The sequence below is a fragment of the Streptomyces sp. NPDC006385 genome (genome assembly GCF_040612485.1).
GTDB lineage: Bacteria > Actinomycetota > Actinomycetes > Streptomycetales > Streptomycetaceae > Streptomyces.
In genome coordinates, this window is the sequence record NZ_JBEXQG010000006.1 from 1 (window position 1) to 55,203 (window position 55,203).

Genomic DNA, 55,203 nt, shown 5'->3' on the forward strand with positions numbered 1-55,203 from the left:
CGACGCAGGGAGTTGCCGAGGGTGTAACCGAAGCCCGGCTCCAACGGCTCGATCACGAACCGGGAACGGAACTCGTCGACGACCTCTTCGGTCAACGAGGGACGCTGAGCGATCAGCATGTGTGGATCAGATCCTTCTTTCGTGGACGCCCGCTATTTGACGTCCGACGGAAACCGCACCCGTGAGAAGTGCGGGTACTGCAAGGGTACGGGCGATACGGCCCTTTTACGGTGCCGTACCGCCCGAAAGCCCAAGCCCTACCGGCCGTGCGTCAGACGCGACGACGCTTCGGCGGACGGCAGCCGTTGTGCGGGGTCGGGGTGACGTCCTGGATGGAGCCGACCTCGAGACCCGTCGCCTGGAGCGAACGGATCGCGGTCTCACGACCCGAACCCGGACCCTTGACGAACACGTCGACCTTGCGCATGCCGTGCTCCTGGGCGCGGCGGGCAGCCGACTCGGCGGCCATCTGCGCGGCGAACGGCGTGGACTTCCGGGAGCCCTTGAAGCCGACGTGGCCGGCGGAGGCCCAGGAGATCACGTTGCCGGACGGGTCCGTGATGGAGACGATCGTGTTGTTGAACGTGCTCTTGATGTGCGCGTGGCCGTGAGCGACGTTCTTCTTTTCCTTGCGGCGCACCTTCTTGGCAGCGCCCTGACGTCCCTTGGGGGGCATCTACTAACTCCTACGGGAGGTGGTCGGTCCTACAGCGAAGACCGTGGACAGGTGTCCGCTGCGGACTACTTCTTGCCCGGCTTCTTCTTGCCGGCGATGGCGCGACGCGGGCCCTTGCGGGTACGAGCGTTGGTGCTGGTGCGCTGACCGCGGACGGGCAGACCGCGACGGTGACGCAGACCCTGGTAGCAGCCGATCTCGACCTTGCGGCGGATGTCGGCCTGGATCTCGCGACGGAGGTCACCCTCGGTCCTGATGTTGTTGTCGACGTACTCGCGGATCGCGACGAGCTGCTCCTCGGAGAGGTCGCGAACGCGGGTGTTCGGGTCGACGCCGGTGGCGGCCAGCGTCTGCTGCGAAAGGGTCCGGCCGATGCCGAACACATAGGTGAGGGCGACCTCCACGCGCTTGTCGCGCGGGATGTCAACACCGGAAACGCGTGCCATTCAATGGCTCCTGGTGATCTTCGGAGGTCTTCCGCAGAACCGATTCCCAGCCGCCGTACCAGGTACGAACTGGGTCCCCGGCCTCCGAACCGGGGGTGTCAGGCGATCGCTCGCCCGGGTCCTGCGTATGAACATATTCAGCTCGCGTCGCGCGAAAACTCTGCGATAGAGGTGCAGAGGGTTGGTCGTGCGTCAGCCCTGGCGCTGCTTGTGGCGCGGGTTCTCGCAGATGACCATGACCCGGCCGTGACGGCGGATCACCCTGCACTTGTCGCAGATCTTCTTGACGCTCGGCTTGACCTTCATGGGATGTGAGGTTCTCCGGGTCAGTTGCCGGCGGCCCCGCTCGCGCGGGACGTGGGCAAGATCTACTTGTACCGGTAGACGATCCGGCCACGCGTCAGGTCGTACGGAGACAGCTCCACCACGACCCGGTCGTCAGGGAGGATGCGGATGTAGTGCATACGCATCTTGCCGCTGATGTGTGCCAGGACCTGGTGGCCGTTCTGGAGCTCGACCTTGAACATGGCGTTCGGCAGAGACTCGACGACAGTGCCCTCGATCTCGATGGCACCTTGCTTCTTGGCCACGCTTCGCCCTTCGAATCGACTACCTTGATCGACTCACCTGCATTTCCCTTACGGGCGCATGCGGACATGCGGGTGCACGAGAGCCGACGAGTCAGTCTACGTCAGCACACCCGGAAAGACGAATCGGGGAAGTCTGCCCCACGCCGGTGATCATTACGCCAGCGGATCGGGCGCGGCCGTGATCCCGTACTCGGCGAGCTTCGCCTTGCCCCCGTCGGGCGCGGTCAGCACGAGCGGCCCCTGCTCGGTCAGCGCGACCGAGTGCTCCCAGTGGGAGGACCATGTGCCGTCCGTGGTGATGACCGTCCAGTCGTCCGAGAGGACCTCGGTCTTCGGGGTGCCCAGGGACACCATCGGCTCGATCGCCAGGCAGAAGCCCGGGACCAGCTTGGGCCCCTTCCCCCGCCGGCGGTCGACGTAGTTCAGCAGATGCGGGTCCATGTGCATCTCGGTGCCGATGCCGTGGCCGCCGTAGTCCTCGATGATCCCGTAGCGGCCGCCGCCGGACTTGGGCTGACGGCGGATGTACGTCTCGATGGCCCGCGAGATGTCGACGAGGCGGTTGCCCTGCTTCATGGCCGCGATGCCGGCCCACATCGACTCCTCGGTCACCCGGGACAGCTCGACCAGCTCCGGGGCGTGACCGGAACCGACGAAGGCGGTGTAGGCGGCGTCGCCGTGCCACCCGTCGATGATGGCGCCGCAGTCGATGGAGATGATGTCGCCGTCCTTGAGGACGACGTCGTCGGACGGGATGCCGTGGACGACGACGTCGTTCACGGAGGTGCAGATCGTCGCCGGGAAGCCGCCGTAGCCGAGGAAGTTCGACTTGGCGCCATGCTCCGCGAGCACCTTGCGGGCGACCTCGTCCAGATCCTTCGTCGTGGCCCCGGGCACCGCGGCCTCACGGGTGGCCGCGTGAATCGCGGCGACGACCAGCCCCGCCTCTCGCATCTTGGCGATCTGCTCGGGGGTCTTGATCTGCACCATGGGGACAGGGGCCTTTCTTGGACGAATACGGGGACTGCTTCCACCATAAGGGCGAGGTCGGCACACCCCACCCCACACAGCAGCCGCGGCCCCCTTCCCAGGGAACCGCGGCCCAGAGCTGCGTACGAGCTGTCAGCGCTCTACTTGTCGTCCTCGTCGCCTTGAAGCGCCGCCATCGCGCGAGCCGTGACCTCTTCGACCTTGCCGAGCGCGGAGATGGTGACGACCAGCCCCTGCGCCTTGTAGTAGTCGATGATCGGCTCGGTCTGCGTGTGGTAGACCTCCAGCCGCTTGCGGACGGTCTCCTCGGAGTCGTCGTCCCGCTGGTACAGCTCGCCGCCGCAGACGTCACAGACGCCCGCCTGCTTCGGCGCGCTGTAGGTGACGTGGAAGACGTGGCTGGACTCCTTGCGGCAGATCCGCCGCCCGGCGATCCGCTTGACGACCTCTTCCTCGGGGACCTCGAGGTCCAGCACCGCGTCCAGCTTCATGCTCTCGGACTGGAGCATCTCGTCGAGCGCCTCGGCCTGGGACACGTTGCGCGGGAAGCCGTCCAGCAGGAAGCCGCCCTCGGCGTCCGGCTGCTCCATGCGGTCCTTGGCCATCCCGATGGTGACCTCGTCCGGCACCAGGTTGCCCGCGTCCATGTAGGACTTCGCGAGCTTCCCGAGCTCCGTCTGCTGGCTGATGTTGGCCCGGAACAAGTCGCCCGTGGAGATGTGCGGGATCGACAGGTTCTTGGCCAGGAACGCGGCCTGCGTTCCCTTCCCGGCACCCGGCGGCCCGACGAGGACGATTCGCATCAGCGGAGGAACCCTTCGTAATTGCGCTGCTGGAGCTGGCTCTCGATCTGCTTCACCGTCTCAAGACCCACACCCACGATGATCAGGATGCTGGTCCCGCCGAACGGGAAGTTCTGGTCTGCCCCGAAACCAGCCAACGCCATCGTCGGCACGAGAGCGATCAGGCCCAAGTACAGCGAGCCCGGCCAAGTGATCCGGTTGAGCACGTAGGAGAGGTACTCAGCGGTCGGTCGGCCAGCCCGGATGCCCGGGATGAAGCCACCATACTTCTTCATGTTGTCCGCGACTTCCTCGGGGTTGAACGAGATGGCCACGTAGAAGAAGGCGAAGAAAATGATCAAGAAGAAGTACAGGACCATGTGTGTCGGGGCGCTCGGTTCCGCGAGATTCTTCTCGATCCACGTCTTCCAGCCGGCGGTTCCACCGGAGAACTGCGCGATCAGTGCCGGGATGTAGAGCAGCGACGAGGCGAAGATCACAGGGATGATGCCCGCCTGGTTGACCTTCAGCGGAATGTACGTCGACGTGCCGCCGTAGGACCGACGGCCGATCATGCGCTTTGCGTATTGGACCGGAATACGGCGCTGAGCCTGCTCGACGAAGACCACCAGGCCGATCACGACGAGTCCGACGGCGATGACGGTGCCGAACTCGATCCAGCCGTCGGCCAGGGTGCCCTGCTGCTTGATGGCCCACAGCGCGGACGGGAAGGTCGCGGCGATCGAGATGAACATCAGGATCGACATGCCGTTGCCGATGCCGCGGTCGGTGATGAGCTCACCGAGCCACATGACGGTGGCCGTACCGGCGGTCATCGTGATGACCATGACGATGGTCGTGAAGATCGAGCGGTCCGGCACGATCTGGCCGGCCACCTGGCAGTTCGGGAACAGCGAGCCGCTGCGGGCGGTGGCCACCAGGCCGGTGCCCTGCAGGATGGCGAGCGCCACGGTCAGGTAACGGGTGTACTGCGTGATCTTCGCCGTACCGGCCTGGCCCTCCTTCTTGAGGGCTTCCAGACGCGGGATCACCACGGTGAGCAGCTGAAGGATGATGCTCGCCGTGATGTACGGCATGATGCCGAGCGCGAAGATCGTGATCTGCAGCAGCGCGCCGCCGCTGAACATGTTGACCAGACCGAAGAGGCCCTGGTTGGTGCTCGCCTGGTCGATGCAGACCTGAACGGCCCTGTAGTCGACGCCGGGGATCGGGATATGTGTACCGATCCGGTAGATCACGATGATGCCGAGCGTGAAGAGCAGCTTCTTGCGCAGGTCGGGCGTCTTGAACGCCCGGGCGAACGCGGTGAGCACGGTGCCTCCTGCGACCCCCGCGCTACTGCGTCAAGGGTGACGGTCTTGAGGTTCGACTAATAGGGACGACTTAGCTAACGGTCAACTGCCGCTCAGAGTGCCTCACGAGACGCACTCAGTAAAAGTGGGCAGTGCAGGCCACCTTACCGGCGAGACCGCCGCCCTTGGAACGACCAACCGGGGATACCCCATTTGTGGGGTATCCCCGGTCGGGATCGTTCAAGTCATCGAGACGCCTGTTGGGTTCAGACGAGCTCGGTGACGCTGCCGCCGGCGGCGGTGATCTTCTCCTTGGCGGAGCCGGAGACGGCGTCGACCGTCACCTGCAGCGCCACGGAGATCTCGCCCTGGCCGAGGACCTTGACGAGGCTGTTCTTGCGAACGGCACCCTTGGCCACCAGCGACTCGACGGTGACCTCGCCACCCTCGGGGTACAGCGCGGCCAGCTTGTCGAGGTTCACGACCTGGTACTCGGTCTTGAACGGGTTCTTGAAGCCCTTCAGCTTCGGGAGGCGCATGTGCAGCGGCATCTGGCCACCCTCGAAGCGCTCCGGAACCTGGTAGCGGGCCTTGGTGCCCTTGGTACCACGACCGGCCGTCTTACCCTTCGACGCCTCACCACGACCGACACGGGTCTTGGCGGTCTTGGCGCCCGGGGCGGGACGGAGGTTGTGGATCTTGAGCGGGTTCTGCTCCGCCATGATCAGTCGACCTCCTCGACCGTCACGAGGTGGCGGACGGTGTGCACCATGCCGCGGAACTCGGGGCGGTCCTCCTTGACGACCTGCGTGTTGATGCCCTTGAGACCAAGGGAGCGCAGGGTGTCACGGTGGTTCTGCTTGCTGCCGATGTAGGACTTGACCTGCGTGATCTTGAGCTGCGCCATGATTACGCACCCACCCCGGCACGCGCACGCAGCAGGGCCGCGGGGGCGACGTCCTCGAGCGGCAGACCACGGCGAGCCGCGATCTCCTCGGGACGCTGCAGGCCCTTCAGGGCCTCCACGGTCGCGTGCACGATGTTGATCGCGTTGTCGGAGCCGAGCGACTTCGACAGCACGTCGTGGATACCGGCGCACTCGAGCACGGCACGCACCGGACCACCGGCGATCACACCGGTACCGGGCGACGCGGGCTTGAGCAGCACGACGCCGGCAGCCTTCTCACCCTGGATGGGGTGCGGGATGGTGCCCTGGATACGGGGGACCTTGAAGAAGTGCTTCTTGGCCTCCTCAACACCCTTGGCGATGGCGGCCGGCACCTCCTTGGCCTTGCCGTAACCGACACCCACGGTGCCGTCACCGTCGCCCACCACGACCAGCGCGGTGAAGCTGAAGCGACGACCACCCTTCACAACCTTGGCGACGCGGTTGATCGCGACGACGCGCTCAACGTACGCGGTCTTCTCGGCGGCAGCAGCGCCGCCGTCACGGCCCTTCCGGTCCCGCCGCTCGCCGCCACCGGCACCGCTTCCGCGGCGCTGGGGTCCAGCCATTGGATTACCTCTCTCTTTCCGCTAGCTACAAGCGGCTCAGAACTTGAGCCCGGCTTCGCGGGCGGCGTCCGCCAGGGCGGCGATGCGCCCGGCGTACTGGTTGCCACCACGGTCGAACACGACGGCCTCGACACCGGCGGCCTTGGCACGCTCGGCGACCAGGGCGCCGACCTGCTTGGCCTGCGCGGACTTGTCGCCCTCGCCACCACGGATCGAGGTGTCCAGGGTGGACGCCGATGCCAGGGTGTGGCCCTTCAGGTCGTCGATCACCTGCGCCACGATGTGGCGGTTGGAGCGGGTCACGACCAGACGGGGACGCTCCGCCGTACCGGAGACCTTCTTGCGGATCCGGATGTGACGGCGCTTGATCGCGGCGCGCTTGTAGGCGTCGCCCTTGAGGATCTTCTGCCCGTATGCCATGGCTTACTTACCCGCCTTTCCGACCTTGCGGCGGATGACTTCGCCCTCGTACTTGACGCCCTTGGCCTTGTACGGGTCGGGCTTGCGCAGCTTGCGGATGTTGGCCGCAACCTCGCCGACCTTCTGCTTGTCGATGCCCTCGACCTGGAAGCGGGTCGGGGACTCCACCTTGAAGGTGATGCCCTCGGGCGCCTCGACGGTGATCGGGTGGCTGTAGCCGAGCGCGAACTCGAGGTTCGAGCCCTTGGCCGTCACGCGGTAACCGACACCGCTGATCTCGAGCTTCTTCACGTAACCCTGGGTCACGCCGGTGATCATGTTCGCCACCAGCGTGCGGGACAGGCCGTGCAGGGCCTTGTTCTGACGCTCGTCGTTGGGGCGGGTGACGTTGAGAACGCCGTCCTCACCCTTGGCGATGTCGATCGGCGCGGCAACGGTGTGGGTCAGCGAGCCCTTGGGGCCCTTGACCGAAACCGTACGGCCGTCGATGGTGACGTCCACGCCGGCGGGAACCGTGATGGGGAGCTTGCCAATACGCGACATAGCTGTTTCCTCCGTTCCCTTCCGTTACCAGACGTAGGCGAGGACTTCCCCACCCACGCCCTTCTTGCCGGCCTGCTTGTCGGTGAGGAGCCCGTGGGACGTGGAGATGATCGCCACGCCGAGGCCGCCGAGTACCTTCGGCAGGTTGGTGGACTTCGCGTACACCCGGAGACCGGGCTTGGAGATCCGCTTGATGCCCGCGATGGAGCGCTCACGGTTGGGGCCGAACTTCAGCTCCAGGACGAGGTTCTTGCCGACCTCGGCGTCCTCGACCTTCCAGCCCGTGATGAAGCCCTCCTGCTGGAGGATCTCCGCGATGTGCGACTTGATCTTCGAGTGCGGCATCGCCACGGTGTCGTGGTATGCCGAGTTCGCGTTCCGCAGACGCGTAAGCATGTCTGCGATCGGATCAGTCATGGTCATGAATTGGCCTTCGGCCTCTCTCGCCGGGGTTTCCTGGTGCGCCATCCCTCTCCCCGATCCGAGACGGGACGGGTGCGGCGCGGTGGACCTACGGCGTAGTAAGTCGTACGGGCGTGACAGGCGCCCAACCCCACAAGCCTAAGCCATGCGGGGGTGGGCCCCTGTCCACCCAGATGCTTACCGAGAGCTTCAGGAATCCCTAATTACAGGGATTACCAGGAGCTCTTGGTCACGCCCGGCAGCTCGCCACGGTGAGCCATCTCACGAAGGCACACGCGGCACAGGCCGAACTTGCGGTACACGGAGTGCGGACGGCCGCAGCGCTGGCAGCGCGTGTAGCCACGCACACCGAACTTGGGCTTGCGAGCAGCCTTGGCAATCAGAGCCTTCTTCGCCATCTCGCTCACGCCTCCTTGAACGGGAAGCCGAGGTGACGAAGGAGCGCGCGGCCCTCAGCGTCGTTGGTCGCCGTGGTGACCACGGTGATGTCCATACCCCGGGTACGGTCGATCTTGTCCTGGTCGATCTCGTGGAACATGACCTGCTCCGTGAGACCGAAGGTGTAGTTGCCACGGCCGTCGAACTGCTTGGGGGACAGGCCGCGGAAGTCGCGGATGCGCGGCAGCGCGAGCGACAGGGTGCGGTCCAGGAACTCCCACATGCGGTCGCCACGAAGCGTGACGTGGGCACCGATCGGCTGACCCTCGCGCAGCTTGAACTGCGCGATGGACTTGCGGGCCTTGGTGACGGCCGGCTTCTGACCGGTGATGGTGGTCAGGTCGCGGATCGCGCCCTCGATCAGCTTCGAGTCACGGGCGGCGTCGCCGACACCCATGTTGACCACGATCTTGACGAGGCCGGGAACCTGCATGACGTTCTCGTACTTGAACTCGTCACGCAGCTTGCCCGCGATCTCCTCGCGGTACTTCTGCTTCAGACGCGGAGTGGTGGTGGTAGCCATCAGATGTCCTCACCCGTCCGCTTGGCAACGCGGATCTTGTTGCCCTCTTCGTCGAAGCGGTAGCCGACACGCGTGACGACCTTGTTGCCGTCCTTCTCAACGACCAGCTGGACGTTGGAGACGTGGATCGGCGCCTCGGTCGTGACGATGCCGCCGGCCTGCGAGCCCTTGGCGGTCGGACCGGCCTTGGTGTGCTTCTTGACCCGGTTGACACCCTCGACCAGGACACGCTCGTCGCGCGGGTAAGCGGCAATGACCTTGCCCTGCTTGCCCTTGTCCTTGCCGGTGATGACCTGGACCAGGTCGCCCTTCTTGATCTTCATGCTTACAGCACCTCCGGAGCCAGCGAGATGATCTTCATGAACTTCTTCTCGCGCAGCTCACGCCCGACCGGGCCGAAGATGCGGGTGCCGCGAGGGTCGCCGTCGTTCTTCAGAATGACGGCGGCGTTCTCGTCGAAGCGGATGTACGAGCCGTCCGGACGGCGGCGCTCCTTGACGGTGCGAACGATGACCGCCTTGACGACGTCACCCTTCTTCACGTTGCCACCGGGGATCGCGTCCTTGACGGTGGCGACGATGACGTCACCGATGCCCGCGTAGCGGCGACCGGAGCCACCGAGCACACGGATGCAAAGGATCTCCTTCGCACCAGTGTTGTCGGCGACACGCAGTCGCGACTCCTGCTGGATCACGTCTATCTCCTGTTTGTCTGCCGGTTCCCTCCGGGGGTTGAACCGGAGAGCCTGGCGGAACCGTCCTGCGGGGATTGCCCCGCAGGAATTACTTACGCCTCTTCAGGTGAAAACCCGCGCCGGGGGCCGTAGCCCCCGGCGGGGGCAGCGAGGGCAGAGCCCCCGCTTGTTACTTCGCCTTCTCGAGGATCTCGACGACGCGCCAGCGCTTCGTCGCGGACAGCGGCCGGGTCTCCATGAGGAGGACGCGGTCGCCGACGCCCGCGGCGTTCTGCTCGTCGTGCGCCTTGAGCTTGTTGGTACGGCGGATGACCTTGCCGTACAGCGCGTGCTTGACGCGGTCCTCGACGGCGACGACGACGGTCTTGTCCATCTTGTCGCTGACGACGAGACCCTCACGGGTCTTGCGGAAGCCGCGGGCCTCTGCAGTCTGCTCAGTCACGTTGCTCTCACTCATCAGGCGCTCTCCACCGTCTCGATGCCCAGCTCGCGCTCACGCATCAGGGTGTAGATCCGCGCGATGTCCTTACGGACGGCCTTCAGCCGACCGTGGTTCTCGAGCTGACCGGTCGCCGCCTGGAAGCGGAGGTTGAACAGCTCTTCCTTGGCTTCGCGGAGCTTCGCCAGAAGCTCCTCGTCACCCAGTTCGCGCAGCTCGGACGCCTTGGTACCGGCCGACATCACGCTTCACCTGCCTCGCGCTTGACGATCCGGCACTTCATCGGCAGCTTGTGGGCCGCACGAGTCAGCGCCTCACGGGCGATCTTCTCGTTGGGGTACGACAGCTCGAACATCACACGTCCGGGCTTGACGTTGGCGATCCACCACTCCGGAGAACCCTTACCGGAACCCATGCGGGTCTCGGCGGGCTTCTTGGTGAGCGGACGGTCCGGGTAGATGTTGATCCAGACCTTGCCGCCACGCTTGATGTGGCGGGTCATCGCGATACGGGCCGCCTCGATCTGGCGGTTCGTCACGTAGGCCGGGGTCAGCGCCTGGATGCCGTACTCGCCGAACGCAACCTGCGTTCCACCCTTGGACATACCGTTGCGCTTCGGGTGGTGCTGCTTGCGGTGCTTGACCCTACGGGGGATCAGCATGACGGTCAGGCCTCCGTTCCGGTGCTCTCAGCCGGAGCGGCGGCGGGAGCCTCGGCCTTGGGGGCCTCGGCGCCGGCAGCCTGCTGCGGCTTGCGACCGCGCCGCTCGCCACCACGGCCACCACGGGCCGGGCGGTCGGCACCACCACGGGCCGGGCGGTTACCCGCACGGGCCGCAGCGTTCTCGGCGCGGACCTCGGCGATGTTCTTGACGTCGCCCTTGTAGATCCAGACCTTCACACCGATGCGGCCGAAGGTCGTCTTGGCCTCGAAGAAGCCGTAGTCCACGTTCGCGCGGAGCGTGTGCAGGGGCACACGGCCCTCGCGGTAGAACTCCGAGCGGGACATCTCGGCGCCACCGAGGCGGCCACCGCACTGGATCTTGATGCCCTTGGCGCCGGCCTTCATGGCGGACTGCATGCTCTTGCGCATGGCCCGACGGAAGGAGACGCGGGAGGAGAGCTGCTCGGCGACGGCCTGGGCAACCAGCTGAGCGTCGGTCTCGGGGTTCTTGACCTCGAGGATGTTCAGCTGGACCTGCTTGCCCGTGAGCTTCTCGAGGTCACCGCGGATGCGGTCGGCCTCGGCGCCACGGCGGCCGATGACGATGCCCGGACGCGCGGTGTGGATGTCCACGCGGACACGGTCACGGGTGCGCTCGATCTCCACCTTCGAGATGCCGGCGCGCTCCATGCCGGACGTCATCATCCGACGGATGGCGACGTCTTCCTTGACGTAGTCCTTGTACAGCTTGTCGGCGTACCACCGGGACTTGAAGTCCGTGGTGACACCGAGCCGGAACCCATGCGGGTTAACCTTCTGGCCCATTACCGGGTTCCTTCCTTGCTGGCGACGACCACGGTGATGTGGCTGGTCCGCTTGCGGATCCGGTAGGCACGTCCCTGGGCACGCGGACGGAACCGCTTCAGGGTCGGGCCCTCGTCGACGTACGCCTCGCTGATGAACAGCGAGGAGGCGTCCGGGTGGTCGTAGTTGTGCGCGGCGTTGGCGATGGCGCTGTCGAGCACCTTGCCGACGGGCACGGAGGCTGCCTGCGGAGCGAATCGCAGAACAGCCTGAGCCTCCGTGGCATCCATGCCACGGATAAGGTCCACCACGCGGCGGGCCTTCATGGGCGTAACGCGGATGTACCGCGCCTGGGCCCTGGCTTCCATGGTTGTCCCTCTCAGTTACTTACGTGTCTGAATGCGATCCGCTACTAGCGGCGCTTCGACTTCCGGTCGTCCTTGACGTGGCCCCGGAAGGTGCGCGTCGGCGAGAACTCGCCGAGCTTGTGGCCGACCATCGACTCGGTGACGAACACCGGGATGTGGGTCTTGCCGTTGTGCACCGCGAGCGTGTGGCCGAGCATGGCCGGCACGATCATGGAGCGACGGGACCAGGTCTTGATGACGTTCTTGGTGCCGGCTTCGTTCTGGGCTTCCACCTTCTTGATCAGGTGGTCGTCGACGAAGGGCCCCTTCTTGAGACTGCGCGGCATCTAAACCCGCTCCTAGCGCTTCTTGTTCGTCTTGCGGCGGCGGACGATGTACTTGTTGCTCGCCTTCTTGGGAGCACGAGTACGACCTTCCTTCTGACCCCACGGGGAGACCGGGTGGCGACCACCGGAGGTCTTGCCCTCACCACCACCGTGCGGGTGGTCAACCGGGTTCATCGCCACACCGCGAACGGTCGGGCGGACGCCCAGCCAGCGCTTACGGCCGGCCTTGCCCCAGTTGATGTTGCTCTGCTCGGCGTTGCCGACCTCGCCGACGGTGGCGCGGCAGCGCACGTCGACCAGGCGGATCTCACCGGAGGGCATGCGCAGGTGGGCCATCTGGCCCTCCTTCGCGAGCAGTTGCACGGAGGCACCGGCGGAGCGGGCGAACTTGGCACCGCCGCCCGGACGAAGCTCCACGGAGTGGATCGTCGTACCGACCGGGATGTTGCGCAGCGCCAGGTTGTTGCCGGGCTTGATGTCGGCCGCGGGGCCGTTCTCGATCCGGTCGCCCTGGTTGAGGCCCTTGGGGGCCAGGATGTAGCGCTTCTCGCCGTCCGCGTAGTGCAGCAGCGCGATGCGCGCGGTGCGGTTGGGGTCGTACTCGATGTGCGCGACCTTCGCCGGCACGCCGTCCTTGTCGTGACGACGGAAGTCGATCACGCGGTAGGCGCGCTTGTGGCCACCACCCTGGTGGCGGACGGTCACACGACCGGAGTTGTTACGGCCACCCTTGCTGTGCAGGGGGCGGACCAACGACTTCTCCGGCGTGGACCGCGTGACCTCGACGAAGTCGGCGACGCTGGAGCCACGACGGCCCGGCGTAGTCGGCTTGTACTTGCGGATTCCCATTTCTCAGTCCTCGTCCGATATCGGACGATCCGGACCGCCCTCAGGCGGTCGGACCGCCGAAGATGTCGATACGGTCGCCCTCAGCGAGGGTCACGATCGCGCGCTTGGTGGAAGCGCGCTGGCCGAAGCCCGTGCGGGTCCGCTTGCGCTTGCCCTGGCGGTTGATCGTGTTGACCCCGGTGACCTTGACCTCGAAGACCGTCTCGACGGCCTGCTTGATCTGGGTCTTGTTGGAGCCCGGCGCGACGATGAACGTGTACTTGTTCTCGTCGAGGAGCGCGTAGCTCTTCTCCGACACGACCGGCTTGATCAGGACGTCACGGTGGTCCGTGAACGCCTTGCTGACCGGGGTGACGACGGTGTTCTTGCCCTCGGCGGCGTGGCGACGCGCCTTCTTGACGCGCGCTTCCTTGGCCTTCTTCGCGGCCTTCGAGGCAATGGCGGGGTGACGGATAGCCATCAGGCCTCGCTCCCTTCGGTGTCATTGGCCTTCGGGCCGGACACGAAGGACTCGAAGGCGGCCTGGGTGAAGACCACGTCGTCGGAGACGAGAACGTCGTACGTGTTCAGCTGGCCCGGCTCCAGGATGTGGACCTGGGGCAGGTTGCGGGCGGACAGCCACGCGGCCTCGTCGGCGCGCTCGACGACCAGGAGCAGGTTCTTGCGCTCCGAGATCTTGCCGAACAGCGACTTCGCGGCCTTCGTGGACGGGGCGTCGCCCTCGATCACGCCGGAGACGACGTGGATGCGGTTGTTGCGGGCCCGGTCGGTGAGGGCGTGGCGCAGGGCCGCGGCCTTCATCTTCTTCGGGGTCCGCTGCGAGTAGTCACGCGGCACGGGACCGTGCACGACGCCACCACCGGCGAACTGCGGCGCGCGGGTCGAACCCTGACGGGCGCGACCGGTGCCCTTCTGGCGGTACGGCTTCTTGCCGCCACCACGGACCTCGCCGCGCGTCTTGGTCTTGTGCGTGCCCTGACGGGCAGCGGCCAGCTGTGCGACGACGACCTGGTGAAGCAGCGGGACGCTGATCTTCTCTACGCCGAAGATCTCCGCGGGGAGCTCGACGGAACCGGCCTTGTCGCCCGCCGGCGAAAGGATGTCAACAGTGCTCATCGGTTACCTCAGGCCCCCTTGGCCGCGGTGCGGACCAGGACGAGGCCGCCGTTCGGACCGGGAACCGCGCCCTTGATGAGCAGCAGACCCTTCTCCGCGTCAACGGCGTGGACGGTCAGGTTCTGGGTGGTGACCCGCTCGTTGCCCATGCGACCCGCCATGCGGAGGCCCTTGAACACACGGCCCGGGGTGGCGCAGCCACCGATGGAACCGGGAGAGCGGTGCTTGCGCTGGGTGCCGTGACCGGCGCCGAGGCCACCGAAGTTGTGGCGCTTCATGACACCGGCGAAGCCCTTGCCCTTGCTCTTGCCGGTGACGTCGACCTTCACGCCGGCCTCGAACACCTCGGCGGTGACTTCCTGGCCGAGCGTGTACTCGGAGGCGTCCGCGGTGCGGATCTCGACGAGGTGACGACGGGGGGTGACGTCGGCCTTCGCGAAGTGGCCCTTGAGGGGCTTGTTCACCTTGCGCGGGTCGATCTCGCCGAAGGCGAGCTGGACGGACTCGTAGCCGTCGACGTCATTGGTACGAACCTGGGTGACGATGTTCGGGCCGGCCTTGACGACGGTGACCGGAACAACACGGTTGTTCTCGTCCCACACCTGCGTCATGCCGAGCTTCTCGCCCAGGATGCCCTTGATCTGCTTAGCCATCTCTCAGATCACCGCGCCTCAGAGCTTGATCTCGATGTCGACACCGGCCGGGAGGTCGAGTCGCATCAGAGAGTCAACGGTCTTGGGGGTCGGGTCGAGGATGTCGATCAGGCGCTTGTGCGTGCGCATCTCGAAGTGCTCGCGCGAGTCCTTGTACTTGTGCGGCGACTTGATGACGCAGTACACGTTCTTCTCAGTGGGCAGCGGCACCGGGCCCGCGACCGACGCACCAGTGCGGGTCACCGTCTCGACGATCTTCTTCGCCGAGGAGTCGATGACCTCGTGGTCGTAGGCCTTGAGCCGGATGCGGATCTTCTGTCCCGCCATGGCTACTCAGTAGTCCTGTCTCTCTTACGCTCCGGAACCCGGCGTCCCATACCCTCTCCTCCGACCCACGCGGTCGGGCGTGTCGCGCTCCCGCTGACACAGATGCCCCTTGTTCGAACATCCCTGCGTGGGAACACGGCCCTTCCGGAACCGCAAGCCGGGAGCTGAGAGGCCCACCGGGTGCCTGGCCGGTGCCGCGCCCACGCTTCCCGAAAGATTCCCGTACGTCCGCCCCAGCGCTGCCTTACGGCAGTTAGGGCGACGAGTACTGTGGGACTCGCTTCCGGTCCTCCCGGCGGGAGGCGCGCAGCATCAACACTCGACCGAGCAACTCGGACAGTCTGCCATATGGGGCTGGGGCTCCGCCAATCGAGCCGGAGAGAATACCCCGAGGGTGACGTAGGTGAAACCCGGGCGACCCCGCCACCGGCCGTCCGGGTGCTCGGGGCCGGATGCGAGCGGATCCGCCCCACTGCCGCCGGCCGGGGCCCGGATCAGACCGGTGATCCGGGGACAGCCGGCCTTGCCGGGTCCGAGGCAGGACCTGCAGGTACACGTCACGTACGAGGTCGTGCCGCCGGACGGCGGCCGGGGCCGGCACCGCGCCCCGCACGCCGCCGTCGGCGTCACCCACGCCCGGTGGCCTGGATGTGGTGCCTCAGCTCTCTGTCGCTGTCTGGCGTGGTGCCGCGAGCTGTCCCGAGAGCGGTGTGGAAGGGTCCCGCTGGGCGAGGAGGTGGAGCGCGTCCCGCAGCAGGGTGCTTGAGGTGTGCACGGTGTAGGGGAAGTAGACGACCTCCACCCCGACCCTCGCGAACTCGGCCTCGTAGGTCGTCCAGACGTCCGTACCGAGCCAGTCGTCCCCTTTGAAGATGACGTCGAAGCCGACTTCCCTCCAGGTCTCCATCTTGTCCTCCACGGTCGCGACGAAGGTCTCGTCCACGTAGCGCACGCTGCGGACGATCTGCAGTCGCTCGGAGAGTGGTACGACGGGTGGCCTGCCCTTCATGCGCACCACGAGTTCGTCGGAGCAGACGCCGGCGATGAGCCGGTCGCAGTGCCCGCGCGCCCGGCGCAGGATGTTCAGATGGCCCACGTGGAAGAGGTCGAAGACCCCTGGCGCGTAGCCGAGGCGTTCCCCGGTCAACGTTCGTCCTTCGCGCGTTCGGCGGCGCCCGCGGTGACCACGAGCGCGTTCGACCTCGGTGAGGTGTTCCTGCCGTCGGTGACGGCGATCCGGTAGCGATGGCGGGAGCCGGGGGTGACGGAGTCCGTGTACGTCATCGTGGGCCGGTTCCACTCCGCGGACCGCTCGGTCGGCGAGGCCACGAGCTGGCCGTCCCGGTAGATCAGGTACTTCAGCCTCGCGTCGTCCCGGTCCCAGGCGGCACGCCAGGTGAGTGTGATCCGGCCGGCCTGCGTGTCCGTGACCGCGAGCGTGGGCGGATCTTCCGGGGCCCCCCGGTCGGGTCCGGCCGAGAAGCGCGTCAGGCTCTGCTGCGGTCTGCCGTTGACGGTGGTGAACTCGCCGCCCGCCCAGAGCACGCCACGGGCCATCCTCAGTGCCCGGGGGCCGTTGCCCTCGCCGAGGCCGCCGTCCGTGTCGGGGAACCAGTGCAGGATGTGCCGGTTGCGCACCGACTGGGCCAGGAAGTGCTGGCGGTTGTTGTGCTCGGGGAAGCCGCCCGGTGTCTCATGGCAGTTGTGGGCGTGGGACCCGCTGTAGAGAACGCCGTTGTGCACGGCGAGGGCCTGGGTGGCGCCCAGGCAGGTGTCCTTCCAGACCATCTCGCCACTGCCGAGGCGACCGGCGATACGGCCGTCGAAGATGCCCGTCCCCCTGCCCTCGGACGCCACGTAGAAGTTGGTCTTGTCGCGGGTCAGCGCCTTGACGTACGAGCGCGGCGTCAGCCAGTTGGGGAACGAGCCCACCGTCTTTCCGGTGGTGGAGCGCAGGGCGACGAGCTTGAACTCGAACTCGTCGTTGACCTCCAGGAAGTCGCCGCCGACGATGAGTTTGCCGAACCCGGGAGCGGCGACGATGGCCCGTACGGGAGCGTCGATCGCGGCCTTGAAGGGCAGCAGCGAACCGTCAGGGGTCAACGCCGCGATGCGCTGCCTCTTCTGGCCGTTGACGCGTGTGAAGTCGCCCCCCAGGTAGACCGCGCGGGCCGTGACCTCGATGGCCCGGACGAACGACGACACGACCGGACGGAAGTCCTTGCGCAGGGAGCAGTTGGCGGTGTTGAGCGCGACCGCGCTGGCCGCCCCGGCGTTGTCGACCTCGCCGAACGAGCCGCCGATGTAGAGCACCTTGTCGTCCGGTGACGCCTTCAGCGCCCGTACGGTGTTGCCGCCTCCGGAGAAGGAGTGGGTGCACGGCAGCAGCCTGCCGGTGGCGGCGTCGAACGCGGCGAAGTTCTTGCGTGCGACCTCCTTCTCGCCGGGTTTCGCGCCCGGGGGGCGGACCTTGTCGAAGGTTCCGCCGACGTACACGACCCCGTCCGCGTACTCGATCGACCAGACGATGCCGTCGGTCTGCCAGGCCGCCAAGGTGTCGGCGGTCAGGGTCTTTTCGTCGCCCTCGGCTGCCGAGGCCGAAGCGGTGATGAGCGAGGCAGCCGCGAGAAGGGCCACGGCCGAAGCCGTGGTGGCCCCCCTCTTCGTGCTTTTTCTCAGGCGCATGGAACATCCCTGGTTGCAGCAAGTACGGGTGACGGAAAGGGAGATGGGGTGGCGGTCTCGGCGTCGAGACGGCCTCATGTGACGCGTTCGCGGAGCACACCGACGAGTTCAGACACTCCCAGGGGAGTGCGAAATCGCCACAAACTTATACCGAATGCGCAAAATCCCATGGTGATTGCGACGGCAAGTCCGACGGTCGTGTCACCTGCCAGCAGCCGCGCGGGAAGGACCAGCGGCACCGTGAGGCACAGGCCGGTCAAGGTCGCCAGGAGGTAGCCGTGGTCGATGATCGTGAAGCCCTGGTGCCGTCGCACCAACGCGGCCGAGACGAGGTTCTCGACGACGGTCGCCGCCCCCCAGGACAGGGCGGCTCCGAGGACACCCAGCCGGGGAACGGTGAGGAGGCCGACCGTCAGCTGCACCGCGAACGCGACGCCGGTGACCGCCAGATGCCAGGTGCTCTTGCCCGCCATGAGCAGCACTGTCTGGGCGTTGCCCACCCCCACGTTGACCGCCGAGGCGATACAGAGCACCACCAGCGCGTCCGCCCCCTGCCCGAACTCCGGCCCGAACAGCGACAGGACGGTGCCCGGGAAGCTGGTGAGCAGGACGAGCAGCGGCCAGGAGAACAGCACGATCCAGCGCGTCGAGACCCGGTGCAGATGGCATGCCTGGGGGAGGTCGCCCACGGCGAGGAGACGGCTGATCTCCGGGGCGACGGCCAGCCGGATGGCGAGCTGGAGCAGGGTCGCCGCGATGACGACACGGCCGACGGCGGTGTAGATGCCCGCCTCTTCGCTCGTCGCCAGGCTGGACAACAGGATGACGCCCACCCAGACCGCGCTGATGTCGAAGACGGAGGAGATCGCCCGGGGCGCGGCGAACGCCCAGAATCCCCGGCCGGCCGCGGCCGTCTCCGGCCCGGACGCGGGTCCCGGGCTCCTCCGGCGGCACCGGCGCAGTGCGAACCAGGCGATGACGAAACCGGCCAGAGAGGGCACGAGCCAGGCGGCGGCCAGCGTCAGCACGCCCGGAGCCAGCAGCATGACCGGTACGGCGATCAGCACCCGCAGGACCGGTTTGCCGATCTGCTCGACACCGACGAACGGGATCACCGTGCCGTAGCCCTGGGTGGCGCCCAGCAGGACCAGGGTGACCGTGGCCAGGGGGAGGAACACGGCGAACAGCCGGACCAGGGTCACCGCGTCGTCGGGGTCGAGGCTGGGCAGCAGCGCGGTGGCCGTCCAGGGCGACAGGAACAGCAGCGCGGCGGCCGCGGTGCTCGCCGCGGCTCCGGGCAGGACCGCGCTGCGCAGGAGCGCGCCCACCTTGCGGCCACCGGTGGTGGCCAGGTCCCCGGAGACGAAGCGCACGAGGCCGGTGTCGGCGCCGAGCTTGCAGGTGTTGCAGAGGATGGTGAAGGCCGCGACACCGGTGAACACCGCTCCCGCCCCGTACGCCCCGAGCGCCCGGGTGATCAGGGTGACCAGGACATAGCCGAAGACCGCGTTGACCGCCGAGCCCAGGAAGCCCCACCACCCGCCGCGCGCGGTGGCGGCGACCCCGCACCGGGCGGGCGGCCCGCCGGTGGCGGGGACGGCCGTGTCGGAGGCGCTCACCGGGAGGCGCTGAGTGTGTCGTCCTGCGCGGGCGCGGCCGGCTGCGCCACGACGGGGCCGGCCGGCGCGGACGGTGCCGTGGACGGGTGCCGCCCTGTCGCCCGGCGCACCCAGTCGCTGTCCAGGACGCGGCGGAGCACGCCGGGCCGGGTGCCGTTGTGGAGCGCCGCGCCCACGACGTGTCCTCCCGAGCAGCCGATCAGCTCGCGGACCCGCTTGAGGTCGTCGCGCCTGACGTCGTGCAGACCGCCCACCACGAGAACGCCGTCCACCCGCCGGGCCAGCGCCAGACCGTCGGCGTGTTCCAGCAGCGGCGGGACGAGGAAGATCGCCGGCCTTGCGGCATCGGTATCCGCTACGGCGCACGCCGTCATCGGGGCCGCCGCCCGGTCGTCGCCGGTGGTGCGACCGCTGTCGGTGCGGAGCGTGAACCGTCCCGCTGTGCCCGCGTCCACGACCACTCCGCCCTCGGGGAGGTCGGCCTGCGCCGAGTCGCCGTCGGACAGGGGCAGCCGTGCCGACAGGCCGGGTGGCTGCGCGGTGGCGTCCACGAGCAGGACGTCGTCACCGCACTCGGCGAGGGCCGCGGCGAGGTTCACGGCGACGGCCTCGGCGCCCTGTGTCCCCTTCGGCGCCACGATCATGAGCGTGCCCGCGGCCGTACGGCCGTCCCCGCGCCGCAGGCGGAAGGCGAGGGCGCGGTACGCCTCCACACGGCTGCCGTCGGCCCGGCCCACCTCCAGCAGTGCGCCGTCGGGGCCGGGTTCCGGGAGGATGCCCAGCACCGGAGCGTGCAGTGCCCCTTCGACCTCGCCGACCGAGCGCGCCCGCGGTTCGAGGGCGGATCGGAGCCAGGCGAACACCACGCCCAGGATGAGACCGCCGATCAGGCCGAGCCCGATGAGCCAGCCGGGGCCCGGTCCCGAGGGCCGGTTCGCCGGCTCGGCCCTGCGGACGATGTCACCGCCGGAGGTGTCGTAGGCCCTGATGTCCGAGGCCCGCTTCTGCAGAATGCCGATCTGCTGCTGCATACCGGCGGTGCCGGCGGAGGAGCCGTCGGACTTCATCGCGTTGACCCGCTTGCTGAGCGCGCTGATCTGCCGGTCCAGGCCGGCGGTCATCCGCGTGACCATGGCCTTGGAGCGGTCCTGGCGATCGGCGAGGTAGGCCCGCGCGAACGCGTTGGTCACCCGGGCCGCCCGCTTCGGATCGCCCGTCGAGTACTCGAACCGAAGCACCTGGGTGTCCTTGGGATTGGTCACCCGCAGGTCGGTGAGGAGCGCATCGGCGCGGGACCGCTGCCCCACCGCCTTCGCCGCCCGGGCGGCGACGTTCGCGCTGAGCGCGATCTGCCGCTCCGTGCTCATGCTCACCTGGTTGTCGACGGACACGCCGAACGTGTTGAAGGGGTCCGTTCTCGAACGGACGAGCACCTCACTGGTGGAGGTGTAGTGACCCCCGCGCAGCAGGACCAGGAGCAGTCCGCCGACCAGCCCGAGGAGCACGCCCAGCACGATGGTCGCGCGGTACCTGAGCAGTCGGCGTACCTGGTCGCGCAGCTGGTCGGGGTCTTCGTAGCGATCGTCGAAGCCGGCGGGGCTGGTCACGGATGCCTCCTGTGTCCGGGGACGGTTGCGTGGCCCGTGGCCGCGGGTGGCCGCACCGGTGACGGGATGCGGTACGGCCGGGCGGCGCGGGTGGTGATGAGGAGCGGAACGGTCAGGAGCAGCAGCAGCGGCCCGATGATCGCCATGAGGCTGCCGCGCAGGAAAACCAACTGGTAAAAGGCGAAGGCGGGGACCAGCAGAACCGCCAGGGTGCTCGGCCGGTCCCGCAGTCGTTCCCGGATGTCGTCCATCCGCCGTCCGGCCGCGCCCAGCAGGCAGAAAACCGCGACGACGCACGGAGCGCCGCCCCACAGATAACTCTCGATCCACAGCGGAGCGGAAAGGTTGTAGAAGTCGTAACCCGCGTACTGGGCGAGTTCGATACCCGTGGTGGGCGGTTTGTCGGGCCACAGGGAACGCGGCACCATGAACAGGGCGACGCCGAGCACGGCCGATGGCGAGAAGCCGTTTTCCTGCACATAGTCGATGCCGGTCTGCATTTGCTGAAAGGCGTCGTAGTCCATGTTGGTGTTGAACTGCTCGGCGAGTGCCACGACCTGCACCGATTCCCGTTCGTCGTAACGGAAGTAGTCGCTGTAGGGGAAAGCGAACAGCACCACGGTCGCGATGGCCGCGGCGGCGACGCGAAAGGCCCGCGGGGTGCTGAACCGGCGCCAGGAGAAGAGCAGGACCACGAGGACCGTGCCGGCCCAGAAACGCGGCCTGCTGATCGGGTTGTTGACGATCACGTTGAGCGTGAGGAGGACCGGGAGCAGCATCCAGCGGACCGCGCGCAGCAACCGGTCCCCGGTGGCCAGGCGGGGCACATGGAGCAGGGCCACCATGGCCCAGAAGGCGGGGACGGCGAGGGCCCAGATGCGCAGCGCGTGCGCGGTGTCCGCCTCGGCGCCCGACTGCCGCAGCGCCTGCCTGCTGGTGAAGAAGGCGCGCAGGCCGCCTTCCTGCCCGGGGATCAGCATGATCGCGAGCAGCAGTGACAGGCCGCACAGCAGCAGCACGGGCAGCGGCGCGAGCCTGCGGGACAGCAGGGGTTCGAACACCACCGACCTGCCGCCCCGGCGCCTGGCGGCCAGGGCGGACCCCGCGCTGTAGGCGAGGAGTCCGAGTTCGGTGAGTGCGGCGGCGGCGAACGCGGTCGTTTCACCGGTGCGGTATTCCAGCGGATAGGTGTCGGTGGCGAGCATGGCGAGCGGCGCCAGTCCGAGCCACACATAGGAGAAAAGCCAGAATCCGAAGGCGACAAGACGCACCGATGTGTCGGTGAGCACTCTGGCGAGTCCCCCGCCGGCGTGCGCCACGACGACGCACTGCACGGCGAGTGCCGCGCCGAATCGCGTATCGATGGCCTGCAGGATCAGCGCGGGCAGGAAGGCGACGAAAAGGAAGGACCAGCAGCACACAGCCGCCACGCAACGCTTTTTACTGCCTCGCACCTGAACCCCCGTATGAGCGGGCAAACGGAATAAATCGGCGCCAATAGATTTATAACCCGAAGACCCCGCAGGGCGCCCGCATTTCAGAGGGTGTTTTACTTGACGTAAATTGCTATGAATTCACAATAATCACTTACCGGTACGGCTCGCCGCCCGCAGAATTTCCTCGAATCGCGAAGCGCACTGTTCGAGGGCGAACTCGCGCTCGGCCAGCGCCCGGCTCTCCTTGCCCAGTGACTCCGCCCGCACGGGATCGTTCAGGACCTCGCGGACCCACGCGGCCGCATCGGCCAGCGAGGACTCCTCCGGGGCGAACACCGCCGAGCCGGCCTGCCGGAGCAGCTTCGCCGCCAGGTTGTCCGCCGGCATCAGGCCCAGCACGGGGCGTCCGGCGCACAGATAGGACAGCGTCTTGGAGGGCACCGAGAACTCCCCGGCGTCCGCCGCCAGCAGCACGACCAGCACATCGCCCGTGCCCAGGACCTCGGGCAGGCGCTCGTAGGGCTGGAAGGGCAGCAGGGTCAGCTCGACGCCCCGGGCGGCGGCGGCCTCCTTGATGACCGGGACGGCCGGGCCGTCGTTGACGACCACGAGGCGGACCCGTTCGCCCTGTTCGCGCAGCGTCTCGGCCAGCCGGACCAGCAGGACGGGGTTGTGCTTGAGGCCGATCGTGCCGGAGTACAGCACGGTCCGGACGCCGGTGAGGCCGTGCTCCGCGGACCAGGCGTTGGCGCGGTCCACGGGGACGATCTCGTCCAGCGGCGCCCAGTTGGGGATGACGGTGACCTTGCCGGCGGTGCCCCACTCCCCGTGGATCCGCACGAAGGAGTCGGCGATGACGACGATCGCCGAGGCCCGTCGCGCCGACCACTTCTCACCCCGCTCGAAAACCCTGGCGGCCACGCCCATCAGCCTCGACACACCGGCGGCGGCGAAGCTCTTGAGCGCGACGGCGGTGATGTCCTGGTGCCACAGCACCCAGGGGATGCGCAGCGCCCGCAGCGCCGCCGCGGCCACGACCAGGGTCGGGATCGGCAGGTTCCCCAGCATCGCCACGTCCGGCTTCTCACGCCGTACCTGCCGGGCCAGCTCCAGGCCCAGCCGGGTCTCCTGGAACAGGCGCCGGACATAGGCGTCCTTGTCGAGCACGACGCGGTCGCCGATGGTGACGAAGCGAAGGCCGACGGCCGCGTCCTGGGCGAGGTTGCCCTTCCCGGAGACATACGCCGGGCAGGTCGAGTGAACGACGTCATGACCGCGCCCGGCCAGCTCACGGGAGAGCTGGGCCTGGAACGGGTGTCCGCTGTAGTCGTGGACGAGGATCCTCATCGGTTGCCCTCCCGGCCGGTCGAAAGGGTCAGGAGCGGGCGAGCTTGACCTGGTCGTAGACCCAGGCGTAGGTCTTCTCCAGGCCTTCGGCCAGCGGGATCGACGGCTCCCACCCGTACAGTTCGCGGATCAGGGCGTTGTCGGAGTTGCGGCCGCGTACGCCCTGCGGGGCGTCCAGCCGGTACTTGCGTTCGCAGCGGACGCCCGCGATCTCCTCGACGATGTCCACCAGCTGGTTGATGGTGACCAGCTCGGTCGAGCCGAGGTTGACCGGGACGCTGCCGGCCCCCTTCATGATCATCTGCGTGCCGTGGAGGCAGTCGTCGATGTACATGAAGGACCGGGTCTGCAGGCCGTCGCCCCAGATCTCGATCCGGTGGTCACCGGAGATGACCGCTTCGGCGATCTTGCGGCACACGGCGGCGGGGGCCTTCTCGCGGCCTCCGGTCCAGGTGCCCGCGGGGCCGTAGACGTTGTGGTAGCGCGCGACGCGGCAGGTGAACCCGTAGTCCTCCTCGAAGTGGCGGCACATGCGCTCGGAGAAGAGCTTCTCCCAGCCGTAGCCGTCCTCGGGCTGTGCCGGATACGCGTCCTCCTCCTTCAGCGCGGTGACGTTCGGGTCGGTCTGCTTGCCGGCCGCGTACACACAGGCGGACGAGGAGTAGAAGTAGCGCTCGACGCCCGCCTCCTGTGCGGCCTTGAGCATGTGGGTGCTGGTCAGCACCGACATCATGCAGGCGGCCTTGTGGTTCTCGATGAACCCCATGCCGCCCATGTCGGCGGCCAGCATGTACACCTCGCGGGCGCCCCGGACGGCGTCGCGGGCGCTGTCGAGGAGGGACAGATCGGCGACGACGTTCTCGGCGGCGGCGTGCGCCTGGTGCCACTCGTGCTGCGGCTTGATGTCCACACAACGGACCGTCAGCCCCTGGGACAGAAGGTCGGCCGTGAGATGCCCACCGATGAATCCTCCGCCTCCCGCGACAACGACGTCCACCTGCTTGCTCATGGCAGCTCCTTCTGGAAACCCGGAATCAGGCTGGAAGATTAGCCACCATTTGCACCTTTTCATGCGATATGCCGCGCGTTTCCCTGCCACAAAGCCCCTGATGCACCTGCCACAAGGCCCCTGATGCCTCCGTCCGAGTCCGCGTCAGGACAACTCGCGGAACCATTTGGCAAGGAACGCCGGCAGAAGCAGCACATGGGCCGCGAGCAGGGCCACATACAGCGCGAGGAAGAGTTTCGGGCTCCCCAGGAACAGGAAGCTCAGACACAGCAGGCCGTAATCCACGGGCAGCAGTGCCATGCCACGCACAGTGGAAGGCGGAGGCACCGGTCCGGCGGGCAGATCCCCTCTGCGCCTTCTCAGCTGTTCCGTCAGAATCCCTCCGAAGAACAGCAGGACGGCGGCGAACTGGAAGGCCACCGGAAGCAGCAGCGCGGTGCGCGGCAGGTCGAAGAAGCGGTAGAAGGAAATCAGTACCGCCATATGGATGCCGAGGAACTTCGCGCAGTCCACCACATGGTCCAGCCACTCCCCGGAAAAGCTGGTCGACCGGTGCAGCCGGGCCAGCTGGCCGTCCGCGGAATCGAGTGCGAAGCCGAGAAGCAGGGCGAGCGCGACCCATTGTCCGAGCGCGTGGGAAGGCGGGTACAACGCCATCGCGAGGACGGCGGCGAAGGTGATCAGCGCGCTGACGACCGTCACATGGTTGGGCGAGAGCCCGATGCGGCACGCTGCGGCCGCGAGCAGTCTGCCGACCGGCCGGTTGACGAACCGTGTGTAGACGGAAACTCCCCGAGGCGGTTTCTGCACCTTCGAGAGCTGCCGCAGCGTGCTGGAGAAGTCCATTCCCTGACCTCGTGCCTGAAGGGGCGGAAGGATCAACCGCCTGCCGAATCCTCAGATACGTCCCCGCGCGAGGATCCCGAAATTTGACGCGGGAAAGCACCTCTCCCCCACGGCCTGCAGCAGACAGGACTGGGTCGACCAGTACCGCTCGATGTCGACCACCGAGAACGACGCGGTCAGGCAGCCGCGGATGGCCTCCTCGTCGACGCCCTGCCGGACCACGTGGTACTCCACCATGTCGGACGGGTTCGCCTCGTCATAGGCGCCGCGCATCCGGCGGATCCGGGTGCCCAGCCCGCGCCGGAACTCGCCCTGCAGCATCCGCCAGCAGAAATAGGACCCGCGGTCGAGCGCCAGCGACCACGCGGAACGCCGGGGGTACCACAAGGGGTCCTGGAAACTCAGGAACGCCCCGCCCGGCGCGATCCGTTCGGCCAGCTTGGCGGTGGTCCCCAGATAGTCGGGAATGTGATGCAGCACCGAGATGCAGACGACGACGTCGACCGGGTCTCCGCTGCAAGCTGCGTTCCCGTCGGCGTCATGGATCACGGCGACCCTGGGATTGTGCCGGAAACGGTGGCGCAGAAACTCCGCGCTGGGCGCGCTCATCTCGGTGACCTCGACTTCGGCCCCGGCCGCCAGCAGGTGGTCGGTGAAGCACCCGTGGCCCGCTCCGACCTCGACGACGCGGCACCGGCCGTTCCTCTTCATGACCTCCCCCACCACCTGGTGAATACGCCGCACCACCCTGTCCCGGATGCTGTGGTGAAGAATGTGCGGGGAGCCCTTCGCGTAATTGTGCCCGGCGTCGTGAGCGCACTGTTGCAGCTCGGCCATGGACGGCTTTTCCAGAATGGAACCCATGGCCAGAACGTAGGCGTCCGGGCCCGTCTCATCTGATCCGACCAGCGGAATTGTCACGGTATTCATCCGATCGGCCGCAGGAAGCCTTGGGGCCGTGACCGGGGGCGTGCCACACGCCGATAGATCGTCTCCAGCCGGTCCGTCACCGCGTGCACGGAGAACACCTCCGTGACGGCACGGCGCCCCGCCTCCGCGAGGGCGGCTCGCTTGCCGGCGTCGGCCAGCAGAGCGCAGACCGCGTCCGCCATGTCCTCGGGACTGCCGTCGGTGACCACCGCCGCCCGCCGGTGAGCCAGCTCGTCCGCGATGCCGCAGGTGTCGGTGCACACCACGGGGGTGCCCGCGCGGAGCGCCTCGATCACGGTCATCCCGAACGGTTCGTCGACGCTGGGCAGCACGTACACCGCCGCCTTCGCGTAGGCCCGTACCGCCTCGGCGTGCGCCAGCGCCCCGCCGTAGGAGACGACGGCCTCCAACTCATGGGCGGCGATCAGCCGGTGCACCTTCGGCAGCATCCCTTCGTCCGCCCCGTAGAGGGTGAACCGGGCGTCGGGCATCCTGCGGTGCACCAGAGCGGCCATCTCGACGAACGCGTCCGGGCGCTTGCGCGGGTGCAGCCGGGCGAGGAAGAGCACCTCCCGCGTGCCCCGCCCCTGCTCCGCCCCGCCTTCGTGCTCGGGTCGCACCCCGTTGGGCAGGGTCACCAGCGGCGGGCCGCCGGCGCCGATCACCTGGGCCACGTCCCGGCGCTCGTGCTCGGTGAGGACCAGGCAGCCGCGGGCCCGGCGCAGCAAAGGCACGTACACCCGGTCGAAAAGCCTGACAGCGACCGCGCGCCGGGGCTGCACCATGCCGTGCGTCTGCGCGACGAATCTCTTGCGGCGCAGCGCGGCGACGGCGAGCGCCGCGAGGGAGACGAGGTCGCGCCCCGCGTGGATGTGGACCACATCGGCCCTGCCCATGGCTTTCCACAGGTCCCTGACCAGCATCGGATGCATGAGCCCGGTGAAGCGCCCCGGCAGCAGGGAGCGGGCCGGACGCGTACGCAGCGGCACCGAGCCCAGACGGGCCGGCGCCGGGGACCTGCCCCGCCACAGGGACACCAGGGTGACCTCGTGGCCTCGGGCGGCGCACTCCTCCAACTGCCCGGCGGCCACGCTCGTCGGACCGCCGTACGCTCCGTCGTCGCTGACGAGTGTCACGACGTGGACGACCCTCATGCCGCCGCCCCACTGGTGATGACCTCGCCCGGACCGATGTCGCGCCGGGCGACCACCGAGGCACCCACCACCGCGCCACGGCCCACGGTCACCCCGCGCAGCACGACGGCCCGTGCCGCGATCCAGGCTCCGGGCTCCAGGCGGATGGGCCCGTTGTCGAACTCGAAGGTGGGGCTGCGGCGTTGGTGGCTTCCCGTGCACAGCAGCGCCCCCTGCGAGACGCACACGTTGCTGCCGATACTGATCTGCTGCAGGTTCAGCAGCCAGGCGCCCTCCCCGATCCACACGTCGTCGTCGATGTGCAGCCGCCAGGGCCAGTGCACCCGGACACCGTGCCGGATCAGCACCCGTCGTCCGATCCGCGCGCCGAAGGCCCGCAGCACGGCCGGCCGCCAGCGGGCCGGGAACCACCACTTGACGAACACGAGGTGGAGTACGGCGAACCAGGCCGCCTGGACGAGCAGCGGACGCCCCTTGTCGTAGCCCGCCCCCGTGAAGCCCCGCAGGGAACGCTCGACCACGGCCCGGTGGTCGGGCTCGCCTGTGCGGGTGCCCCTGTCGGGCGGCGCTGCGGTCTCTGTCATGGGGGTAGCCCTTCCCGAACCCGAACCGGAAAATATGCCTATTTGCATAAATTGCTATGAATTCACGGCGTGGGCCAGCACATAACGGCGTGTTGCCGCCGGCCTCGACCGCATGGAAGACCCGTATCCCCCCGGGAGGGGCGCGGCGGGCTCAGTAGGCCCCGCGCCCGTCCAGCACCGCGCGGACCGTGCGGGCCATGACCGTCATGTCCCAGGTCCAGGACCAGTTGTCGACGTACCGCAGATCGAGCGAGACCGTCTCGTGCCAGGACAGGTCGGATCTGCCGCTCACCTGCCACAGTCCCGTGAGGCCGGGTTTGACGCTCAGTCGGCGCATCTCCACCTCGTCGTAGCGGGCGACCTCCTCGGGCAGCGGTGGGCGTGGGCCCACCAGCGACATATGACCGAGGAGGACATTGGCCAACTGGGGCAGTTCGTCCAGCGAGTAGCGGCGCAGAAAGCGCCCGACGGAGGTGACCCGTGGATCCCGGCGCAGCTTGAACATATGGCCGTCGTGTTCGTTGGCCGCCGCCAGGTCGCCCTTCATCCGGTCCGCGTCCACGACCATCGTCCGGAACTTCCACATGGGGAAGGGCGTTCCGTTCCGTCCGACGCGGGCCTGACGGTAGATGACCGGCCCCGGCGAGCTCATCCGCACGGCGAGCGCCACGACCGCGAACAGGGGGGCCAGCACCATGAGCAGGACCAGCGAACCCGCCCGGTCCGTGGCGGCCTTCAGCAGCGTCGGCAGGCCACGGCGCGTCGGCGCCGAGATGTCCAGCAGGGTGAGCCCGGCCGCCGAGGTGATCCGGACCCTGCGCCGGGCCACTTCGACGATGCCGGGCAGCGCCATCAGCCGACGGCCCCGGTCGTGCAGGGCCCAGGACAGCCGCCGAAGCCGGTCCCCGCACATGTGCCGGTCCGTGGCGACGAAGACGAGGTCGGCGCCGAGCGCCTCGGCCGCCTCGGCCACGGGCGCGGCATCCTCGTCCAGAGCGGTCGGCGTGTCGACCCCCAGCCGCGCCGACACGGGCACCCCGGACAACACGTCGCCCTCGCCCAGCACACAGGCGCCGACCACCACGTACCCATGGTCCGTACGCTCGGCGAGCTGCCCCACCACGGCGTCCACCGCTCCGGGCTCACCGATGACGAGGACGCGTCGAAGCCCTCGGGCACGCCGGCGTACGGCCAGGACGCGGCGGTGGATCGCCTTGCGGCAGACCACGGTGACCGCCAACGCGGGACACAGGGCGAGAACCGCCGTGGGCATGTCGCCGAACCCGGATGCGGCACGCAGCACCGCCAGAACGCCGAGCAGCACCAGCCAGTCCCGCACAACCGGTCCGACCGGGGCGCCCTCGTCCCATGTCCAGGGCACGTAGCGGCTGGCGGCGAGGCCCACGAGCACCCAGATGACCGTGATGGCGACCACCTGCTGCACCGGGTGCGCCACACCGGTCGCGAGGAAGGCCACCGCCGTCGGCAGCGCCATCCCCACGGCGTCGGCACAGACCGCGACCGGCACGTACCACCCGCCCGCAGGACCTGTGCGCCCGTCTGTCCGGTGCGGTGTGAGGGGAACCGCCTTCCCTGAAACCGCGCTGCTGGACTGCCGCATGGTTCTCCCTGTGACCCCGGCCCTCGGCGAAGACGTGGGCGCGGCCGCACCGGAGGAGCAGCTCGCACCCAATGCGACGGTTATATCAATCTTCTTGCCTGTATGTCCTATTTAAATGACTTGCTGTCAGGTGTCGCTCCCCCCGCCGAGGACCCGTGCCGCCGCCCAGCCGCTCGGCCTTTCCGGTGCTCTGAGACCCGGACGGCCTAGAAGAGGAGCCTCCGAAGAGTGACGCCAGTGTGATTGTGCAATTGATCAGGCGCCCGGCAGCGGATGCGCATCACCACTCGAATCGCCCAAGAAACAGGCACGGCCATCCGCGAGGTCCGGTACACCAGAACAAGGAGGAGTACTCGTCGTGCGAGTAACCACTCGAACAATGACCCAGTCGCGACGCCCCAGATGGGCAGCGCGCCTCGTCGGCCTCGGTCTGACCACGGCCCTCGCGGTCACCATCACGGCCGGCCCCGCGGCGGCGGTGCCGGGAGGCCCCAGCGCCTCCGGCGAGCAGCCGGTGGAGGTGCCGGGCAACCCGACCTTCGCCACGCTGCCCGCCACGATCACCCCCTTCACCTGCGACCGGATCGTCACGGTCGACCCGGTGACGGCGGGATCCTTCGGGGACGACGACGAGGTCAGCATCCTCAACATCGGCACCGACAACACCTTCGACTTCAGCATCTCCGACGACTTCGCCGCCATCGGCGTCCTCGTCAAGGGCGGCCCGGTCGCCAACGTCTACGACTACCGGCCCGTGGGCATCCAGGCGGACCAGGAACTGCACGCTCCGGTCAACCCGATGAACATGACCTACTACGGCCTCAGCAACCTCGACTTCTGCCTCGTCGAGGACAACTACAACAGCTGACGTCCCCCACCCACCGAAAAGCGAAAGGGCCCGCACGACCGAAGTCGTACGGGCCCCTTCAGGAGCTCGCGGATGGAGCTACCAGGTCAGATCAGCAAACTCACTTGTTGATCTTGGTGACCTGGCCGGCGCCCACGGTCCGGCCACCCTCACGGATGGCGAACTTCAGGCCCTCCTCCATGGCGACGGGCTGGATGAGCTCCACCTTCATCTCGGTGTTGTCACCCGGCATGACCATCTCGGTGCCCTCGGGGAGGGTCACGACGCCGGTCACGTCCGTCGTACGGAAGTAGAACTGCGGACGGTAGTTGTTGAAGAACGGCGTGTGGCGGCCACCCTCGTCCTTGGACAGGATGTAGGCCTGCGCCTCGAACTCGGTGTGCGGGGTGACCGAGCCCGGCTTGATGATGACCTGGCCGCGCTCGACGTCCTCGCGCTTGATGCCGCGAAGCAGCAGACCGACGTTCTCACCGGCCTGGCCCTCGTCGAGCAGCTTGCGGAACATCTCGATGCCGGTGACCGTGGTGGTGGTCTTCTCGGTCTTGATGCCGATGATGTCGACGGTCTCGTTGACCTTCAGGACACCACGCTCGATACGGCCGGTGACGACCGTACCGCGACCGGTGATCGTGAAGACGTCCTCGATCGGCATGAGGAACGGCTTGTCGACGTCGCGCTCCGGCTCCGGGATCGACTCGTCGACGGCCTTCATCAGGTCCAGGACCGACTGGCCCCACTCCTTGTCGCCCTCGAGAGCCTTGAGCGCCGAGACCTTGACGACCGGCAGGTCGTCGCCCGGGAACTCGTACTCGGAGAGGAGCTCACGCACCTCGAGCTCGACGAGCTCCAGGATCTCCTCGTCGTCCACCATGTCGGCCTTGTTCAGGGCGACGACGATGTACGGAACGCCGACCTGGCGGGCCAGGAGCACGTGCTCCTTGGTCTGCGGCATCGGGCCGTCGGTGGCGGCGACCACGAGGATGGCGCCGTCCATCTGGGCAGCACCGGTGATCATGTTCTTGATGTAGTCCGCGTGACCGGGGCAGTCGACGTGGGCGTAGTGACGGGTCTCCGTCTGGTACTCGACGTGCGCGATGGAGATGGTGATACCGCGCTGGCGCTCCTCGGGAGCCTTGTCGATCTGGTCGAACGCCGAGGCCTCGTTCAGGTCCGGGAACGCGTCGTGCAGCACCTTGGTAATGGCGGCCGTGAGGGTCGTCTTACCGTGGTCGATGTGACCGATGGTGCCGATGTTGACGTGCGGCTTAGTCCGCTCGAACTTCGCCTTCGCCACTGGGGTCCTCCTGTGGAGTGGTTCTGAACGCCTTGCTTCATCGGCGCCAGGTGATCTTTGCTGGAAAGCCCGGGCCCGGGGCAAACACCCGCAAAAGCGGGTGTTTGCCCCTGAGGCTCCGGAGTCAAGCCTAAAGCGTGTGAACGCGGTGCGTTACTCGCCCTTGGCCTTCGCGATGATCTCCTCGGCGACGTTCCGCGGAACCTCGGCGTAGGAGTCGAACTGCATGGAGTAGCTGGCCCGGCCGGACGTCTTGCTGCGCAGGTCGCCGACGTAACCGAACATCTCCGAGAGGGGCACGAGGCCCTTCACGACGCGGGCACCCGCCCGCTCCTCCATGGCCTGGATCTGGCCACGGCGGGAGTTGATGTCGCCGATGACCTCACCCATGTAGTCCTCGGGCGTGGTGACCTCGACGGCCATCATCGGCTCGAGCAGTACAGGGCTGGCCTTGCGCGCGGCCTCCTTGAAGGCCTGCGAACCGGCGATCTTGAACGCGAGCTCGGAGGAGTCGACCTCGTGGTACGCACCGTCGAGCAGCGTGACGCGGACACCGGTCATCTCGTAACCGGCGAGGATGCCGAACTGCATGGCCTCCTGCGCACCGGCGTCGACCGAAGGGATGTACTCCTTCGGGATACGACCACCGGTCACCTTGTTCACGAACTCGTACGACGTGTCGCCGCTTTCGAGAGGCTCGATCGCGATCTGCACCTTGGCGAACTGGCCGGTACCACCAGTCTGCTTCTTGTGCGTGAAGTCGACGCGCTCGACGGCCTTGCGGATCGTCTCACGGTAGGCGACCTGCGGCTTGCCGACGTTGGCCTCGACCTTGAACTCACGGCGCATACGGTCGACCAGCACCTCGAGGTGCAGCTCGCCCATACCACCGATGATGGTCTGGCCGGTCTCCTCGTCCGAGTGGACCTGGAAGGACGGGTCCTCCTCGGCCAGGCGCTGGATCGCGACGCCGAGCTTCTCCTGGTCGCCCTTCGACTTGGGCTCGATGGCGACCTGGATGACCGGCGCCGGGAAGTCCATGGACTCCAGGATCACCGGGTTCTTGTCGTCGGCCAGCGTCTCACCGGTCGTGGTCTGCTTCAGACCCATGACGGCGATGATGTCGCCGGCGCCCACCGACTGGATCTCCTCACGCTTGTTCGCGTGCATGCGGTAGATCTTGCCGATGCGCTCCTTCTTGCCCTTGACGGAGTTCAGCACCTGGGTGCCGGACTCCAGGCGACCGGAGTACACGCGGACGAAGGTGAGCTTGCCGAGGTGCGGGTCGCTCATGATCTTGAACGCCAGCGCCGACAGCGGCTCGTCGTCGGAGGGCTTGCGCTTCACGACCTCCTCGGGGTCGTTCACCGCGTGGCCCTCGATGGCCTCGATGTCGAGCGGGGAGGGCAGGTAGCGGACCACCGCGTCGAGCAGGGGCTGAACGCCCTTGTTCTTGAACGCGGTGCCACAGAACACCGGGGTGACCGTGGTGTCGCTGGACTTGCCGGAGGCGATCGTGATGCGGCGGATGGCCGCGTACAGCTGCTCCTCGGAGGGCTCCTCGCCCTCCAGGTACAGCTCCATAATCTCCTCGTCGTTCTCCGCGACGGCCTCGAGCAGCTTGCCGCGCCACTCTTCAGCGGCCTCGGTGTGCGTGGCCGGGATGTCGACGACGTCGTACATCTCGCCCTTGGTGGCCTCGGCGGACCAGACGAGCGCCTTCATGCGGACCAGGTCCACGACGCCCTTGAAGTCGGCCTCGGCACCGATCGGGAGCTGCATGACGAGCGGCTGGGCACCCAGACGGTCGCTGATCATGTCGACGCAGCGGTGGAACTCCGCGCCCGTACGGTCCAGCTTGTTGACGAAGCAGATACGCGGAACGCGGTAACGGTCCGCCTGACGCCACACCGTCTCGGACTGCGGCTCAACGCCGGCGACGCCGTCGAACACCGTCACGGCACCGTCGAGCACGCGCAGCGAGCGCTCCACCTCGACGGTGAAGTCGACGTGGCCCGGGGTGTCGATGATGTTGATGGTGTGGTCGACGTCTTCCAGCGGCCAGTGACAGGTGGTGGCAGCAGAGGTGATCGTGATGCCACGCTCCTGCTCCTGCTCCATCCAGTCCATGGTGGCAGCGCCGTCGTGGACCTCACCGATCTTGTAAGACACACCGGTGTAGAACAGGATCCGCTCGGTGGTGGTCGTCTTGCCCGCGTCGATGTGGGCCATGATGCCGATATTGCGCACCTTGGCCAGGTCAAGTGAAGTGGTAGCCATAAGGCTTCAGTCTTCTCTCGGTCTCGATGTGGGTAGCGACTACCAGCGGTAGTGCGCGAAGGCCTTGTTGGACTCGGCCATCTTGTGGGTGTCCTCGCGCTTCTTCACGGCCGCACCGAGGCCGTTGGAGGCATCGAGAAGCTCGTTGAGGAGACGCTCGGTCATGGTCTTCTCGCGACGGGCGCGGGAGTAACCGACCAGCCAGCGCAGCGCCAGGGTGTTGGCGCGGCCCGGCTTGACCTCGACCGGGACCTGGTAGGTGGCGCCACCGACACGGCGGGACTTGACCTCGAGGGTCGGCTTGATGTTCTCGAGAGCGCGCTTGAGCGTGATGACCGGGTCGTTGCCGGTCTTCTCGCGCAGGCCCTCCATGGCGCCGTAGACGATGCGCTCGGCGGTGGAGCGCTTGCCGTTCAGCAGCACCTTGTTGATCAGGGAGGTCACCAGAGGGGAGCCGTAAACCGGGTCGATGATGACCGGGCGCTTCGGGGCGGGGCCCTTACGAGGCATTCTTACTTCTCCTTCTTGGCGCCGTAACGGCTGCGAGCCTGCTTGCGGTTCTTGACACCCTGAGTGTCGAGCGAGCCGCGGATGATCTTGTAGCGAACACCCGGCAGGTCCTTCACACGGCCGCCGCGCACGAGCACGATGGAGTGCTCCTGCAGGTTGTGTCCCTCACCCGGAATGTAAGCGGTGACCTCGATCCCGCTGGTCAGACGCACACGCGCGACCTTACGCAGGGCCGAGTTCGGCTTCTTCGGGGTGGTCGTGAACACACGCGTGCAGACGCCGCGACGCTGAGGGGACCCCTCGAGTGCGGGCGTCTTGTTCTTCTCGACCTTGTCCTGCCGGCCCTTGCGGACCAGCTGCTGGATCGTAGGCACTACTTCTCCGGTTTCTGTGTGCCGATGGGTACAGCTAACCTGGAACGTCGCCGACCCACGCGGTCGGGTGTGTCGAATCCGGCGGACTCCCGCCGCGAGGCGAAAAGAGCACAGATTACGGTGGCCGCTCACAGCTCGTTATGCGGTTGAAGGCACGCACGAGAGCCAGGGCACACCCCAGGCACAAGGTCTGAGCGTACCTACCTCATACGCTGCGGTCAAAACAAATGGGCGTCGCCCGCATCGCCATACGCCCGATGTCAAGACCGCACGACGAGTTCGATCTTCAAATCCCCGATCAGAGCACGTCAGCAAGACATCACCGGACCGGCGAAGAGTCGGCTCATCGCATCTCATGCGGTGACGGCGGCGGGGTCATGGGAGCGGCGGTACTGTGCGGGGCGACCGGCACCGGTTCTGCCACTCTTCCCGGACACGACAGCGGCCTCAGCGAGGGCAGCACCGGCCCCGTCTGGACACGAGGGACCGCGTGCAGAGGCGGCTGCCAGAGGTCACACGGACACGACGCCGACCGCACGCCGAGATTCCCCCGGGCTCACCGAGGGACGCCGTTGTCATACGGAGGCAGCCGCGGTCACGATCATCAGGGTCAGCAGGATCGCCCAGCCCGCGGTCGACAGCCACCCCAGCACCAGCCCGGTCAGGGCGAGCGCGTCGCCGGCCTCTCCGGTGCGGCGTATCTCGGAGCGCGCGGCGTGGCCCAGGACCACGGCCGGAATGCCGGTCAGCCCGAAGCTCACCAGGCAGAGCACGCCGCAGACGGCCGACCCGACGGCCTTGCCGTTCGTCTGCGGCCGGGGCGCCGCCAGGAACGTCCGCGGCACGGGCGTGGCGGGCGCAGGCTGCGGTACGGGGCCCTGGGGCAGGTCGGCGACGAGCAGGGCCAGTTCGCCCACCGTACGGGCCGCGTAGGCCCGCGCGACCCGCTGCTCGAACTCGGGCTGCTCCAGCCGTCCTTCGCCGTAACCCGCCCTGAGCACGTCCACGGCACGCTCACGGTCGGCGTGCGAGGCGAGCATCGAGGGGGCGCTGGGCCCGGTCCACCGCTGCGGGGCGGTGCCGCCCTGCGCCGGCTGCGGTGCACCGCTCCCCTGCCACGGCTGCCACGGCTGCCACGCGGGATGCGTCATGGAGCACCTCCCCCGTAGTGGTCGGAGTCCTTCCATGATGCGCCGATCCGGCATGCGCGGCATCGGGGTCGCACCCGGAGAAGACCCGGACGCCGTCCGAAGACGCCGAAGGGCGGCCACCCGGAGAGGTGACCGCCCTTCGACTCCAGCGACTCGCTTACTGGTTGTACGGACCGTAGTCGTAGTCCTCCAGCGGAACGGCCTGGCCGGAGCCCGTGCCGAACGGCGAGTAGTCGATGTCGTCGTAGCCGACGGCCGAGTACATCGCGGCCTTGGCCTCCTCGGTCGGCTCGACCCGGATGTTGCGGTAGCGGGACAGACCCGTACCGGCCGGGATGAGCTTACCGATGATGACGTTCTCCTTGAGGCCGATCAGGGAGTCGGACTTGGCGTTGATCGCCGCGTCCGTGAGGACCCTGGTCGTCTCCTGGAAGGACGCCGCCGACAGCCACGACTCGGTCGCCAGCGAGGCCTTGGTGATACCCATGAGCTGCGGACGACCGGAGGCCGGGTGACCGCCCTCCTGGACCACACGACGGTTCTCGGTCTCGAACTTCGAGCGCTCGACCAGCTCGCCGGGCAGCAGCTCGGCGTCGCCGGACTCGATGATCGTCACGCGGCGCAGCATCTGCCGGATGATGATCTCGATGTGCTTGTCGTGGATCGACACACCCTGCGAGTTGTAGACCTTCTGGACCTCGCCGACCAGGTGGACCTGGACGGCACGCTGGCCCAGGATGCGCAGCACGTCGTGCGGGTTGGTGGCACCCACGGTGAGCTTCTGGCCCACCTCGACGTGCTCGCCCTCGCTGACCAGGAGTCGGGCACGCTTCGAGATCGGGTACGCCGTCTCGTCGCTGCCGTCGTCCGGGGTGACGACGATCTTCTTGGTCTTCTCGGTCTCCTCGATCCGGACGCGGCCGGTGGCCTCGGAGATCGGGGCGACACCCTTCGGGGTACGGGCCTCGAAGAGCTCGACGACACGCGGCAGACCCTGGGTGATGTCGTCACCGGCCACACCACCGGTGTGGAAGGTACGCATCGTCAGCTGGGTACCGGGCTCACCGATGGACTGGGCGGCGATGATGCCGACCGCCTCACCGATGTCGACCAGCTTGCCGGTGGCGAGCGAACGGCCGTAGCACATGGCGCAGGTGCCGACGGCGGACTCGCAGGTCAGGACCGAGCGGGTCTTGACCGTCTCGACGCCCTGGGCCACGAGCTCCTCGATGAGGACGTCGCCCAGGTCGGTGCCGGCCGGGGCCAGCACCTTGCCGTCGACCACGATGTCCTCGGCGAGGCAGCGCGCGTACACGGACGTCTCGACGTTCTCCGTCTTGCGCAGCACGCCGTCCGCACCGCGCTCGGCGATCGCCAGCTTGAGGCCACGGTCGGTGCCGCAGTCCTCCTCGCGGATGATCACGTCCTGCGACACGTCCACCAGACGACGGGTCAGGTAACCCGAGTCGGCGGTACGCAGGGCGGTGTCCGCCAGACCCTTACGGGCACCGTGCGTGGAGATGAAGTACTCCAGCACGGACAGGCCCTCACGGAAGGACGCCTTGATCGGACGCGGGATCGTCTCGTTCTTCGCGTTCGACACCAGACCACGCATACCGGCGATCTGACGCATCTGCATCATGTTGCCTCGTGCACCCGAGTTCACCATCATGAAGATCGGGTTGGTCTTCGGGAAGTTGTCGTTCATCGCCTCGGCGACCTCGTTGGTCGCCTTGGTCCAGATCGCGATGAGCTCCTGCGTGCGCTCGTCCTTGGTGATCAGACCGCGCTCGTACTGCTTCTGGACCTTCTCGTCCTGCGCCTCGTAACCGCGGACGATCTCCTTCTTCGCCTCGGGAACGACGACGTCGGAGATGGCGACGGTGACGCCGGAACGGGTGGCCCAGTAGAAGCCGGAAGCCTTCAGGTTGTCGAGCGTCGCCGCCACGATGACCTTCGGGTAGCGCTCGGCGAGGTCGTTGACGATCTCGGAGAGCTGCTTCTTGCCGACCTCGTAGTCGACGAACGGGTAGTCCTCGGGCAGCAGCTCGTTGAAAAGCGCACGACCCAGCGTGGTCTTCAGACGGAAGCTGTCACCCTGCTGCCACTCCGGCTCGCCCTCCTCCTGCGCCGGCGGGGTCCAGCCGCGCGGCGGGATGGTGCCGACCGGGAAGCGGATGTCGATCTTCGACTGGAGCGAGAGCTCACCGGCGTCGAAGGCCATGATCGCCTCGGCCACGGACGAGAACGAGCGGTCCTCACCCTTGATGTCCCGCATCTCGCCGTCGGTGGTGAGGAAGAACAGACCGAGGACCATGTCCTGGGTCGGCATCGTCACCGGACGGCCGTCGGCGGGCTTGAGGATGTTGTTCGAGGACAGCATCAGGATGCGGGCCTCGGCCTGCGCCTCCGCGGACAGCGGCAGGTGCACGGCCATCTGGTCACCGTCGAAGTCCGCGTTGAACGCGGTGCAGACGAGCGGGTGGATCTGGATGGCCTTGCCCTCGACCAGCTGCGGCTCGAAGGCCTGGATGCCGAGGCGGTGCAGGGTGGGCGCACGGTTCAGCAGAACCGGGTGCTCGGCGATGACCTCTTCGAGGACGTCGTACACGACCGTGCGGCCGCGCTCCACCATGCGCTTGGCGCTCTTGATGTTCTGCGCGTGGTTGAGGTCCACGAGCCGCTTCATCACGAACGGCTTGAACAGCTCCAGCGCCATCGCCTTGGGCAGACCGCACTGGTGCAGCTTCAGCTGCGGACCGACGACGATCACTGAACGCGCGGAGTAGTCCACACGCTTACCGAGCAGGTTCTGACGGAATCGACCCTGCTTGCCCTTCAGCATGTCGCTGAGGGACTTCAGCGGGCGGTTGCCCGGACCGGTCACCGGGCGACCACGACGACCGTTGTCGAAGAGGGCGTCAACAGCCTCCTGAAGCATGCGCTTCTCGTTGTTGACGATGATCTCGGGCGCGCCGAGGTCGAGGAGCCTCTTCAGACGGTTGTTGCGGTTGATCACACGGCGGTACAGGTCGTTCAGGTCGGAGGTCGCGAAGCGGCCACCGTCCAGCTGCACCATCGGACGCAGGTCCGGCGGGATGACCGGCACGCAGTCGAGCACCATGCCCTTGGGGCTGTTGCTGGTCTGCAGGAACGCGGAGACGACCTTCAGGCGCTTGAGCGCACGGGTCTTCTTCTGGCCCTTGCCGGTACGGATGATCTCGCGGAGGCGCTCGGCCTCCTCGTCCAGGTCGAAGGACTCCAGGCGCTTCTGCAGCGCCGCGGCACCCATCGAACCGTCGAAGTACGTGCCGAAGCGGTCACGCAGCTCGCGGTAGAGGAGCTCGTCGCCCTCGAGGTCCTGGACCTTGAGGTTCTTGAACCGGGTCCACACCTCGTCGAGGCGGTCGATCTCGCGCTGCGCACGGTCGCGCAGCTGCTTCATCTCACGCTCGGCACCCTCGCGCACCTTGCGGCGCACGTCGGCCTTGGCGCCCTCGGCCTCCAGCTCGGCCAGGTCGGTCTCGAGCTTCTTGGCGCGGGCCTCCAGGTCGGCGTCCCGGCGGTTCTCGATCTGCTGGCGCTCGACGGAGACGTGCGCCTCCAGGGAGGGCAGGTCGCGGGTACGGCGCTCCTCGTCGACGTACGTGATCATGTACGCCGCGAAGTAGATGACCTTCTCGAGGTCCTTGGGAGCCAGGTCGAGCAGGTAGCCCAGCCGGCTCGGGACACCCTTGAAGTACCAGATGTGCGTGACGGGCGCGGCGAGCTCGATGTGGCCCATCCGCTCACGGCGCACCTTGGCGCGCGTGACCTCGACGCCACAGCGCTCGCAGATGATGCCCTTGAAGCGAACGCGCTTGTACTTGCCGCAGTAGCACTCCCAGTCCCGGGTCGGACCGAAGATCTTCTCGCAGAAGAGTCCGTCCTTCTCGGGCTTGAGGGTGCGGTAGTTGATGGTCTCGGGCTTCTTGACCTCGCCGTGGCTCCACTGACGGATGTCGTCAGCGGTGGCCAGACCGATCCGGAGCTCATCGAAGAAGTTGACGTCGAGCACTATGCGTCAATCCCTCTCAGGGTTGTAAGTCTGTGGTCTGAAACGGGGGCCTGGGGGTCGGCGGGGCCCTGTGGGTGAGGGCCCCGCCGGACTCCCGTCAGACCTCTTCGACGCTGCTCGGCTCGCGCCGGGACAGGTCGATGCCGAGCTCCTCCGCAGCGCGGAAGACGTCCTCGTCGGTGTCACGCATCTCGATGGACATACCGTCGCTGGACAGCACCTCCACGTTCAGGCAGAGCGACTGCATCTCCTTGATGAGCACCTTGAAGGACTCGGGGATGCCGGGCTCGGGGATGTTCTCGCCCTTGACGATGGCCTCGTAGACCTTCACGCGGCCGGTGACGTCGTCGGACTTGATGGTCAGCAGCTCCTGGAGGGCGTATGCGGCGCCGTATGCCTCCAGCGCCCACACCTCCATCTCACCGAACCGCTGGCCACCGAACTGGGCCTTACCACCCAGCGGCTGCTGGGTGATCATGCTGTACGGGCCGGTCGAACGGGCGTGCAGCTTGTCGTCGACCAGGTGGTGCAGCTTCAGGATGTACATGTAGCCGACCGAGATCGGGTCCGGGAACGGCTCACCGCTACGGCCGTCGAACAGCCGCGCCTTGCCGGACGGGAGCACCATGCGCTCGCCGTCGCGGTTCGGGATGGTGTGCTGCAGCAGACCCGCCAGCTCGTCCTCACGCGCACCGTCGAACACCGGGGTGGCGACGTTGGTGCCCGGGTCGACCTGGTCGGCGCCGATCGCCTGGAGGCGCTGCGCCCACTCGTCCGCGAGGCCGGAGACGTCCCAGCCGCGGCTGGCGAGCCAGCCGAGGTGGATCTCCAGGACCTGTCCCGGGTTCATTCGGGACGGCACACCCAGCGGGTTGAGGATGATGTCGACCGGGGTGCCGTCCTCCAGGAACGGCATGTCCTCGATCGGCAGAATCTTGGAGATGACGCCCTTGTTGCCGTGGCGGCCGGCGAGCTTGTCACCGTCGGTGATCTTGCGCTTCTGCGCCACGTACACGCGCACCAGCTGGTTCACACCGGGGGGAAGCTCGTCGCCCTCCTCGCGGTCGAAGACGCGGACGCCGATGACCTTGCCGGTCTCGCCGTGCGGCACCTTCAGCGAGGTGTCACGGACCTCACGGGCCTTCTCACCGAAGATCGCGCGCAGCAGGCGCTCCTCCGGCGTCAGCTCGGTCTCACCCTTCGGGGTCACCTTGCCGACGAGGATGTCACCGGCGATGACCTCGGCACCGATACGGATGATGCCGCGCTCGTCGAGGTCGGCGAGGACCTCCTCGGAGACGTTCGGGATGTCCCGGGTGATCTCCTCGGGGCCGAGCTTGGTGTCACGGGCGTCGACCTCGTGCTCCTCGATGTGGATCGAGGAGAGGACGTCGTCCTGCACGAGGCGCTGCGACAGGATGATCGCGTCCTCGTAGTTGTGACCCTCCCACGGCATGAACGCCACGAGCAGGTTCTTGCCCAGCGCCATCTCACCGTTCTGGGTGGCCGGACCGTCGGCGAGGACCTGGCCCTCGACGATCCGGTCGCCCTCCTGGACGATGACCTTCTGGTTGACCGAGGTGCCCTGGTTGGAGCGGGCGAACTTGGCCAGGCGGTACGTGATGTACGTGCCGTCGTCGTTGGCGGTGGTGATGTAGTCCGCGGAGACCTCCTGGACCACACCGGCCTTCTCGGCCTTGACGACGTCGCCGGCGTCGACGGCGGAGCGGTACTCCATGCCGGTGCCGACGAGCGGGGCCTCCGCCTTGATGAGCGGAACGGCCTGGCGCATCATGTTCGCGCCCATGAGGGCACGGTTGGCGTCGTCGTGCTCGAGGAACGGGATCATGGCGGTCGCGACCGACACCATCTGGCGCGGCGAGACGTCCATGTAGTCCACGTCCTCGCCGCCGACGTAGTCGACCTCGCCGCCACGGCGGCGGACGAGCACACGGGCCTCGGCGAAACGCATGTCGTCCGTCAGCGTGGCGTTGGCCTGCGCGATGACGAAGCGGTCCTCCTCGTCGGCCGTCAGGTAGTCGACCTCGTCGGTGACCTGACCGTCGACGACCTTGCGGTACGGCGTCTCGACGAAACCGAACGCGTTGACGCGGCCGTAGGAGGCGAGCGAACCGATCAGACCGATGTTCGGGCCTTCAGGCGTCTCGATCGGGCACATACGGCCGTAGTGGGACGGGTGAACGTCACGGACCTCGAAGCCGGCCCGCTCACGGGACAGACCACCCGGGCCGAGCGCGGACAGACGACGCTTGTGCGTCAGCCCGGACAGCGGGTTGTTCTGGTCCATGAACTGCGACAGCTGGCTGGTGCCGAAGAACTCCTTGATGGAGGCGACGACCGGCCGGATGTTGATCAGGGTCTGCGGCGTGATCGCCTCGACGTCCTGGGTCGTCATGCGCTCACGGACGACGCGCTCCATACGAGCCAGACCGGTGCGGACCTGGTTCTGGATGAGCTCGCCGACGCTGCGCAGACGACGGTTGCCGAAGTGGTCGATGTCGTCGGTCTCGACGACGATGCTCTGACCGCTGTCGCCGACCGTCTCGGTCTCGCCCGCGTGCAGCTTCACCAGGTACTTGATCGTCGAGATGATGTCCTCGACGGTCAGGATGCCCGCGTCGAGCGGAGCGTCCGCACCCAGCTTCTTGTTGACCTTGTAGCGGCCGACCTTGGCGAGGTCGTAGCGCTTCGGGTTGAAGTAGAGGTTCTCAAGGAGCGTCTGCGCGGCCTCACGCGTGGGGGGCTCGCCCGGACGCAGCTTGCGGTAGATGTCGAGCAGCGCGTCGTCCTGGCCCTGGGTGTGGTCCTTCTCCAGGGTGGCGCGCATCGACTCGTACTCGCCGAACTCCTCGAGGATCTGCTCGGTGGTCCAGCCGAGCGCCTTGAGCAGGACGGTGACGGACTGCTTGCGCTTGCGGTCGATGCGGACACCGACCATGTCGCGCTTGTCGATCTCCATCTCCAGCCAGGCACCCCGGGACGGGATGATCTTGGCCGAGAAGATGTCCTTGTCGGACGTCTTGTCGATGGTCGAGTCGAAGTAGACACCGGGGGAACGGACCAGCTGCGACACCACGACACGCTCGGTGCCGTTGATGACGAAGGTGCCCTTGTTCGTCATGAGCGGGAAGTCACCCATGAAGACCGTCTGGGACTTGATCTCGCCGGTCTCGTTGTTCGTGAACTCGGCCGTGACGAAGAGCGGAGCGGCGTACGTGAAGTCGCGCTCCTTGCACTCGTCGATGCTGTTCTTCGGCGGCTCGAAGCGGTGGTCGCGGAACGTCAGCGACATCGACCCGGAGAAGTCCTCGATCGGGGAGATCTCCTCGAAGATCTCCTCGAGGCCGGACTTGGTGGGGACATCCTGACCGGACTCCAGAGCCGCCTCGACCCGACTCTGCCAGGCGGTGTTGCCGAGCAGCCAGTCAAAGCTCTCGGTCTGCAGCGCGAGCAGGTTCGGAACCTCAAGGGGCTCCTTGATCTTTGCAAAAGAGATGCGCAGCGGGGCGGTGCTGGCGCCGTTGTTCGTATTCGCGGTCGAGGCAGTGCGCGAGGCGGCCAAGAGGGGGTCCTTCCGAGGGCTCGGACTCACTACGCGCGTACCGGCCCCTCACCGGGGCACAGAGACAGGTGTTCCGTCTCCGACCAAAGAATGGCCAGGTCAAGGATGGTCCGGTCATCGGTGCTCAAGCGAGGGCATGCCCCTGGTGACGGGCAGGGGACAGCTAACAGGCAGCGCAAAGGGTCAGTGTAGCCACTTGGCACACTGATGTCCAGTGCGGGTTTTTCGCGACCCTCGTTGTTCTCAACGCCCTCGGCATGCTCGCCCTCAATGCACGTTGATACTGCCCTCTTCGTCGCCGATCCATGCCTCGGATTCGGATCCTTGTGACGACGCGTCCTGAGAATTGCGCGCTGCGTGCGGTTCGTCAAGGCCCCCAGGCCCGAACCCGGGGCCGCCCAGGGACACGACGAAGATCACCATACCCCCCACCGAACCGGGCGCAAGGCAACCGTGGCCGCGCCCCCAGGAACGCCGAGGAGCGACCACCCGAATGGATGATCGCTCCTCGGTGCGACTGCGTTACAGCCCTAGGTGGCTGCTCTCAGCATGCGCGAAGGTCGTACTCGACCGGGAAGACCGGGAAGACCGGAAAGGTCTTACTTGACCTCGACGGAGGCGCCGGCGCCCTCGAGGGACTCCTTGGCCTTGTCCGCGGCCTCCTTGTTGACCTTCTCCAGAACCGGCTTCGGCGCACCGTCGACCAGGTCCTTGGCCTCCTTCAGGCCCAGCGAGGTCAGCTCACGCACGACCTTGATGACCTGGATCTTCTTGTCACCGGCGCCGGTGAGGATGACGTCGAACTCGTCCTTCTCCTCGACGGCCTCGGCCGGGACACCCGGGGCACCCGGAGCGGCAACGGCGACCGCGGCGGCAGCGGCGGTGACGTCGAACTTCTCCTCGAACGCCTTCACGAACTCGGAAAGCTGGATGAGGGTCATGTTCTCGAACTCGGCGAGCAGTTCTTCCTGGGTGAGAGCCACGATGGCTTTCCTTCCACTAATTCGGCTGGTGCCGGATGTACATGAGTGGCGGGCGTACGTTGGCCCGCTACGACCGCTGCCTGGGGGCGGCGGTCATGATGCGAGCCGAATTACTCGGCACCGCCCTGCTCGTCCTGCTTGGCACGAAGCGCGTCCACGGTGCGGACGAGCTTCGACGGGAGCGCCTGGAAGACCTGAGCAGCCTGCGTCTGCTTGCCCTTCAGGGCGCCCGCCAGCTTGGCGAGCAGAACCTCGCGGGACTCGAGGTCCGCAAGCTTCTTGATCTCGTCGGCGGACAGCGCCTTGCCGTCAAGGACACCGCCCTTGATGACGAGATTCGGGTTGTCCTTGGCGAAGTCACGGAGACCCTTCGCCGACTCCACCGGGTCACCGGTGACGAAGGCGACAGCCGTCGGACCGTTGAACAGGTCGTCCAGCGTCGAGATCCCGGCCTCGTTGGCCGCAATCTTGGTCAGCGTGTTCTTCACCACGGCGTACTGGGCGTTCTCACCGAGCGAACGACGCAGCGTCTTGAGCTGCGCCACGGTGAGACCGCGGTACTCGGTCAGCACTGCAGCGCTCGAGTTGCGGAACTGCTCCGTCAACTCCGCCACTGCGGCAGCCTTGTCGGGCCTCGCCATAGAGCCTCGGCCTCCTTCCGGGTGATTCGGACCGCGCGGACCCGAAGGAGGACTGGGGAAAACGAAACGCCCCGGCGCAGGCGCACGGGGCGGACTCGACCGGTCGCACGCACGAGACGTACGTACTCCGGGAGCACTTCCACTGTCACCTGCGCGGGTCGTCCGCATTTCAGCGGATCCTTCGGCCACCGCGCCCTCCTGCGAGCGCACGGCAACGACCAGCGGTCTTTGGCTTCTGTAGGAGAGTACGGGACACAATCGCCGTCAGGCAAATCGGCCCGTACGGTGCTCAGCTCCCGTTCTTCTGCAGCGGCTTGCGCAGGTCGGCGGTGTCGTCGGCCTGGGGTGCCCGCACCGTCACCGGCTTGCCGTGGTCGAGGAAGGTGAAGGTGAGGTCGAGCACGCCGTGGCGGCCGAAGCCCTGCGTGCGCAGGCGCTTGACCCGGTCGTCACCGTCGACCCACACATCCAGGGTGAGCTCGTCCACGCCCTGCTTGTCGTACTGGTCGAGGCTGTTCTCGCGTCCCTGCCGGGCGGCCTTGTCCTCGACGTCGTCGAGGGAGGCGCGCAGCTCCTCGACGGTGGCCGTCCCCGCGTAGTGCGTGGTGTCGGCGCCGTCGACCGTCTCGGTGCCGATCCGCTTCACGTCCTCGGCAGCGGCCAGGAGGGCTGCTTCCCGGGCCGGGTTCCGGCTCACCTGGTCGCGCAGGCCGGCGACGTCCATACGCAGGCCGCCGGCGGTGGTGAACTTGGCGTCCGGACCGTAGCTGATCCAGTGCCTCCCGCCCATCTCCTTGACCATGTCGTCGGGCGCGCTCGCGTAGAGCACCCCGCCGACCAGGCGCAGCTCGGACTCGCCCTGGTTCTCGCCGCTCAGGTTGGCCGTCCTCAAACGGGCCGTGGCCGGTGTCGTGCGGACGGCCGCCTCGTCCTCGATCTTCCCCCGCTCAGGCATCCGGCCGGTCACCCGGTACCGCAGGGACGGGACCCCTTCGGTCCGCTCCGCGGCCCGAAGGACGGCCTCGGCGGCCGAGGTTTGCGCGGACCGCCCCGCATCGGCTCCTGTGCCGCAGCCGGCGAGAAGGAGCGCGGCGAGGCCGACGACCGCCGCCCGACGCGGCACGGAGACGGGCAGGGCGGCGCGTATGGAACGCCTCATCGATTCCCCCCAAGGAACACACGGCGGTGCGTGGTCGGCGCACAGCAAGATCGGGAGCGTATCCCAGGAAGCCTGACCAGGAAGCCGGAACGGTCTTCCGGAGTCGAGCGGTACGACGCGGCGCTCAGGAGGTGCCGCCCAGACCTCCTCGCATCTTCAGCAGCTCCTTGAAGTCCGCGGTGTCCCCCGCCGGAGGTTTCTCGACCGCGGTCTTCACGCCGTAGTCGCTGTAGTACGCGGTCTGGGTCAGCCGTCCGGTGGCCGTCCGGCCCTTCTCGACCTTCTTGACCAGCAGGTTACGGTCATCGACCCATATCTCGACGGTCTGGGTGGCGGCACCCTCGCCCTGCACCGTGCCGGAGTAGTGCGTGGTGCGCTCGCCTCTCACCGTCTCCTCGCCGACCTTGCGTACGTCCGCGGAGGACAGCAGCAGTTTCACCGACGTATGCGGTGCGGTGGCGCGCATCTGGTCCGCCAGGTCCGCTCCGGCACTGCCGGCGAGATGCTTCAGGTCGTCGTAGACGTACTTGATCCAGTGCTTGCCGTCGGTCTTCTCGGCGAACGTGTCGCCCATGCGCGCGTAGTAGGCGTCGGGAAGATAGCGGGCCTCCATGGACGTCGTGCCCAGTCGGCGCATCGTCTCGGCCGTCGTGCCGCCGGTGTACGTGATCTTCATGGTGCCGGTGAGGCCGTCGCTCCAGGCGAGGGCGCCCTCGGCCTTCATGGACAGGGCCGAGCCCATGCTGGTCGTGGATCTGACGCGGGCGGACTCGGCCTGGCCCGTGGCGCGTTCGACGGTGCGCAGGGCGGCTGTCACGGCGGCGGCGGGAGTGGGGCGGGCCTCCTCCGTGGGGCGGTCGGAGGCCGTGCAGGCGGCCAGGGCCGCCGGCACGGCCGTCAGCGCGATCCACAGCGCCGACCGGCGCGCCCTCGTGCTCGTCATTCGTTCCCCCTGTGTGAACCCCGTGAATGCACGTTAACCCAGGGCACTGACAAACGGGCCGGAGAACGGGAACGGGCCCCGCACCCGGGAAGGGTGCGGGGCCCGTCTACGAGCCTGGTGAGCCGGTGGCTCAGACCGCGGCCGGGTCCTCCTCGACGAGGAGGTTGCGGGTGCGGTTGGGGTCGACCGGAACGCCGGGGCCCATCGTGGTGGTGATGGCGGCCTTCTTGATGTAGCGACCCTTGGCGGCGGACGGCTTCAGACGGAGGATCTCCTCCAGCGCGGCGCCGTAGTTCTCCACCAGCTTGCTGTCGTCGAAGGACACCTTGCCGATGATGAAGTGCAGGTTCGAGTGCTTGTCGACGCGGAACTCGATCTTGCCGCCCTTGATGTCGGTGACGGCCTTGGCCACGTCGGGGGTGACGGTGCCGGTCTTCGGGTTCGGCATCAGACCACGCGGACCGAGCACCCGGCCGAGGCGGCCGACCTTGCCCATGAGGTCCGGGGTGGCGACGACGGCGTCGAAGTCCAGGCGGCCCTTCGAGACCTCGTCGATCAGCTCGTCGGCACCGACGATGTCGGCGCCCGCGGCACGCGCGGCCTCGGCACGGTCGCCGGTCGCGAAGACCAGGACCCGGGCGGTCTTACCGGTGCCGTGCGGAAGGTTCACGGTGCCACGGACCATCTGGTCGGCCTTACGCGGGTCGACACCCAGACGGAAGGCGACCTCGACGGTGCCGTCGAACTTGGTCGTGGACGTCTCCTTGGCGAGACGGACGGCCTCGAGCGGGGCGTAGAGCTTCTCCCGGTCGATCTTGGCGTCCGCAGCGCGGAGAGTCTTGCTGCGCTTGCTCACTACTGCTCCTGTGTGTGCTTAGGAGTTGTGGTCCGGGCCGAGCAGGCCCTGCCACTCACTTCTGCTGGGGGGTTGGGGTCAGCCCTCGACCGTGATGCCCATGGAACGGGCGGTGCCGGCGATGATCTTCGCGGCGGCGTCCAGGTCGTTGGCGTTGAGGTCGGGCATCTTGGTGGTGGCGATCTCGCGGACCTGCGCCTCGGTGATCTTGGCGACCTTGGTCTTGTGCGGCTCGCCGGAGCCCTTCTCCACGCCCGCGGCCTTGAGGATCATCTTGGCGGCCGGCGGCGTCTTGGTGATGAAGGTGAAGGAACGGTCCTCGTAGACCGTGATCTCCACCGGGATGACCCAACCGCGCTGCGACTCGGTCGCGGCGTTGTAGGCCTTGCAGAACTCCATGATGTTGACGCCGTGCTGACCCAGCGCGGGGCCGACCGGCGGGGCCGGGTTGGCGGCACCGGCCTGGATCTGGAGCTTGATGAGCCCCGTGACCTTCTTCTTCTTGGGAGGCATTACTCTCCGGGTCCTTTCGATTGAGGCGTGCCCCCGCCCGGGTCGCGTCCCGGATGAAGGCATACCGCACAACGATAACGGGTATAGATGCGCGGCCAAAAACCGAGCAGGTCAGGCGGCCGCTTGAGCGTTCGCCTGACCTGCGCGGAAGCGGTGAGTCCAGAAAAAACTAGTTCTTCTGAATCTGGTCGAAGGAGAGCTCGACCGGCGTCTCGCGGCCGAAGATCTCCACCAGGCCCTTGACCTTCTTCGAGTCGGCGTTGATCTCGTTGATGGTCGCCTGCAGCGTGGCGAACGGGCCGTCGGTGACCGTGACCGAGTCGCCGACCTCGAAGTCCAGCACCTGGACCTCGACCTTGCGCTGCGGTGCGGGCTTGCCCTCGGCCTCGGCCGCCTCGCGGGCGGCCTTCTCCTCGGCCTCCGGGGCGAGCATCTTGACGATCTCGTCCAGGGTCAGCGGGTACGGGTCGTAGGCGTTGCCCACGAAGCCGGTGACGCCGGGGGTGTTGCGGACGACGCCCCAGGACTCGTTCGTGAGGTCCATGCGGACCAGGACGTAACCCGGCAGCTTGTTCTGCTTGATCGTCTTGCGGTCGCCGTTCTTGATCTGGACGACCTCTTCCTGCGGCACCTCGGCCTGGAAGATGTAGTCCTCGACGTTCAGCGAGACGGCGCGCTGCTCGAGGTTGGTCTTCACCCGGTTCTCGTAACCGGCGTAGGTGTGGATGACGTACCACTCGCCGGGGAGGGTGCGAAGTTCCTCGCGGAGCGCGGCGACGGGGTCGACCGGCTCGGCCTCCTCCTCGGGGGCCTCGGCGGCCTCGGAGTCCTCCGAGGGCTCCTCCTCCACGTGCAGCGCGGCTTCCTCGGCGGGTTCGCCCGCGTCGGCGTCGGCAGCCTCGACCTCGTCCAGGCCCTCGTCCGCGCCCTCGACGATGTCGAGCTCGTCTTCCACGGACTCGACACCCTGCCCGTGTGGCTCGATGGCGTCGTTCACGTTCTGGTCAGACACGGTGGCTGCTTCTTCCTGGATACATAGGGGTGGAACATGCGAAAGGGGCGCCGGTAACCACGGCGCCCTTCGCTCTTGGCTCAGCCGAAGACGTACTTGGCGGCGTTGTCGAGCCCATAGTCAATCACGGTCACCAGGCCGATCATGATGACGACGAAGATGATCACCACAGTGGTGTACGTCGTCAGCTGGTTGCGCGTCGGCCAGACGACCTTGCGGAGCTCCGCGACGATCTGGCGGTAGAAGAGCGCGAGTCGCTTCAGCGGGCCCTTCTTGGCGCGCTTGCCGCCCTTCCGGGCCTTCTTCTTGGACTCCGGCGCCTCGTCCTGGGCATCAGGCATGTCGATGGAGCCCACGGCGTCCGTCACTCGTCCTCACCTGATTCCGGGTCGTGGCCGTGCCGCGCCCGGTCTGAGCCGCACGGCGGTGCATTGCTGTACGTACATGCGCACACATCCTGGCGAAGGTGTGTGTAGCAGGGCCGGAGGGACTTGAACCCCCAACCGCCGGTTTTGGAGACCGGTGCTCTACCAATTGAGCTACGACCCTTTGTGTGTCCCCCAACGTACCGCATCCAACCGGGTGCTCGGTGTGCACCGTGCGACTGCGGGCTGCTGAAGGCCAACGAGGTGAGAGTGTACGTGGTCCCGAGCGCCTCGTCGAACAGAAAGTGCCCGCTGGGGGCTTGGATGGCGGAAGATCGCCGGGCGATCGCCCGTGCGACAACGCAAGATCGCCCAGGCCGCGGGCCCGATCCGGACAGATGTTCAGCTGATGTTCAGTCTGTGAAACCCCCGTGCCGCGCGCGTTTCCGGTCTGAAACCATGGGCCCCATGAGCGCTGCAACCCCTCCCACCGAGCGCCGGGTCTCCGCCCGAGTCGGCGCGATCTCCGAGTCCGCCACCCTCGCCGTGGACGCCAAGGCCAAGGCCCTCAAGGCCGCCGGGCGTCCGGTGATCGGCTTCGGCGCCGGTGAGCCCGACTTCCCGACCCCGGACTACATCGTCGAGGCCGCCATCGAGGCCTGCAAGAACCCGAAGTACCACCGCTACACCCCGGCCGGCGGTCTGCCCGAGCTGAAGGCCGCGATCGCCGCGAAGACGCTGCGTGACTCCGGCTACCAGCCCGACGTCTCGCAGATCCTCGTCACCAACGGTGGCAAGCAGGCCATCTACGAAGCCTTCGCCGCGATTCTCGACCCGGGCGACGAGGTCATCGTCCCCGCCCCGTACTGGACGACGTACCCGGAGTCGATCCGTCTCGCGGGCGGTGTCCCGGTCGAGGTCGTCGCCGACGAGACGACCGGCTACCGCGTCTCGGTGGAGCAGTTGGAGGCGGCCCGTACGGAGAAGACGAAGGTCGTCCTGTTCGTCTCCCCGTCGAACCCGACCGGCGCGGTCTACACGGAGGCCGAGACCGAGGCGATCGGCCGCTGGGCCGTCGAGCACGGCCTGTGGGTGCTGACCGACGAGATCTACGAGCACCTGGTGTACGGCGAGGCCGCCGCGGTCTCCCTGCCGGGTCTGTTCCCCGAGCTGCGGGACAAGTGCATCGTGGTCAACGGCGTGGCCAAGACGTACGCCATGACCGGCTGGCGGGTGGGCTGGGTCATCGGCCCGAAGGACGTGGTGAAGGCCGCGACCAACCTCCAGTCGCACGCGACGTCGAACGTCTCGAACGTGGCGCAGGTGGCCGCCATCGCCGCCGTCTCCGGCGACCTGGACGCGGTCGCGACCATGCGTGAGGCCTTCGACCGCCGCCGCAAGACGATCGTGCGGATGCTCAACGAGATCGACGGCGTGGTCTGCCCGGAGCCCGAGGGCGCCTTCTACGCGTACCCGTCGGTGAAGGCCCTGCTCGGCAAGGAGATCCGCGGCAAGCGCCCGCAGAGCAGCGTCGAGCTGGCCGAGCTGATCCTGGAGGAGGCCGAGGTCGCGGTCGTCCCGGGTGAGGCGTTCGGCACGCCGGGCTATCTGCGGCTGTCGTACGCGCTCGGTGACGAGGACCTCGTCGAGGGCGTGAGCCGGATCCAGAAGCTGCTGGCCGAGGCGCGGGACTGACGGTTCCGCATCGGCCCCGGGGCACATACCGACGCCGGTGTGTGCCCCGTTTGTTTGTGCGAGCAAGACCACTAAAGGGCAAACCGCTACCGGGACGGCGCACGCGTACGGCAGGATCCTGGAATGGAGCGTGTACGTGATGTCTCTGAGCTGCCGAAAGCCCATCTGCACCTGCACTTCACCGGCTCGATGCGGCCGGCGACCCTGCTGGAGCTGGCCGACAAGTACGGTGTGCGCCTGCCCGAGGCGCTGACCGACGCGCTGACCCGCGGGGAGTCCCCGAAGCTGCGGGCGACGGACGAGCGGGGCTGGTTCCGCTTCCAGCGCCTGTACGACGCGGCGCGCTCGTGCCTCAGGCAGCCGGAGGACATTCAGCGGCTGGTCAGGGAGGTCGCGGAGGAGGACATCAGGGACGGCTCCGGCTGGCTGGAGATCCAGGTGGATCCGACGTCGTACGCGCCCCGGCTGGGCGGTCTGATCCCGGCGCTGGAGATCATCCTGGACGCGGTGGAGACGGCGTCGCGGGACACGGGGCTCGGGATGCGTGTCCTGGTCGCCGCGAACCGTATGAAGCACCCCCTGGACGCCCGCACGCTGGCGCGTCTCGCGGTGCGGTACGCCGACCGGGGCGTGGTCGGCTTCGGGTTGTCGAACGACGAACGCCGTGGAATGGCACGGGACTTCGACCGCGCCTTCCACATCGCCCGCGAGGGCGGCCTGCTCTCGGCCCCGCACGGCGGCGAGCTGACCGGCCCGTCCTCCGTCCGTGACTGCCTGGACGACCTGCACGCCGACCGGCTCGGCCACGGGGTACGGGCGGCCGAGGACCCGCGGCTGCTGAAGCGCCTGGCCGACAAGGGCGTGACGTGCGAGGTGTGTCCCGCCTCGAACGTCGCCCTCGGCGTCTACGAGAAGCCGGAGGACGTCCCGCTGCGCGCCCTGTACGACGCCGGCGTCCCGATGGCCCTCGGCGCCGACGACCCCCTCCTCTTCGGCTCCCGCCTCGCCGCCCAGTACGACCTCGCCCGCCACCATCACGCCTTCACGGACGAGGAACTGGCGGAACTGGCCCGGCAGTCGGTGCGTGCGTCCGCGGCGCCCGAGGAGGTGCGCAGGAAGCTGCTGGCGGGAGTGGACGACTGGCTCGCCGCCTAGCGCGTCACACCGCGAGCCCCACGACGAGCGTCCGCACCAGCCGCGTCGCGAACTCAGCCGCCCGCGGCCGCTCCTCCGCCGCCTCGTACGCGAACGCGCGCTGGGCGCAGGCGCCGAGGAGGAGCGAGGCCCCCGCGAAGGTGTCGGCGTCGGGGCGGACGCGGCCGAGGGCCTGCTCGGCGCGCAGGTAGGCGTCCAGGCCCTCGATCGGGATGTGCGGCCCCGTTCCACGCTCGCGCATGGCCTCGTCGTGCCGTCGCTTGAGCGAGGGCTCGGCGTACAGGGACGCGGCGATCGGAAAGCTCTGCTCGTAGAAAAGGCAGGCCTGGTGGGCGATCTCGGTGAGGTTCTCCTCCAGGGAGTGCCGGCCCGGCTCCGCCGCGAGGCTGCTGAGCAGTGGGGCGAGCGGAGGAAGCCGCTCCGCGAGCACCCTGACGAACAGTTCCTCCTTGCTGTCGAAGTGCTTGTACAGCGCCGCCTCGGAGCATCCGGCCGCCCGCGCGATCTCTTTCGTCGTGGTGCGCGCCAGGCCGAGCGTGAGCATCAGGTCGTGCGCGGCATCGAGCAGTCGGACGCGGGTCGGTCGGTTCTCCATGTCATGTCCGATCGCTCTTGACGGGTGGGTGAGTATTTACCCACTGTAGAAGGAGCTCGGTGAGTGAATACTCACCCACCAGCTCCGAGCATTCAGGGGAGGCCCCATGAAACTCACCGTCTTCGGTGCCACCGGCGGCACCGGTCAGGAGATCGTCCGGCAGGCTCTTGACTCGGGACACCAGGTCACGGCGGTGGTGCGGGATCCGGCGCGGTTCACTGTGACCGGCGAGCGGCTGGAGGTGTTCCGTGCGGACCTGACCGATCCGCAGGCCCTGCGCCCCGCTGTCGCCGGCCGGGACGCGGTCCTGTCCGGGCTCGGTGCCCGCGGCCGCAGGGACGCCGGGGTCGCGGCGCGGCTGACGCGGACGGTGCTCGGCGCCCTGGAGGCCGAGGGCGTGCGGCGGCTGGTCGTGGTGAGCGCGGCGCCGGTCGGTCCCGAGCCGGAGGGTGAGGGGTTCCTCGACCGGAGCGTGCGCGGCATCGTCTCGGCGGTCCTGAAGGACATCTACGCCGACCTGCGGGAGATGGAGGCGGACCTCGCCCGCAGCGCCACGGACTGGACGGTCGTACGGCCGCCACGGCTTCAGGACAAGCCGCTCACCGGGAGGTACCGGAGGGTGGTGGGCGGCTTTCCGCGTGGGGGCCGCTTTCTGGCGCGTGCGGATGTGGCGCACGCCATGCTGGGCACGGTCGGCGACCAAGCCACGGTGAAGCAGGGGGTGGGCGTCGCCTACTGAGGGGGCGCCCCGTCGGGGGCGAGCTGGTCGGGGGTGCGCTGGTCGGGGGTGCGCTGATGAGCGGTGGCCCTCACAGGCTCACGCCGACCGTCACCGGCTCGTTGACCAGCGTGATGCCGAAGGCCTCGCGGACCCCTGCGACGACCTCGCGGGCGAGCGCGAGGAGGTCCTCGGTGGTCGCTTCGCCGCGGTTGGTGAGGGCGAGGGTGTGCTTGGTGGAGATGCGGGCGGGGCCGGCGCCGTATCCCTTGGTGAAGCCCGCCTTGTCGATGAGCCAGGCCGCGGAGGTCTTGGTGCGCCCCTCCCCCGCCGGGTAGGCGGGCGGCTCCACGCCGTCGCCGAGACGCTCACGCACGCGCGCGTGGAACGCCGCGAACTGCTCGTCGGTGAGGATCGGATTGGTGAAGAAGGATCCGGCCGACCAGGTGTCGTGGTCCTCCGGGTCCAGGACCATGCCCTTCCCGGTACGGAGCTTCAGCACGGTCTCGCGCGCGGCGGCCAAGGGCACGCGGTCGCCCGGTTCGACGCCGAGGGCGCGGGCCGTCTCTGCGTACTTGATGGGGGCGGAGAGCCCGTCGGCGTCCTCCAGCCGGAACCGGACGCGCAGGACGACGTAGCGCTCGGGGTCGGCCTTGAAGCGGCTGTGGCGGTAGGAGAAGGCGCACTCGGCGTTCGGGATGACGACGGTCTCGCC

61 protein-coding genes, 1 tRNA gene and 1 pseudogene (1 of these 63 only partly in view) are annotated in these 55,203 nt (G+C 67.7%); 4 read left to right on the forward strand and 59 right to left on the reverse strand.

Features of this window, described 5'->3' with window-relative positions; genetic code table 11:
- From ABZ078_RS06050 to ABZ078_RS06250, 41 genes and pseudogenes are all read right to left on the reverse strand, one after another.
- Positions 1-119, reverse strand: a pseudogene (locus ABZ078_RS06050) (DNA-directed RNA polymerase subunit alpha); the annotation flags it as partial.
- A gap of 152 nt (positions 120-271) precedes the next feature.
- Complete coding sequence (gene rpsK / locus ABZ078_RS06055) at positions 272-676, reverse strand: 30S ribosomal protein S11 (RefSeq protein ID WP_003956432.1); 405 nt, start codon at positions 674-676, stop codon at positions 272-274.
- A 65-nt stretch (positions 677-741) separates the two neighbouring features.
- The gene (gene rpsM, locus ABZ078_RS06060) at positions 742-1,122 is read right to left on the reverse strand and encodes a 30S ribosomal protein S13 (RefSeq protein WP_019753104.1); all 381 of its coding nucleotides are present in this window, start codon (positions 1,120-1,122) and stop codon (positions 742-744) included.
- Between the two features lie 192 nt (positions 1,123-1,314).
- Positions 1,315-1,428: a 50S ribosomal protein L36 gene (gene rpmJ / locus ABZ078_RS06065; RefSeq protein WP_003998809.1), complete on the reverse strand. Its 114-nt coding sequence runs from the start codon at positions 1,426-1,428 to the stop codon at positions 1,315-1,317.
- Positions 1,429-1,490: 62 nt separating this feature from the next.
- Positions 1,491-1,712 carry a translation initiation factor IF-1 gene (gene infA / locus ABZ078_RS06070; RefSeq protein ID WP_003948620.1) on the reverse strand — a complete coding sequence of 74 codons (222 nt, stop codon included), beginning with the start codon at positions 1,710-1,712 and terminating at the stop codon, positions 1,491-1,493.
- A 153-nt stretch (positions 1,713-1,865) separates the two neighbouring features.
- Positions 1,866-2,702 (reverse strand): type I methionyl aminopeptidase, encoded by an 837-nt coding sequence (gene map / locus ABZ078_RS06075; RefSeq protein WP_356572109.1) that lies wholly within the window; start codon positions 2,700-2,702, stop codon positions 1,866-1,868.
- Positions 2,703-2,842: 140 nt separating this feature from the next.
- Entirely contained in the window at positions 2,843-3,505 is a 663-nt protein-coding gene (locus ABZ078_RS06080; protein ID WP_356572110.1) for an adenylate kinase, read from the reverse strand.
- A complete protein-coding gene (gene secY, locus ABZ078_RS06085; protein WP_356572112.1) occupies positions 3,505-4,818 on the reverse strand; it encodes a preprotein translocase subunit SecY in 1,314 nt (437 codons plus the stop codon). The genes ABZ078_RS06080 and secY overlap by 1 nt, the downstream gene beginning before the upstream one ends.
- Positions 4,819-5,063: 245 nt before the next feature.
- The gene (rplO, locus tag ABZ078_RS06090; protein WP_003998813.1) at positions 5,064-5,519 is read right to left on the reverse strand and encodes a 50S ribosomal protein L15; all 456 of its coding nucleotides are present in this window, start codon (positions 5,517-5,519) and stop codon (positions 5,064-5,066) included.
- Positions 5,520-5,521: 2 nt separating this feature from the next.
- Positions 5,522-5,704: a 50S ribosomal protein L30 gene (gene rpmD / locus ABZ078_RS06095; RefSeq protein WP_003974250.1), complete on the reverse strand. Its 183-nt coding sequence runs from the start codon at positions 5,702-5,704 to the stop codon at positions 5,522-5,524.
- A gap of 2 nt (positions 5,705-5,706) precedes the next feature.
- Complete coding sequence (gene rpsE, locus ABZ078_RS06100; protein ID WP_014674381.1) at positions 5,707-6,312, reverse strand: 30S ribosomal protein S5; 606 nt, start codon at positions 6,310-6,312, stop codon at positions 5,707-5,709.
- A 36-nt stretch (positions 6,313-6,348) separates the two neighbouring features.
- On the reverse strand, positions 6,349-6,732 hold the full coding sequence (gene rplR, locus ABZ078_RS06105; protein WP_208777378.1) for a 50S ribosomal protein L18: 384 nt from the start codon (positions 6,730-6,732) through the stop codon (positions 6,349-6,351).
- Between the two features lie 3 nt (positions 6,733-6,735).
- A complete protein-coding gene (gene rplF, locus ABZ078_RS06110) occupies positions 6,736-7,275 on the reverse strand; it encodes a 50S ribosomal protein L6 (RefSeq protein WP_019753097.1) in 540 nt (179 codons plus the stop codon).
- A 24-nt stretch (positions 7,276-7,299) separates the two neighbouring features.
- On the reverse strand, positions 7,300-7,698 hold the full coding sequence (gene rpsH / locus ABZ078_RS06115) for a 30S ribosomal protein S8 (protein ID WP_015658459.1): 399 nt from the start codon (positions 7,696-7,698) through the stop codon (positions 7,300-7,302).
- A gap of 212 nt (positions 7,699-7,910) precedes the next feature.
- Complete coding sequence (locus ABZ078_RS06120) at positions 7,911-8,096, reverse strand: type Z 30S ribosomal protein S14 (RefSeq protein WP_003948630.1); 186 nt, start codon at positions 8,094-8,096, stop codon at positions 7,911-7,913.
- A 5-nt stretch (positions 8,097-8,101) separates the two neighbouring features.
- A complete protein-coding gene (gene rplE, locus ABZ078_RS06125) occupies positions 8,102-8,659 on the reverse strand; it encodes a 50S ribosomal protein L5 (protein ID WP_061920719.1) in 558 nt (185 codons plus the stop codon).
- Positions 8,659-8,982 (reverse strand): 50S ribosomal protein L24, encoded by a 324-nt coding sequence (gene rplX / locus ABZ078_RS06130; RefSeq protein ID WP_062151337.1) that lies wholly within the window; start codon positions 8,980-8,982, stop codon positions 8,659-8,661. The genes rplE and rplX overlap by 1 nt, the downstream gene beginning before the upstream one ends.
- Before the next feature lie 2 nt (positions 8,983-8,984).
- Positions 8,985-9,353 carry a 50S ribosomal protein L14 gene (rplN, locus tag ABZ078_RS06135; protein ID WP_003998823.1) on the reverse strand — a complete coding sequence of 123 codons (369 nt, stop codon included), beginning with the start codon at positions 9,351-9,353 and terminating at the stop codon, positions 8,985-8,987.
- A 169-nt stretch (positions 9,354-9,522) separates the two neighbouring features.
- Positions 9,523-9,810: a 30S ribosomal protein S17 gene (gene rpsQ, locus ABZ078_RS06140; RefSeq protein ID WP_003992363.1), complete on the reverse strand. Its 288-nt coding sequence runs from the start codon at positions 9,808-9,810 to the stop codon at positions 9,523-9,525.
- Positions 9,810-10,034 carry a 50S ribosomal protein L29 gene (rpmC, locus tag ABZ078_RS06145; RefSeq protein WP_003998824.1) on the reverse strand — a complete coding sequence of 75 codons (225 nt, stop codon included), beginning with the start codon at positions 10,032-10,034 and terminating at the stop codon, positions 9,810-9,812. Before rpmC ends, rpsQ begins: the two co-directional genes overlap by 1 nt.
- Positions 10,034-10,453: a 50S ribosomal protein L16 gene (rplP, locus tag ABZ078_RS06150; protein ID WP_009190136.1), complete on the reverse strand. Its 420-nt coding sequence runs from the start codon at positions 10,451-10,453 to the stop codon at positions 10,034-10,036. Before rplP ends, rpmC begins: the two co-directional genes overlap by 1 nt.
- 5 nt (positions 10,454-10,458) lie before the next feature.
- Entirely contained in the window at positions 10,459-11,280 is an 822-nt protein-coding gene (rpsC, locus tag ABZ078_RS06155; protein WP_014674374.1) for a 30S ribosomal protein S3, read from the reverse strand.
- The gene (rplV, locus tag ABZ078_RS06160; protein ID WP_019753093.1) at positions 11,280-11,627 is read right to left on the reverse strand and encodes a 50S ribosomal protein L22; all 348 of its coding nucleotides are present in this window, start codon (positions 11,625-11,627) and stop codon (positions 11,280-11,282) included. The genes rpsC and rplV overlap by 1 nt, the downstream gene beginning before the upstream one ends.
- A gap of 44 nt (positions 11,628-11,671) precedes the next feature.
- Positions 11,672-11,953, reverse strand: coding sequence for a 30S ribosomal protein S19 (rpsS, locus tag ABZ078_RS06165; protein WP_019753092.1), 282 nt, complete (start codon positions 11,951-11,953; stop codon positions 11,672-11,674).
- 12 nt (positions 11,954-11,965) lie between these two features.
- Positions 11,966-12,802 (reverse strand): 50S ribosomal protein L2, encoded by an 837-nt coding sequence (gene rplB, locus ABZ078_RS06170; protein ID WP_019753091.1) that lies wholly within the window; start codon positions 12,800-12,802, stop codon positions 11,966-11,968.
- A 40-nt stretch (positions 12,803-12,842) separates the two neighbouring features.
- Positions 12,843-13,262, reverse strand: a complete 420-nt coding sequence (rplW, locus tag ABZ078_RS06175) for a 50S ribosomal protein L23 (protein ID WP_356572117.1) — start codon at positions 13,260-13,262, stop codon at positions 12,843-12,845.
- Positions 13,262-13,918: a 50S ribosomal protein L4 gene (gene rplD / locus ABZ078_RS06180; RefSeq protein ID WP_356572119.1), complete on the reverse strand. Its 657-nt coding sequence runs from the start codon at positions 13,916-13,918 to the stop codon at positions 13,262-13,264. The genes rplW and rplD overlap by 1 nt, the downstream gene beginning before the upstream one ends.
- Positions 13,919-13,926: 8 nt before the next feature.
- Positions 13,927-14,571: a 50S ribosomal protein L3 gene (gene rplC / locus ABZ078_RS06185; RefSeq protein ID WP_356572121.1), complete on the reverse strand. Its 645-nt coding sequence runs from the start codon at positions 14,569-14,571 to the stop codon at positions 13,927-13,929.
- A gap of 18 nt (positions 14,572-14,589) precedes the next feature.
- Positions 14,590-14,898, reverse strand: a complete 309-nt coding sequence (gene rpsJ, locus ABZ078_RS06190; protein ID WP_003948644.1) for a 30S ribosomal protein S10 — start codon at positions 14,896-14,898, stop codon at positions 14,590-14,592.
- Between the two features lie 658 nt (positions 14,899-15,556).
- Positions 15,557-16,045, reverse strand: coding sequence for an adenylyltransferase/cytidyltransferase family protein (locus ABZ078_RS06195; protein WP_356572123.1), 489 nt, complete (start codon positions 16,043-16,045; stop codon positions 15,557-15,559).
- Positions 16,042-17,535 (reverse strand): fibronectin type III domain-containing protein, encoded by a 1,494-nt coding sequence (locus ABZ078_RS06200; protein WP_356572125.1) that lies wholly within the window; start codon positions 17,533-17,535, stop codon positions 16,042-16,044. Before ABZ078_RS06200 ends, ABZ078_RS06195 begins: the two co-directional genes overlap by 4 nt.
- A 122-nt stretch (positions 17,536-17,657) precedes the next feature.
- A complete protein-coding gene (locus tag ABZ078_RS06205; RefSeq protein WP_356572127.1) occupies positions 17,658-19,202 on the reverse strand; it encodes an oligosaccharide flippase family protein in 1,545 nt (514 codons plus the stop codon).
- Positions 19,199-20,809, reverse strand: coding sequence for a hypothetical protein (locus ABZ078_RS06210; RefSeq protein WP_356572129.1), 1,611 nt, complete (start codon positions 20,807-20,809; stop codon positions 19,199-19,201). The genes ABZ078_RS06205 and ABZ078_RS06210 overlap by 4 nt, the downstream gene beginning before the upstream one ends.
- A complete protein-coding gene (locus ABZ078_RS06215; RefSeq protein WP_356572131.1) occupies positions 20,806-22,239 on the reverse strand; it encodes a hypothetical protein in 1,434 nt (477 codons plus the stop codon). Before ABZ078_RS06215 ends, ABZ078_RS06210 begins: the two co-directional genes overlap by 4 nt.
- A gap of 153 nt (positions 22,240-22,392) precedes the next feature.
- Entirely contained in the window at positions 22,393-23,592 is a 1,200-nt protein-coding gene (locus ABZ078_RS06220) for a glycosyltransferase family 4 protein (protein WP_356572132.1), read from the reverse strand.
- 28 nt (positions 23,593-23,620) lie between these two features.
- Positions 23,621-24,601 (reverse strand): NAD-dependent epimerase/dehydratase family protein, encoded by a 981-nt coding sequence (locus ABZ078_RS06225; RefSeq protein ID WP_356572134.1) that lies wholly within the window; start codon positions 24,599-24,601, stop codon positions 23,621-23,623.
- Between the two features lie 144 nt (positions 24,602-24,745).
- Positions 24,746-25,447 carry a CDP-alcohol phosphatidyltransferase family protein gene (locus tag ABZ078_RS06230; RefSeq protein WP_356572136.1) on the reverse strand — a complete coding sequence of 234 codons (702 nt, stop codon included), beginning with the start codon at positions 25,445-25,447 and terminating at the stop codon, positions 24,746-24,748.
- A gap of 51 nt (positions 25,448-25,498) precedes the next feature.
- On the reverse strand, positions 25,499-26,311 hold the full coding sequence (locus ABZ078_RS06235) for a class I SAM-dependent methyltransferase (protein WP_356572138.1): 813 nt from the start codon (positions 26,309-26,311) through the stop codon (positions 25,499-25,501).
- Between the two features lie 62 nt (positions 26,312-26,373).
- Positions 26,374-27,531 carry a glycosyltransferase gene (locus ABZ078_RS06240; RefSeq protein WP_356572139.1) on the reverse strand — a complete coding sequence of 386 codons (1,158 nt, stop codon included), beginning with the start codon at positions 27,529-27,531 and terminating at the stop codon, positions 26,374-26,376.
- Entirely contained in the window at positions 27,528-28,115 is a 588-nt protein-coding gene (locus ABZ078_RS06245; protein ID WP_356572141.1) for a putative colanic acid biosynthesis acetyltransferase, read from the reverse strand. The genes ABZ078_RS06240 and ABZ078_RS06245 overlap by 4 nt, the downstream gene beginning before the upstream one ends.
- A gap of 151 nt (positions 28,116-28,266) precedes the next feature.
- On the reverse strand, positions 28,267-29,610 hold the full coding sequence (locus ABZ078_RS06250; protein WP_356572143.1) for a sugar transferase: 1,344 nt from the start codon (positions 29,608-29,610) through the stop codon (positions 28,267-28,269).
- 505 nt (positions 29,611-30,115) lie between these two features.
- On the opposite strand from ABZ078_RS06250, the gene ABZ078_RS06255 reads away from it, so the two are divergent.
- Complete coding sequence (locus ABZ078_RS06255; protein ID WP_356572145.1) at positions 30,116-30,604, forward strand: hypothetical protein; 489 nt, start codon at positions 30,116-30,118, stop codon at positions 30,602-30,604.
- A 100-nt stretch (positions 30,605-30,704) separates the two neighbouring features.
- On the opposite strand, the gene tuf is transcribed toward ABZ078_RS06255, so the two are convergent.
- The 16 genes from tuf to ABZ078_RS06335 form a co-directional block, all read right to left on the reverse strand.
- Positions 30,705-31,898, reverse strand: a complete 1,194-nt coding sequence (gene tuf, locus ABZ078_RS06260) for an elongation factor Tu (protein ID WP_030671874.1) — start codon at positions 31,896-31,898, stop codon at positions 30,705-30,707.
- A gap of 153 nt (positions 31,899-32,051) precedes the next feature.
- Complete coding sequence (gene fusA, locus ABZ078_RS06265; protein WP_019754096.1) at positions 32,052-34,178, reverse strand: elongation factor G; 2,127 nt, start codon at positions 34,176-34,178, stop codon at positions 32,052-32,054.
- Between the two features lie 39 nt (positions 34,179-34,217).
- Positions 34,218-34,688, reverse strand: coding sequence for a 30S ribosomal protein S7 (gene rpsG / locus ABZ078_RS06270; protein ID WP_003998848.1), 471 nt, complete (start codon positions 34,686-34,688; stop codon positions 34,218-34,220).
- Positions 34,689-34,690: 2 nt separating this feature from the next.
- Positions 34,691-35,062 (reverse strand): 30S ribosomal protein S12, encoded by a 372-nt coding sequence (gene rpsL / locus ABZ078_RS06275; RefSeq protein ID WP_003948652.1) that lies wholly within the window; start codon positions 35,060-35,062, stop codon positions 34,691-34,693.
- A 575-nt stretch (positions 35,063-35,637) separates the two neighbouring features.
- Positions 35,638-36,213, reverse strand: a complete 576-nt coding sequence (locus ABZ078_RS06280; protein WP_356572148.1) for a DUF1707 and DUF4190 domain-containing protein — start codon at positions 36,211-36,213, stop codon at positions 35,638-35,640.
- 157 nt (positions 36,214-36,370) lie between these two features.
- Positions 36,371-40,270: a DNA-directed RNA polymerase subunit beta' gene (locus ABZ078_RS06285; protein ID WP_356572150.1), complete on the reverse strand. Its 3,900-nt coding sequence runs from the start codon at positions 40,268-40,270 to the stop codon at positions 36,371-36,373.
- A 97-nt stretch (positions 40,271-40,367) separates the two neighbouring features.
- Entirely contained in the window at positions 40,368-43,853 is a 3,486-nt protein-coding gene (rpoB, locus tag ABZ078_RS06290) for a DNA-directed RNA polymerase subunit beta (RefSeq protein WP_356572152.1), read from the reverse strand.
- Positions 43,854-44,452: 599 nt separating this feature from the next.
- Entirely contained in the window at positions 44,453-44,839 is a 387-nt protein-coding gene (gene rplL, locus ABZ078_RS06295; protein ID WP_356572470.1) for a 50S ribosomal protein L7/L12, read from the reverse strand.
- A 107-nt stretch (positions 44,840-44,946) separates the two neighbouring features.
- On the reverse strand, positions 44,947-45,477 hold the full coding sequence (rplJ, locus tag ABZ078_RS06300; RefSeq protein ID WP_055622549.1) for a 50S ribosomal protein L10: 531 nt from the start codon (positions 45,475-45,477) through the stop codon (positions 44,947-44,949).
- Between the two features lie 289 nt (positions 45,478-45,766).
- On the reverse strand, positions 45,767-46,636 hold the full coding sequence (locus tag ABZ078_RS06305; RefSeq protein WP_356572154.1) for a hypothetical protein: 870 nt from the start codon (positions 46,634-46,636) through the stop codon (positions 45,767-45,769).
- Between the two features lie 124 nt (positions 46,637-46,760).
- A complete protein-coding gene (locus ABZ078_RS06310) occupies positions 46,761-47,579 on the reverse strand; it encodes a hypothetical protein (protein ID WP_356572156.1) in 819 nt (272 codons plus the stop codon).
- Positions 47,580-47,709: 130 nt separating this feature from the next.
- Positions 47,710-48,435, reverse strand: coding sequence for a 50S ribosomal protein L1 (rplA, locus tag ABZ078_RS06315; RefSeq protein WP_356572158.1), 726 nt, complete (start codon positions 48,433-48,435; stop codon positions 47,710-47,712).
- 78 nt (positions 48,436-48,513) lie between these two features.
- The gene (gene rplK, locus ABZ078_RS06320) at positions 48,514-48,948 is read right to left on the reverse strand and encodes a 50S ribosomal protein L11 (RefSeq protein ID WP_028805116.1); all 435 of its coding nucleotides are present in this window, start codon (positions 48,946-48,948) and stop codon (positions 48,514-48,516) included.
- Positions 48,949-49,117: 169 nt separating this feature from the next.
- Positions 49,118-49,960 (reverse strand): transcription termination/antitermination protein NusG, encoded by an 843-nt coding sequence (gene nusG / locus ABZ078_RS06325; protein WP_356572160.1) that lies wholly within the window; start codon positions 49,958-49,960, stop codon positions 49,118-49,120.
- An 80-nt stretch (positions 49,961-50,040) separates the two neighbouring features.
- Positions 50,041-50,328, reverse strand: a complete 288-nt coding sequence (secE, locus tag ABZ078_RS06330; protein ID WP_356572162.1) for a preprotein translocase subunit SecE — start codon at positions 50,326-50,328, stop codon at positions 50,041-50,043.
- Between the two features lie 108 nt (positions 50,329-50,436).
- Positions 50,437-50,509, reverse strand: a tRNA-Trp gene (locus ABZ078_RS06335).
- Between the two features lie 284 nt (positions 50,510-50,793).
- Between ABZ078_RS06335 and ABZ078_RS06340 the strand changes: the two genes are divergently transcribed.
- Positions 50,794-52,020, forward strand: coding sequence for a pyridoxal phosphate-dependent aminotransferase (locus tag ABZ078_RS06340; protein WP_356572164.1), 1,227 nt, complete (start codon positions 50,794-50,796; stop codon positions 52,018-52,020).
- 123 nt (positions 52,021-52,143) lie between these two features.
- On the forward strand, positions 52,144-53,175 hold the full coding sequence (locus ABZ078_RS06345; RefSeq protein ID WP_356572166.1) for an adenosine deaminase: 1,032 nt from the start codon (positions 52,144-52,146) through the stop codon (positions 53,173-53,175).
- Between the two features lie 4 nt (positions 53,176-53,179).
- On the opposite strand, the gene ABZ078_RS06350 is transcribed toward ABZ078_RS06345, so the two are convergent.
- Entirely contained in the window at positions 53,180-53,770 is a 591-nt protein-coding gene (locus ABZ078_RS06350; protein WP_356572167.1) for a helix-turn-helix domain-containing protein, read from the reverse strand.
- A 106-nt stretch (positions 53,771-53,876) separates the two neighbouring features.
- Here ABZ078_RS06350 and ABZ078_RS06355 point away from each other — a divergent pair, with 106 nt between their 5' ends.
- Positions 53,877-54,509 carry an NAD(P)H-binding protein gene (locus tag ABZ078_RS06355; protein ID WP_356572169.1) on the forward strand — a complete coding sequence of 211 codons (633 nt, stop codon included), beginning with the start codon at positions 53,877-53,879 and terminating at the stop codon, positions 54,507-54,509.
- Positions 54,510-54,579: 70 nt separating this feature from the next.
- Here the strand turns inward: ABZ078_RS06355 and ABZ078_RS06360 are convergent, their stop codons facing one another.
- Positions 54,580-55,203 carry the 3' portion of a UDP-N-acetylmuramate dehydrogenase gene (locus ABZ078_RS06360; protein WP_356572171.1) on the reverse strand. Its footprint extends 432 nt past the window's final position, so the window shows 624 of its 1,056 coding nt (coding positions 433-1,056); the start codon falls outside the window, past its right edge; the stop codon is at positions 54,580-54,582.

Bases quoted from the DNA above. Each gene is read 5' to 3' on its own strand.
- rpsK (WP_003956432.1), bottom strand. From the start codon at position 676: ATGCCCCCCAAGGGACGTCAGGGCGCTGCCAAGAAGGTGCGCCGCAAG.
- rpsM (WP_019753104.1), bottom strand. From the start codon at position 1,122: ATGGCACGCGTTTCCGGTGTTGACATCCCGCGCGACAAGCGCGTGGAG.
- rpmJ (WP_003998809.1), bottom strand. From the start codon at position 1,428: ATGAAGGTCAAGCCGAGCGTCAAGAAGATCTGCGACAAGTGCAGGGTG.
- map (WP_356572109.1), bottom strand. From the start codon at position 2,702: ATGGTGCAGATCAAGACCCCCGAGCAGATCGCCAAGATGCGAGAGGCG.
- ABZ078_RS06080 (WP_356572110.1), bottom strand. From the start codon at position 3,505: ATGCGAATCGTCCTCGTCGGGCCGCCGGGTGCCGGGAAGGGAACGCAG.
- rplO (WP_003998813.1), bottom strand. From the start codon at position 5,519: ATGGCGGAGCAGAACCCGCTCAAGATCCACAACCTCCGTCCCGCCCCG.
- rpmD (WP_003974250.1), bottom strand. From the start codon at position 5,704: ATGGCGCAGCTCAAGATCACGCAGGTCAAGTCCTACATCGGCAGCAAG.
- rpsE (WP_014674381.1), bottom strand. From the start codon at position 6,312: ATGGCTGGACCCCAGCGCCGCGGAAGCGGTGCCGGTGGCGGCGAGCGG.
- rplR (WP_208777378.1), bottom strand. From the start codon at position 6,732: ATGGCATACGGGCAGAAGATCCTCAAGGGCGACGCCTACAAGCGCGCC.
- rplF (WP_019753097.1), bottom strand. From the start codon at position 7,275: ATGTCGCGTATTGGCAAGCTCCCCATCACGGTTCCCGCCGGCGTGGAC.
- rpsH (WP_015658459.1), bottom strand. From the start codon at position 7,698: ATGACCATGACTGATCCGATCGCAGACATGCTTACGCGTCTGCGGAAC.
- ABZ078_RS06120 (WP_003948630.1), bottom strand. From the start codon at position 8,096: ATGGCGAAGAAGGCTCTGATTGCCAAGGCTGCTCGCAAGCCCAAGTTC.
- rplE (WP_061920719.1), bottom strand. From the start codon at position 8,659: ATGGCTACCACCACCACTCCGCGTCTGAAGCAGAAGTACCGCGAGGAG.
- rplX (WP_062151337.1), bottom strand. From the start codon at position 8,982: ATGAAGATCAAGAAGGGCGACCTGGTCCAGGTCATCACCGGCAAGGAC.
- rpsQ (WP_003992363.1), bottom strand. From the start codon at position 9,810: ATGAGTGAGAGCAACGTGACTGAGCAGACTGCAGAGGCCCGCGGCTTC.
- rpmC (WP_003998824.1), bottom strand. From the start codon at position 10,034: ATGTCGGCCGGTACCAAGGCGTCCGAGCTGCGCGAACTGGGTGACGAG.
- rplP (WP_009190136.1), bottom strand. From the start codon at position 10,453: ATGCTGATCCCCCGTAGGGTCAAGCACCGCAAGCAGCACCACCCGAAG.
- rpsC (WP_014674374.1), bottom strand. From the start codon at position 11,280: ATGGGCCAGAAGGTTAACCCGCATGGGTTCCGGCTCGGTGTCACCACG.
- rplV (WP_019753093.1), bottom strand. From the start codon at position 11,627: ATGGAAGCCAGGGCCCAGGCGCGGTACATCCGCGTTACGCCCATGAAG.
- rpsS (WP_019753092.1), bottom strand. From the start codon at position 11,953: ATGCCGCGCAGTCTCAAGAAGGGGCCCTTCGTCGACGACCACCTGATC.
- rplB (WP_019753091.1), bottom strand. From the start codon at position 12,802: ATGGGAATCCGCAAGTACAAGCCGACTACGCCGGGCCGTCGTGGCTCC.
- rplW (WP_356572117.1), bottom strand. From the start codon at position 13,262: ATGGCTATCCGTCACCCCGCCATTGCCTCGAAGGCCGCGAAGAAGGCC.
- rplD (WP_356572119.1), bottom strand. From the start codon at position 13,918: ATGAGCACTGTTGACATCCTTTCGCCGGCGGGCGACAAGGCCGGTTCC.
- rplC (WP_356572121.1), bottom strand. From the start codon at position 14,571: ATGGCTAAGCAGATCAAGGGCATCCTGGGCGAGAAGCTCGGCATGACG.
- rpsJ (WP_003948644.1), bottom strand. From the start codon at position 14,898: ATGGCGGGACAGAAGATCCGCATCCGGCTCAAGGCCTACGACCACGAG.
- ABZ078_RS06220 (WP_356572132.1), bottom strand. From the start codon at position 23,592: ATGAGGATCCTCGTCCACGACTACAGCGGACACCCGTTCCAGGCCCAG.
- ABZ078_RS06225 (WP_356572134.1), bottom strand. From the start codon at position 24,601: ATGAGCAAGCAGGTGGACGTCGTTGTCGCGGGAGGCGGAGGATTCATC.
- ABZ078_RS06230 (WP_356572136.1), bottom strand. From the start codon at position 25,447: ATGGACTTCTCCAGCACGCTGCGGCAGCTCTCGAAGGTGCAGAAACCG.
- ABZ078_RS06235 (WP_356572138.1), bottom strand. From the start codon at position 26,311: ATGGGTTCCATTCTGGAAAAGCCGTCCATGGCCGAGCTGCAACAGTGC.
- ABZ078_RS06240 (WP_356572139.1), bottom strand. From the start codon at position 27,531: ATGAGGGTCGTCCACGTCGTGACACTCGTCAGCGACGACGGAGCGTAC.
- ABZ078_RS06245 (WP_356572141.1), bottom strand. From the start codon at position 28,115: ATGACAGAGACCGCAGCGCCGCCCGACAGGGGCACCCGCACAGGCGAG.
- ABZ078_RS06250 (WP_356572143.1), bottom strand. From the start codon at position 29,610: ATGGCGCTGCCGACGGCGGTGGCCTTCCTCGCGACCGGTGTGGCGCAC.
- ABZ078_RS06255 (WP_356572145.1), top strand. From the start codon at position 30,116: ATGACCCAGTCGCGACGCCCCAGATGGGCAGCGCGCCTCGTCGGCCTC.
- fusA (WP_019754096.1), bottom strand. From the start codon at position 34,178: ATGGCTACCACTTCACTTGACCTGGCCAAGGTGCGCAATATCGGCATC.
- rpsG (WP_003998848.1), bottom strand. From the start codon at position 34,688: ATGCCTCGTAAGGGCCCCGCCCCGAAGCGCCCGGTCATCATCGACCCG.
- ABZ078_RS06280 (WP_356572148.1), bottom strand. From the start codon at position 36,213: ATGACGCATCCCGCGTGGCAGCCGTGGCAGCCGTGGCAGGGGAGCGGT.
- rplJ (WP_055622549.1), bottom strand. From the start codon at position 45,477: ATGGCGAGGCCCGACAAGGCTGCCGCAGTGGCGGAGTTGACGGAGCAG.
- ABZ078_RS06305 (WP_356572154.1), bottom strand. From the start codon at position 46,636: ATGAGGCGTTCCATACGCGCCGCCCTGCCCGTCTCCGTGCCGCGTCGG.
- ABZ078_RS06310 (WP_356572156.1), bottom strand. From the start codon at position 47,579: ATGACGAGCACGAGGGCGCGCCGGTCGGCGCTGTGGATCGCGCTGACG.
- rplK (WP_028805116.1), bottom strand. From the start codon at position 48,948: ATGCCTCCCAAGAAGAAGAAGGTCACGGGGCTCATCAAGCTCCAGATC.
- ABZ078_RS06340 (WP_356572164.1), top strand. From the start codon at position 50,794: ATGAGCGCTGCAACCCCTCCCACCGAGCGCCGGGTCTCCGCCCGAGTC.
- ABZ078_RS06345 (WP_356572166.1), top strand. From the start codon at position 52,144: ATGGAGCGTGTACGTGATGTCTCTGAGCTGCCGAAAGCCCATCTGCAC.
- ABZ078_RS06350 (WP_356572167.1), bottom strand. From the start codon at position 53,770: ATGGAGAACCGACCGACCCGCGTCCGACTGCTCGATGCCGCGCACGAC.
- ABZ078_RS06355 (WP_356572169.1), top strand. From the start codon at position 53,877: ATGAAACTCACCGTCTTCGGTGCCACCGGCGGCACCGGTCAGGAGATC.